This window comes from Nitrosomonas sp. Nm166, assembly GCF_900112825.1.
Lineage (GTDB): Bacteria > Pseudomonadota > Gammaproteobacteria > Burkholderiales > Nitrosomonadaceae > Nitrosomonas.
In genome coordinates, this window is the sequence record NZ_FONE01000007.1 from 1 (window position 1) to 57,671 (window position 57,671).

Below are 57,671 nucleotides of genomic sequence, written 5' to 3' on the forward strand. Positions count from 1 at the left end.
CGGCACTCGCGTTCGTGCGGACAAAGCTTACTGCAGCCAAAAGCATCATGATGCCTTGAAGTCACGCGGCATAAAAAACGGCATCCAGGATAAAGCGGTCAAGAACAAACCACTAACGCAACGACAATTACAACGCAATAGCCTGATTGCCAAAGTTCGCTACGTGGTAGAACGAACCTTCGGCAGCCAGACACGATGGTTCGGATCCAAGGTACTGCGTTATCGCGGTAACGCCAAAGCACATGCTTGGCATATTTTACAAGCCATAGCCTACAACCTGAAAAGATTGCCAAAATTGTATGTCGACAAGCAGATACAGGCACAATCATGGGAATAATCCGCCCATCTAATCCGATAATGATCGGTTTGAAGCGATTATCCCTGGAATTTTTGCGAAAAGCTTACAAAAAGTACTTCATTGCTCACAAAAAAATCTGAACTGAATACGCTTCAGGTAAAGTTATGTTTTTGCAAAGGTCTCAACTTATTCTAATGGCTTCCATTAGAAAATTCCTCTAATGGAAAATTTGGGGTTAATTCTTTTAATTAATAATGAGAATGAAAATCATTTGCAATAAAGCAGATTATCAAGTAATATATCAATCACAAGTTTCTCCCTGAAAAACTTGTGTCCTTTGCCCGGATTGCATTCTTCCTCTTTTTGCTTTCCGGGTGATTTTTGTAGCTCCTATTGTTTCTTTTTTCCTTTGACCCAGTGTGTCGGTATTCACTCAGACTCACTGGGTTTTTTTATTGTCAATCAAGGTTCGTTTTTCATTTCACCTTTAGCGCACTGGATTTTTATTAGTGATAACTTTATATCCGTGCACCTATGTCAGTTGCGCATAACACAAAAAGGAAATTTAAAAAAATGAGCGAAGACTTCAAATGGACAGATGATTCAGTATGTATTTCTAGAGTGAATGCTACTGCTGTGTATATCAATTCCATTAATAACATTGTTATTAGACAAGAAGGGATTATGGAAACGAGGATCAGGTAATTGTAATTCCTCCAGATCACGTACAGACATTAATCAATAAATTGCAGGAAGTTATGCAAGAACTAGCAGTGTCCTATGAAGAATAGGTAACAAAAATGCGCGAATACGGAATTGTCTCACCTTAATTTTGGGTAGGTGAAACCGGCAAGAAAATGAGAGGTGATACGGAAGCACAGAAGTGGTTTTTTGCGAATATCACGAGCCTTCCGAGACGGTTTTCGTTACTAAATGGCGATATACCAGATCGGCGAATCATTGAAACTTGGTGATAACCGTATTGCAGGTCTTAAAAAAGAGCTGCAAAAGATGCCATAAACAACTATGAAACATAGGCTTATATAAAATATAGCCAGCAATTTGCCTTGAAATGGAGGTGAAAAACACAAGCCCCTCGGAAGCCCCTTCGAAGCCAAGAACAGGAACAGGACTACGGTACTCCGCCAGCAAAAAAATCCGAAGAACCGATTACCCGAGAAACTTGGAACGCATACTGAGAAGCCAATTTCATTCGATACGGTGCTGAACCGGTTAGAGACGCAACGGTTACCGGGCAATTGCTGATGTGATTTTAAGGATTGACGACGGTCGCCCTGGCCCGGAAGAAGCTTGGCCATGATTTCGAAGGATGAATCCGGATCGGTTGTCTGGGCCGAGGAAATGGCCGAAGCATTTGGGGTTGCGTACAAGCTGATCGAGGCAGGGGACACGGTTCAGGCACGGATGGCATTTATCGAGGCATACAAGGATCGTTGCGCGAAATCACGTGATGCGGGTGCGCCGGTGCAGTGGTCGCCATCGCTTGGCCATGATCCTCATGGTCGTGAGCATGTGATCATGGAAGCGGTTGAAAAGGGCAGATTGACCGCAAAGCATGTGTCTGGGTTGCTCCCTATAGGGAAGGTTCGGCATCAAGTGAAAAACTGCTGCAGCTTTGCAATGCCGAGGCTGGATTGGCCAAGTTATCGCTTGTTATTCCAGAAAAAAACAACAAGCAAATTGCATAGTGGCATAGGCAGAACAGGAAGCTTCTCTATGTGTTTATCTTGGATTCTCTGTTCATTATTTGGCGGGTATGTGGTATCACTTTGCCATCATCGGCAAGGCGATGTAGTAGCGCTCGTAAATATTTGAGTCAGGATTGATGGAGTGAAAGAACAATACCGCGCACCGGCAGTTAAGGAAGTCGCTGACTTCATTGAGTCGTGTATTACCAGGGAATATAAATTTCGGTGCATTCAGAACTGGCGCGAAACATTCGGCGACTTACTTGCAGATCAAATCAGAATGAGCTGAGGGCAAGGAAAAGAGCAGATATGAAGTTTGATTAAAACTAAGAAAGAATTAAGGAAGGGAGGAAAAATTACTGGGGAATATTATTTCATTTATTAATAAGTTAATTAAAAAGGTATTGATATGACAAAACGCATTTTGATTATTTCATTAGTAATTTCTTTGTTGCTATTCGTGTTTTTTATAGTTACTGGCGATGGAGTAGTGCTGGCTCCTTTATTGTTGGGCCTTTTAGTTTCTTTTACCTGTGCAATGTTGCTGTTAACGGAAAAGTAAACTTAATAAAGTATCTGAGCAAATGATAATCTTCGCCCAAGACAGCAGCATTATTTTCCAATGTGATTATTGCAGCAGCATGGCGATTGTGGATGAAGCAAAGGATAGAAGGCAGTTTATGATCATTTTTAATCGTTTTAAGCGTGATCATGACTGGCGGTATGGAATGGCTTATCAGGATAAACAGAAATTGATTGAAACGCGGATGCAGGCTGAGGAAGTGATTGAGCAATGGAGGAAACGATGATAACGCGTCCAAAGATACCCAAATTCTCAACGCTGATTGTTTCCGAACGTCAGAAAGAAATTCTTGCGACCAAGATCATGAATTTGCCTGTTGATGAGGAAAATCCCATTCAAGTAGTGATAAGCGAACAGGTTAAGCAACGTGGTCTCGACCAGAATGCTTACTACTGGAAGCGAATGACTGAAATATCAGAGCAGGCTTTTAGCAACGGTCGGCAATACAACGCTGATATCTGGCACGAGTACTGCAAACGTCACATTATGCCCGATCAGGTCGAGACTAAAAACGGTGAGATGGTTAGTAAGTGGATCGAAATGCCGGATGGCACAACCGTGGTTATCTCAACAACTCAGCTGAGCAAAAAGCAATTTGCATCGTATACGGAAATGTGTGAAGCGTTCGGAGCGAGTTTGGGTGTCATATTTTCGGCTAATCCTGGATTTGAGGATAGATGAGCCGCATAATGCTATGAGCATGTTGCAGGTAAAGCTGATTTTTTGATGATTAGCTGCGGAGGTGTTGGGGAAATGAATGAAATCCAATTCGTAGTGCCTGGGCAACCTGTGGGAAAGGGCAGAGCAAAAGCAGCGCGCCGAGGAAAGTTCATAACCATGTATACTCATCGCACATGAAATTTCGGCACTCAGGCGCTACCAATGATTTGGGAATTATCAGTTAATAGTGTGCGTAATTCTGCCTTGTAATGATCCGATGTTGTGAAAAAAGCTTCGCAAGTGCTTTTGAAAAGTGAAAAAGTTTCATAGTAGCGACCATACAGAATTTTTTTCTTGAAAAACTTCCAATAACGTTCAATCAAGTTCAGATTGGGTGCGTATGGCGGCAAAAATACGAGTTTTATTTTTGAGTCGGTGAGATAGTCACTGATCAGTTGGGATCGATAATAACGTGCATTGTCACAAATAATGTAAATACATGCTGCTGGATGATGTGCCTCGATTTGCTGAAGCAGTTGGATAGTCGATGGTGCATTGATGGTGTCATCAGAGCGCACAATGGCTTGCAGACTAACCGTATTAATCGCGCCATTAATATTCAAGCGCTGCCGACCGGTATTACTCCGAATTTCATGATCCTGACCGCGTTTGATCCATCCGTAACCAGCTACCGGATTATGATGGGGATGAGTGGCATCCATGAAATAAATGGGGTCTTCAGGTGCTTTGCTTGCCTTGAGTGCTTCATGGCATTCCACAAAGGCGCGTTGTTTTTTGGCATCAGCCTTACCCGGCACCAGCTTTGGCTTTTTATAGACATAGCCCATTCGGCATAATAATTGGGTTATGCCGCTTTCGCTGCAGGAGACACCCCAGGCTTGTTCAACATAATGCGCGATTTCTTTGCCAGTCAAATACAGATTTTTATGTAAATGCTGATCCAATGCTTGCCTCTGTAGCTCATTCAGAAAAGACTCGCTACCGCCAACCTCAAACTTCTGTAGCGCAGACAAACCTCCCTTGCGATAACGCTTATAGTGATTACGCACGGTTTCCCGATCAAGCATGAGAGCTTCAGCCACTTGAGTAACCGACCAACCTTTTCCTAACAGGTAGACGGTTTTTAGCCGGTCAGCATAACGCTTGTCTAAAGTTTGACGGTGCGCCACTTCTAAATCGGCAATTTCTTGTGCAGTGAGCTGGTCATGGGATGACATATCAGAATTCTATTATATTCATAACCATGCCGCACTGACTTAAACCAGTTTTTGATTCACGAGAAGTATATAAATATCAGGAGATTTATGAATGGATGGGCTTATATTGAAAGTCATTACTTGGGCGGAAGACTCAAATATGCTGAGAGGATCAGATTTAAAAACTGAAGTTTTAAAGTTAACAGCAGAATACGGAGAGCTCATAAGCTGCTTAAATCAAAATGGAGACTGCCGCGATGGTATAGGCAAGTGCGTAATTCAAATGGTAATAATCTGCCGAATGCGAAATATTAATCTGAATGACTGTGTTATCAACGCTGAAGCGATAACTGATAAGCGAATAGTTAACCGTAGGTTCGTGATGATGACGGCAACTCAATACCTGGGAGGACTGAATAGAAATATATTAATGCGTGAAGATATTAAAGCCAACATGGGTTATTTGTTTATTTATTTGGCTGCCTTAGCCAGGGTTTTTAATTATTCCGTGCTTGATTGCCTTGAAGTAGCTTATAACAATTTATTAGAAAAGAAAGGGATCATGTTTGATGGTTCTTTTATTGAAGAAACAGATGAGAAATATCAAACTGCAGTGTCGATCCTGAAATCAAAGAAGACTGATGATTAGCAAGCTATTCAGAGCCGAAGGTATGCAAGAAAACCCAGGGGTAAGGCCTAGGCTATAGAAAGGCTATGTCACATTCAAATTCGAGCTACCATTCTCAGTTTCAATCCTCGCCCGGCAGTATGGCCGGGCGCTACGATTTAACAGATGCGGCATGGGTAAAAACTAATATGTTTCAATCCTCGCCCGGCAGTATGGCCGGGCGCTACTGTCGTTATTCCTTGTATTGCTGATTGTAGAGAGGTTTCAATCCTCGCCCGGCAGTATGGCCGGGCGCTACGAGATATCAAAGGATTTGCAGAAGTGACCAATAAGTTTCAATCCTCGCCCGGCAGTATGGCCGGGCGCTACTTGTGTCTGTTACCGGGTTTCCCAGATTACTGTTGTTTCAATCCTCGCCCGGCAGTATGGCCGGGCGCTACCGTTCAAAATTGATATCCTGCCATTTCATTGAACAGTTTCAATCCTCGCCCGGCAGTATGGCCGGGCGCTACGCGACAGGTTCTTCTAATCCGCAATGCGTGAATCTGTTTCAATCCTCGCCCGGCAGTATGGCCGGGCGCTACATTATTTTTATCAATTTTTAACCCCGCGAATTTGAGTTTCAATCCTCGCCCGGCAGTATGGCCGGGCGCTACTCTAGTCATTATCTGGCCTCCGCTTGGTATACAGGTTTCAATCCTCGCCCGGCAGTATGGCCGGGCGCTACTCTGCCATTGCCTTTGACTGTCGCGCTTATACAAGTTTCAATCCTCGCCCGGCAGTATGGCCGGGCGCTACACCAGCCTCGATACCATTACCAGCCTCGATACCATGTTTCAATCCTCGCCCGGCAGTATGGCCGGGCGCTACATTAATCTGAACGCTGATATATTGTTTGACATTAGTTTCAATCCTCGCCCGGCAGTATGGCCGGGCGCTACAAACTAAAAATGGACGTTCAATTCGTATATTACAGTTTCAATCCTCGCCCGGCAGTATGGCCGGGCGCTACCTAAAATAATTGCTTCAATTTCTAAATTTACTGTAGTTTCAATCCTCGCCCGGCAGTATGGCCGGGCGCTACTTGTAACAGAGCAAGCTAAATTCGTCTTCTTTGCTGTTTCAATCCTCGCCCGGCAGTATGGCCGGGCGCTACAAGTATGCCGATTTGAACCGTACTCAGGATAATCTGTTTCAATCCTCGCCCGGCAGTATGGCCGGGCGCTACATTTTAAAAATCTCCTATACACAAACAAACTCAAGTTTCAATCCTCGCCCGGCAGTATGGCCGGGCGCTACCTACCACATGCCCTTGCTCATCAAGCTTTAATTTCAGTTTCAATCCTCGCCCGGCAGTATGGCCGGGCGCTACTAACAGCAGGGTTAACTGGATTCGTGAGCACTGTAGTTTCAATCCTCGCCCGGCAGTATGGCCGGGCGCTACCTACCCCTAATTCACGAAAACTACGTGTAACTGGGTTTCAATCCTCGCCCGGCAGTATGGCCGGGCGCTACTTCCTGCTCATTCCACATTACCGTTGCATTGGAAAGTTTCAATCCTCGCCCGGCAGTATGGCCGGGCGCTACTCTTGATGGTTTTTGGCAACCACTGCAGATTGATGTTTCAATCCTCGCCCGGCAGTATGGCCGGGCGCTACTCGGAAGTGGTTCTCATTTTGCGCTCGCAGCAATGGTTTCAATCCTCGCCCGGCAGTATGGCCGGGCGCTACCCCAAAAGCGCTTTTTCCTGATAGCGTTTCCGGGGTTTCAATCCTCGCCCGGCAGTATGGCCGGGCGCTACATTACAGCCATTCTTTGATGGCCGCCCAACAAGTGTTTCAATCCTCGCCCGGCAGTATGGCCGGGCGCTACAAGCCGATGAAGTTTGGCAGCTAATGAAAAACGAGTTTCAATCCTCGCCCGGCAGTATGGCCGGGCGCTACCCTTGCTATGGCTGCTGCGCTCTTACCACTTCCGTGTTTCAATCCTCGCCCGGCAGTATGGCCGGGCGCTACACCTTATATGATATTTTTTTCTTATTTGAGTATTGTTTCAATCCTCGCCCGGCAGTATGGCCGGGCGCTACTTCGGCTGATGATTCTATGATGCTTACCGATCCCGTGTTTCAATCCTCGCCCGGCAGTATGGCCGGGCGCTACATAAAATAACTGATGAATACAATGCTCAATTATCGTTTCAATCCTCGCCCGGCAGTATGGCCGGGCGCTACACCAGCACAACATCTACTGTAAAGGCGATTGTTGAAGTTTCAATCCTCGCCCGGCAGTATGGCCGGGCGCTACGCCATTCGTCAACCTCAACAAAACAACGCTCACCGGTTTCAATCCTCGCCCGGCAGTATGGCCGGGCGCTACAGTACAGCTGCAACTTGATCATACAACAAAGAAATTTTTTGTAAATGCGCGGACTGATGATTATGGAGGCAACTTTGTGATGGGATTATGAACATGATCAATGAAATATTCTATATATTCAACTTGTTATAAACTCCGCGAACTGACCGGGATTTTGTGGTTGCTTGTGATTCGCGCATTTAAGCAATCAGTGATCCATCAAAATCGATGGCTTTGAATTTTCCGTACTCCTTGACGTGCAAATCGACTGGCTCCGTCAAACGATACAGCCGGAGATTGTCTTCTTTCTCGTCAATTTCTGCCAGCAATCTGCGCTCCAGTTCTTCGTATTGCATCAGACTGACTTTGCACTCAAACACCGACTTCTGAACGCGTTGCCCGATTCCTTCGCATATTTTGGCAATGCGCCGCAATCTTTTGCGGCCTTCCTTGGTTTCTGTTGAAACATCATACGTCACAATAATCAACATAATTATTTCACCAGAAAAGGGATGTATCCGTCCATATCCCCTCGGATAGCGCGCGCCATGAAACGCGCTTGGAGCTGTGGCAATAATCCGAACGGTACTTTAGCATTCAGTAAAGGATGCGTGATTTCTTCCTGTTTTCGCTCCTGATAGGCTGTCACGACGATTTTTCGCGCGTTATTCTCCAGATACACCGCGCCGCCTTCACGTATCTGCAAATTGCGCTCGGTGATTTGACCGCGATTGATCAGTGTTAATGCAAGGCGGTCTGCCAGCATGGAACGAAATTCCTCCATCAAATCAAGTGCCAGCGCTGCTCTGCCGGGCCGCACCGTATGCAGAAAGCCCAACTGTGGGTCCAGACCGACACTTTCAAGCGCTGAGCGACAATCGTTCATCACCATGGAATAAAGAAATGATAACAAAGCATTAAATCGATCACGCGGCGGTCTGCGCGTCCGTCCATCCATCGTGAAATGCTCGCGGATATTGCGCCGTACCAAACTCGGCAATGATGAAAAATAGACTTTGGCAGCATCGCCTTCAACGCCGCGTACCACATCCAGGTCGGCAGCTACCGCCAGATTCCGTATGGAATTGGCCAATGCTTCGGCAGCGATACCGAGCATTTTCTGATCTTGCTCGTCAGTCGCTTCGCGAGCCCCGCGCAGCAGAACCCGGCGGCTATTACGTAACTTTCCGGCAATCACCGCTTTGGCTATCGCTAATGCGAACGGCTCCTCTGCCGCTTTGCGGTGCTGCGCCTGGCGCAACAAAATATTCCCACTTACCGCGCCTTCCAATCGTGCTTTAAACCGTCCATTAGTATCCAGCAATACCAAACTGATGCTGTCATCGGCGCAACGATGCATCAACGCCGGGGAAATCATGATATTGCCAAAGCAAACCACCGTGCCTAGATGGTGCAACGGCACCTGAAGTTTTTTCTGGCGTTCCACGTCTATGCGCAAAGTGCCATTTTCCAAGTGCGCATAGGCATTGGGAGTCATAATGTAGAGTGTGTTAAGGATTTGATACATGACACTGCTAATCCACGTTAAATAATTCGGTCAATATTTCGTGTTGGTGAGTTTTATCCGCCAATGCTTCCGGCTGACAAATCTCTTTCATCGAACATTCCTTGCAGCGCGCATCATTGACTGGTGGCGGTAATTGATCACTGATCAGCAAAGCGCGCACAGCTTGCACGGTTTCCTCAACCTGCTGACGCAACGAATCGGTTATAGCAACTTCACGGCGGCGACGGGAAGTGTGATGATAAATCGCGCCATGCGTCACCGGTTTGCTGGTCATTTCTTCCAGACAGATTGCCTGTGCGGCAAGTTGCAGATCGTCATTCAGCCATTTCTTGCGGGCACCATGTTTGTACTCCACCGGATATACGCCACCATCTAGCCAGAACTCAACCACATCGCATTTACCCACCAATCCCAGCCGATCCGACCATATCGGCAAAGCATATTCTGCACGCGCACCTTCTTTGGTAATCACCCATCCCGATTGATCGGCGCGTTCATGCTCGGCTGTACCGCGTGCCGTATGGATATTGTCTGAAAACTCGCTTTCCAGATAAATCAGACCGCAGCGGCGCGGGCAATAAGCATATTGATTTAGAGCCGAAACATTGATTGGATCGTCGTTACTCAAGCACTTAGCCTTGCAAAATAGTTATTTGATCAAATATGCCATCTAAGGTTGGTTGTATAACACTTTTCCCTCACGTACCGCCCGGCCAATCACATGGTTCGAAGAATTTTTCCAACGCTCGAATTCATCCCGGCTGTAGAGCAGAATATCCTTGGATATATTCAATCTCTTTAATGCGATATACAAGCGCGCTGCCTCCTTCCTGCGGCTGCGTTGCAGCGAGAACGGCTTGGTTTCAACGATGAGCAAATCAACGTCGGAGTCAGGCCGTGAATCACCGCGCGCCCGCGAGCCGAAGAGGATAATTGTCTCCGGGGAAACTTCACGGACGATAGTTTCCACCATCTGGTGCAACAGGATTTCTTCGTTAGAGGTATCGCTTTGAGTCATTTTGTTCCTCTTGCTATTAGTCGTGCTTTTTATGCAATTTAACACCTTTCGGTAGGTTTTCATTCGTCCATTCGCAAGTCACCTGATAATCGGCAAATGATTCAGGGAAACCCTTGATTTTCGCTTCTTCCGTTAATTCTACCTTGATGCCTTCAAAAAGCTTATGTGCATGGGCACAGCCCAAGCGAGCTTCGCGTTTGTTTTGTTCCCCATTATTCTCATGTTGTGTGCCGATATGTTCAAAGTCAAAAAGACCGCGCACTACCATTTCACCACGTGCTGCTGAACGATCATGTTCGAACATCTGTAACAAAGCTTCGAATAGCACATCAAGATCTGTTTGCGTAAAACCAGTACGTTCAGCAAAAGCGGGAGAAACATAGCCTTTTGCGACATAAAGCGCATACGGAACAATATGCTTATTGCCCATTGTACGCTCCTTCGCTTTATCTTCTTCCTTGGTCACAGCGCAACGAGTAATGGTAATTTCGAGCGGAGTAATCGGATGAAAAGATTGGCCGAAGGTGAACTGGATCGGCCCGCGCACCTGCCCCCACGCTGAGCCTTTCATGATGTCGTTACCGGTAGAAAGCACCCCACCAAAAGTACGGACATCATAAAACTCCCGGCATAACCATCTCATCGCCGCCTCTGCCTGTTTGTCTTTATCCTTTTCCTTCGCCTTGGCCGCTTCGATTCCTTTCTTTTGCTCTGTCTCGATCACCGTACCTTGCTTGATGAGAATATTGAAACCGTTGGTCTTAGCATCGGCATCGCTTGCAGTACGCACGGGCGGAAATTGTTCAACAAAATTTCTAACTTTGCGCTTCAGGCATACGTCTGAGACAATTCCACGATTCGTGTTCGGGTCGAGCCGCGGCATATTACCTGCATCGGGATCGCCATTCGGGTTGCCGTTGGTCACTTCAAACAGCATCAAAAAATCGTGGCGGTTGGTCAAAGGGGTATCGCTCATGTTTGTCTCCTATGTTGGGTTGGTTGTTTGCACGTCATCGGCAAGTTCTAATTCAGCATCCATTTCTTCCGGTTTCAATTCACCCGAATTTTTCTTCCTTCGATACTCGTCAATGGCGGCTCTCCGTGCCGCCATTTGCTGGTAGAAACCGAGCGCGAAACGTCCTTGCTCTTGCAGGCTGAACGTGCGAGGAAACTGTGGCGGTAGGTTAGGTGCAGGCTGTGGAAAGAGCGCCGCAATATCGCCGATCCTTCGCTTGATCGCCTCTGCGGCCCGTTTGCCGGAATCGCCATTCCGAGAAATTTTTCTCAAGTGGTGCTGATGAAGCCGCCAGAGGATGCCGAATGCACTGTTCGGCGCAGAAGATGCCGAGCCGTAATAACGCTCGACCACACCCGCGCCTTCGAGCTTGTAGTCGTGCGCCTGCATCTGAAGGTCGTCGAAGATTGCCAGCAGCCGCCCACAGTTGTAGGCGGGGTCGGATGTTTCAAAAACTGTTGGTTCTATCATGGGTTCCTCTTCCTTTATGTTGCGATTCAAGATTATTCTGAGCAGCGCCATGCGCGATTGTCCGGGCGGCGGGATCGGCGTATTAGAATCAGAGATTGCCCGTATGGTTTTGCCGGAAATGGGCGTTTCCAAGATACCCACGCCAAACCGGCAAAGGTCGGCATCCAAACGATTCAGTATCGGCCTGAGCAGCATTTGTGAAGGTGCGATGCCTTCAAGCGAAGCGCGATAAAGCTGGCCGAGTGTTTCCGCCTGCAAGTCCTTGGCTTCGCGCACGGTGGTGCAGGCCAGACGATATAGCGCCAATGGCGGCATTCCAATGTCTGCTTCGCCATTATCGGTTTTGGTTTTTTGCTTTCGGTTTGCCTGAGGAGTGGCATTTCCATAAGTAACAATATCAAGATCATCGAACCAGCTCCGCAGGTGTTCGCGCGCCGCTTCGAGAGTAGTTTGCATCCAGTGGCGCACAACTATGCGGCCTGCATTGCCGGAAAGAGTAACGCTGTAAAACTGATCGTGCCTGGCTTGCTCTCGATCAATACCAGTCCAAGGTGATTTTAGGAATACGGATACACTGGCCGGATCAGGGCGATTAAGCATTTTCGCAAAGAAACTAGATGCCTCCTTAGCTTCTCGTGCCCAGAAACAGACGCTTGTTTGTCCTATTCGGAGGTTGTGATCGTTTTGAGTAAGCAAGAACTTGAGTGCATTGCAATATGCAGAAACCGCTTTCATAGAAACCGGTGCGTTATGGCTTTGATCGAAACCGTAGGAAGCAAAAGCTGATTTATCAAAAGAGACGATTGCAGCACCAAACGACTGGGTATTAGGGATGCCCTGGATTTTGGGCGTATGAGTAGCGGCAATGGGTGCATTGCCATTGCCCGTAATTAGACAGATTCCCGGTCTTGCTTTAGTTTTGGCAGTCTCAATCTCTTTTTGATAAACCCTGCGCCAGTAAGGTCGAAGTGTGGCCTCATCGTCGAGAAGTAGGTGGCCATTAACTTGAAACGTAAAGTTGTCGGGGCCGATTTTTGTTTCATTGCCTGAGGCCGTTGTCAGCCACCAGTTTGGTTTCTCACCTGGTTTAGGCTCTTGGCTGACACCCCAGCGCAAAAATGGAGGAATACCTTGTGTGCGCTTGCGGAATTGCAGCATGGCGCTTAATGCGGGGAGCTGAGTGTCATCGAATGCCTGCTGAATTTGGCGCCAAAAGTCCTCATATTTTGCCGCGTTGTTTGTATCGCGATCTTCGCGCTTTTTATCGTTGTTCTTATCCTTTTCTGGGTTAGTATCAAGACCAAAAATACCAATCAGGTTATCTGCCAGAAATTCTGCAATACCGCCCGCATTTTTTGACTGACTGGTTTGTGGCGCAGAATATTCCTTACCACGATTCTTATCACCAGTACTTTCTTGTAAGCCTGAACCAATCAGATTACCTTCGTTATCCAGTGGAATAATCCATCGCACCGCTTTCGGTGCGAAGGCTAAATCTCCCAATAGCTTACGGGAGTGCGCGAAATCGTAAAGTAGCTTTAATAGCATTGCTATGCTCCAGTGACATAATTACGAGTCATACGGATACGTTGCGGGTGACAATCCAGTTTGGCGTCCTTGATATTCGCCTGGAAGAAAACTGCTTCAGGTTTGACCAGCAAACCTTCCCACTTGGGAACGGATTTTTTCTTCTGTGGTTTTTTCTGCTCTTCTTCGTTTAACCAGCGGAAGCCTTGTGTGCGCTGCTCGTGGTCAAAAACATCGTACAACATTAGCCCCAATTCTTCTTCAGGCCAAGCACTTTTCAAATTCTTGCCCAGTTCCGCTGCGCGCTGTTCGATCGTATTTATGACATCACGCTCCCAATCAAAATCGGCGGAAAATTCGCGGATACCCAGATAGGGGCGATGGAAGCACTTGCCGCCTTTTGCCCGCCGTTCGATTTCATCCCGATAAACATTAAGTTTATGGCCCCTCCTTTTGCCGATTTCACTTAGATGTACTTCGGCGGTGATGAGATATTCGACATCGGCCAGCGCAAGCATATTGCGCTGGGTGCCATCCTCAGCGCCACCGCCTGCGCGTATCGGAGAAACCTTATCCGGCGATTTCATCCATGTTTTTACGTTATCCAAGCTGATAACGCTGATGACTTCATTGCGCCGAAAGGAAAACCAGCGACCTCGCTGGATGATATGTATCGAGTCAATCAGGTAATAGATTTCCGGTTCCCAGAAAATCGCTTCTAGTGCACCGCGCGCGGCGGAAGGTGTCATAACGGGATAGCTCACGCGCTCAACCTTCATTTCCGGTCGAGTAAAGCAAGCGTGATCACCCCAAACACGGATGTTGATAATGTTGTCGCTCATACAAAAAAATCCTCCGTCGGGCGTTTATCAATAACAATGCCAAGGTTGGGATGATACCAACCCTCGGCTAACACATAGATTTCAAGATTGGGTAGTAGCGGCGAGATTGCTTTGTAAATTCCAAGCTTCTGAAAATCGCGAGAATGCAGATTGACCATATAGCGTTGCAGCTTTCTCAAATCGTCACGACTGAAGCGCGGTTGGCCTTTGATAACCGGACGCATACGAATTTCTTCGATGATGTTGCACCCTTTGCCATATGGCACGATGACTGCCTGAGTATCGTTATCAATGACTTTTGCCAATTCCGCGACTTTGCGGAAATGCAGTTTTTCCCGCTCGCCCTGGATGCTGGTTTTTTGGTCGGTTGGGACAAGCTGATAAAGCTGATCGAAATATCGTCTAAACAGCGTGTGATCGGTTGCCAGTGTGTTGGCCTCAACTTGTGCAAGCAACGCAGCCGTGATGTCGGAGGCAGTTCGGTACACGCCTTGTGGCAATGTGTTATCTTCGGGCTGGAAAACAATAACCTTACCCAGTACCGGATTTCCTGCTTCATCTTGCAAGCGGCTCTCCCGGTTGCAACGACCAGCGGCTTGTACAATGGAATCAAGCGGGCCGAGCGAGCGCCAGACTATGGGGAAATCAACATCCACACCCGCCTCGATCAACTGTGTTGAAACAAGTCGGCAGGGCAGTTTGTGGCGCAGACGGTAACGAATGGTATCGGGCTCCGGTTCGCGATCATCTCCGAGTATGGCAAAGCGGTGTTCGGCGCACATAGCCGATGATAGATGAAACACCGCGTCTTTTTCTTCCTGTGGAACGGTGCGGCGCAGTTTCTCCCACAAATCGTAAGCGTGGCGGCGAATGTTGACGATGCACAAGGCTTGTTCAGGCTGCGCCATTTGTTCGGCTAACGCGTCCCATCCAGTGGTTTCATTAGGCTTCGGCGGCTGAATGAACACGCGCCGCAAGCTGTGAAAGTTTTCCTCGGTATTGCCCTCCGTTATTTCCTGAATCTCGCCTTTTTTGAAGCCTTCGGTGAGCGACGAGGGGTTATGCTGGAACGCGGGTTGGGTCGCCGTCGAGAATACGAAGCTGACGCCGTAGTTGTCGCGCAACTCCCGAAACACACTGAGCAAGGGATTGAGCAGGTGTGATGGCAAAGTTTGCACCTCGTCGAAAATTACCACCGAATGGGCGATGTTGTGGAGCTTGCGGCAGCGTGAGGTGCGGTTTGCAAACAGCGATTCGATGAACTGCACCGAGGTTGTGACGATGATAGGCGCATCCCAGTTTTCCGCCGCGTATTCGTTTGGGTGTTTCTCAAAGGGGGCGCGCGACCGCGATTCGCCGGTATCCTCCGGCACATTCACGGCGGAATGATGTTCAATGACGATGCCAAGGTTTTCCGGATCAAGGATGCGCCGGTATTGGGCTGCATTCTGTTCGATGATTGAAAGATAAGGGATGACAACGATAATCCGCCGAAGCTGATGCAGGGGTTGAGCGGCATGAGCCAAGGCGAAAGCCATTCCCGCCAGCGTTTTGCCCCCTCCAGTTGGCACGGTCAGCGAGAAGACACCTGGTGGTTCTTGCGCCTTGTCTAAGCATTGCTGGAATATGCGGTTGCGTATGGCATTGAGTTTGCCGTCGCTCGTCTTGCTTTCCTTCTCCGCAATCACCAGACGAAGCAATTCGATGGCTTGAAGCTTGTGGGTTATTCTCGGCACAGCCTTGTAGTGCGCCTCGGTATCAAGAAAGTCAGCATCAACCAGCATCGAGAACAGCATTCGAATATAGAACTCTGCGCTGTGTTCACTATGTACCTTGGCAACAAAAGACGGCTCTGTGATTTTTTGGGGAATTTCACCCAATTCCGCCTTAAATCTATCCACGAGTTGTGGAACTCGTTCCGTCGTTCGGTATGTCGCACCTTCTACCAGTGCTAGCAATTCATTATGGTCATGTAGTCCGGCATGATGACCAGCAACAGCAAATGCGGGGCCAAGCCATTCCTGCCGATAAGCCAACGCCGCGCCATATACCGCATGATGTGTTTCGGCGCTGCTATTCCGTTCGGCTCGCAAGTATTGCTGGAACTCATCGCGATACTTACCGAGATCATGCAGCAAACCAGTCCAGTAAGCTGCTTCACACAAGTCGGAATTGTTATTTTTCGCAAAATCGCAAGCTAACTCACCAACCGAAAGAAGATGCTCGCTAAGTATGTGGGGTTTACCCTCAGTATTTTCAGTATGTGCAAGATATTTCATATTGATAAACTCATTATTTGAAAATCTTATTCAATATCACCAACCGCAACAAACGCCAAAGCCGCCAACACATCTTCCTGTGAAATATGCGGATAGTTTTCGATAAACTCTGTTACGCTCCAGCTGGATGCAAGGCAATCCAGTACCAATTCTGCCGAAATACGCGCTCCGGCAATCACCGGCTTCCTCGTCAAAACTTCCGGATTCGTGACAATGCGGCCTTTCCAACAATGATTCATATCTTCCATCTCACTTCCACTTCTATCTGATCCCAAGAATTATTACTTTCTTTCAGCCCTACAATCAAAGCTGACATTTTTTCATCGGATCCATGGGTTATGAGTTGGCTCTTGTCTTCCGGGGAAATGTAGTCGAGTTTGGGCCTTGCCGATCAATCCGGACTGTGCGTTATCGTATGGCTCAGCGGATTCACGCATGACGTGAATCCGTTGAGCAGATTGACAGAGTGAGTTCAGAACTACGCGCCGTGACATAATGCTTCCTTGTAAAAATTGTACCTTTACATTATCTCGGCTCACAGGCTCAAAACCTGAGCCTGCCGATTTAATTTTGGAACTGCTTTCTGGAAGCTTTTGAATCGCTGTCATTTCGAGCGTAGTGAGAAATCTTATTGCCAGTTACCAAAGATTCCTCACTTTGTTCGGAATGACAAATGCAAGTTATTCAGAATGTCCCCGGATTAAATTTCTTACAGGCAGCATTTTTTGTATTTTTTGCCGCTGCCACAGGGGCATGGATCATTGCGGCCAATTTTGGGTTCAAGGCGGATATAGGTATCCGGGTGAAACGGTTCGTAGGCGGTATTTTTATCCAGACTTTGTTGACGCTGACTTGCTTTCGCTGCTTCTTCCTGCCAGCGCATCTGGCGCTCGATAATGGCGTCGGGTTCATAGAATGCCCATGGATTTTTTGTGTATTCATTGCCCTGCATCTTTTCTTCACCTGCATAAGCACGCCGCACATCATCCATGGAAAAATGTTTGATATAGTCATCTTGCCTGTTGGCTAGATCTTCCAATAAGGGAAGGTATTCTGCGCGCGGATGATCCAGTAAGTAATTACCTAATAGCAAACGAAAATCAAAATCTTCATTTTTATCCGAAGCCATACCGGCGAGCCAGGCCAGCCTTCGTTCAAGATCATCTCCGTCTTGTTCGCCGGCTAATTCCATAATCACATTAACTGCGCTGGCGCGAAGGTACCAACCCAGTTTCCTTTCTTCGCAAAGTTTGCATAATTCCCGCCGGATGCTGTCTGGCTTATTGCGATACAGGCCGGGCCAGTCGGGATCGAGCCAATCCTGCAAGTCACGATCTTCTTCCAGCGCCATGCGGCGCATCAGTTCAACGAGCAATAAACCGGCACGCTCACTCGGCATCATTCCCAATATCATCACAGTATGGAAGCGTTGCCAGAACTGGTCGACATCCATCTCATATTGCCACAGGGAATTATCCTGGTGCTGTTGAATGAACAAATCCAGCATGGGTTCGCCGCGCCGGGCACATTCCACAATCACATTCAGCGGAACCCGGTCTTCGTCTTTGATAAGAATGCCGGTTAGCTCCTGCAATGTTTTATTTGCAAGTTCTTCGGTTGTGTAGGCGGGCAGGGTGATCTGTTTGTTCATGTAAACTCCTTATCTATGTGATATCCGAGCTTACCGACTCTTTATCAGTTCCAATCGTTCATGTAATTCGGCGAATATTACAGGATCAACCGGCGGATTGGCATGTGGACTTCTCTTCATGGTAAATTGCGAGCATTTCATATTCTCTTCAGAGGTCGGGCAATTCAGATACGCCATTTTCCTGGGCATCATAGTGATAGCCGTTGCGTTCGCGGTCATAACCAGCGGTGCATTGAGATGCAAGCGCAGCGCATCAATGGTGCGCGTAACTGTGGCACGCGAGCATTCCAGTAATTCTTCAAGATTTCTATGCGATACTGGCAGGCGGCGGGTGCCAAGCTGCGGTGCAGCTTGCAGATTCGCTGGAGATTGTTCATTGATTTATTTGAATAATTTATCAGGTAATGCATTTAGAAAATTACAAAACCGTTGATACTCAATTTCCCTTTAGCGTACCATAAGGCTCTCAAAAACATCAGGTATCGATCGAGATCAAATCTCCAACAAATGCCAATTGCATTTTATCCGCTTGCGATTCAAAAATTATGGAAAAAACGCAGGTAATGCCATGGTTTCTGGTTATTGTATTGACCGTGCTATCGTTTCCTGTCTGCGGCCAGCAGCCCCGGAATTTTCCTCCCGATAGCAAGCTGGGTAACGTGACCGCCGTTTCCTTTCCATTATTCACCATCAATGATCAACAGATGCGAATGGGAGCGGGCGGGCAGATTCGGGGCGTTGATAATATGATTATTTTGCCGAGTATGGCAAACTATGTTGGCCTGGTTCGCTATCAATTAGATATCATGGGCAATTTGCATCGCATCTGGATTCTGACCCTAGACGAAGTTAAAGCGGCAGAAAAAGAGGGTCAGGAAATACCGAAAAAACGTTTTTTATTTTTTAAAAAAGCACTAGTCGATTTGTGAATAATAAGCTTTATATCAAAACCTTTGGTTGCCAGATGAACGAGTACGACTCGGAGAAAATGGCCGATGTCCTGCACGCCGCCTATGGCATGGAATCCACCGATGATCCGGCGCAGGCCGATATCATTTTGTTTAATACCTGCTCGGTGCGCGAGAAAGCGCAGGAAAAAGTATTTCATGATCTCGGCCGTGTCCGACACTTGAAAGAGCGCAATCCCAATTTATTGATTGGCGTTGGTGGCTGTGTGGCCAGTCAGGAAGGCAAAGCCATTGTCAGTCGTGCACCGTTTGTCGATGTGGTGTTTGGACCGCAGACATTGCACCGGCTACCGCAACTCATCGAGACCCGCCGGACCACCGGGCGCTCACAGGTTGACATTTCATTTCCTGAGATCGAGAAATTCGATCATCTTCCGCCCGCCCGCACTGAAGGCGCGACAGCCTTTGTTTCAATTATGGAAGGTTGCAGCAAATATTGCAGTTTTTGCGTGGTGCCGTATACGCGCGGTGAGGAAGTTTCGCGACCACTGGATGATGTGCTGACCGAAATTGCTATTCTGGCTGATCAGGGTGTCAAGGAAATCACGCTGCTGGGGCAGAATGTCAATGCTTACCTGGGTGTGATGGATGATGGCGGAATTGCCGATTTTGCCTTACTGCTTGAGTATCTTCACGAGATACCCGGTATTGAACGTATCCGCTATACCACTTCTCATCCCAAAGAATTCACTACGCGTTTGATTCAAGCCTACAGCCAGTTGCCCAAGCTGGTCAATCACCTGCATCTGCCGGTGCAGTCTGGTTCCGACAGAGTGCTGGCGGCGATGAAGCGCGGTTATAGCGTGCTCGAATACAAATCCATCATCCGCAGGCTGCGCGCAATACGTCCGGATATTTCATTGTCCTCGGATTTCATCATTGGCTTTCCGGGAGAAACCGAGGCTGATTTCGCCGCAACCATGAGATTGATCGAGGAAATGAACTTTGATGATTCCTACAGTTTCATCTACAGCCCGCGCCCCGGCACCCCGGCTGCTGATTTGCCTGATGACACACCGCAGGAAGTCAAACTGGAAAGATTGCAGCGATTGCAGGCACAGATTCATCAACAATCCCGTAAAATCGGCCAGCAGATGGTCGGCTCGATACAACGTGTGCTGCTGGAAGGGGTATCCAAGAAAAATACCGATGAATTTTTCGGTCGCACCGATAATAATCGTGTTGTCAATTTAGCGAGCAATCCCGACTTGATCGGTTGTTTTGTAGATGTGCGCATTACTGAAGCACGATCTCATACCTTGCGTGGTGAGGTACTATCTGAATAAAGTAAGGAATTTTTACTTGCAAAGTATCTCGGCCGCTGAGAGAATCTTATTTATCGTAACAATTCCTCCAAACATTGAAATCTAAACCTATCGAAATTTCTTTCAGTCCCGTCGATAATCAACGATTGGCCAACTTGTGCGGCACACTGGATGAAAACCTGAAACAGGTTGAAATAGCATTGGATGTAGCCATTTCACGTCGCGGCGAACATTTTAGCCTGGCAGGTAAATCTGATCAGACAAAATTGGCAGCGCAGGTGCTGCGCAATTTCTATGACCAGTCGCGGCATCATCTGAGTCTGGAACAGGTGCAACTCGGCTTGATTGAAGCGCTGAACCCACAGAACAGAACCGACTCAACCACTCATCGCGATGAGAAGATCACTGACATCAAACAACCCGCATCGCCCGAGCTGTTGACACGCCGCAGCAATTTATACGGTCGCACCCCGCGTCAAACACAATATCTGCAGCAAATTCAGGAGCATGATATAACGTTTGCGATCGGCCCAGCCGGTACGGGAAAAACCTATCTCGCGGTGGCAAGCGCAGTAGACGCGCTGGAACGTGATCTGGTATCACGCCTGATCCTGGTTCGTCCGGCGGTTGAAGCGGGTGAACGTCTGGGTTTTCTGCCAGGCGACCTGACCCAGAAAGTGGATCCTTATTTACGTCCACTGTATGACGCACTGTATGATTTGATGGGATTTGACAAAACGAGCAAGCAATTTGAACGTAATACGATTGAGATTGCTCCCTTGGCATTTATGCGTGGGCGCACGTTGAATCAGTCATTCATCATTCTGGATGAAGCGCAAAACACCACACCGGAGCAGATGAAAATGTTCTTGACGCGCATCGGCCTGGGCTCAAAAGCGGTGATTACCGGTGATGTGACGCAGATTGATTTGCCCAAGCAGCAGAAGAGCGGACTGATAGAAGCCCAGGAAGTGCTGAAAAATATCCGCGGTCTTGCGTTTACTCATTTTCAATCGGGAGATGTGGTAAGGCATCCTTTGGTGCAGCGGATTGTCAATGCTTATGAAAAACATGACAAACGTAGGCAGGAGTCCTGACAGCATCGCTGCATGGGAAAATCATTCAAACTAGCCGTGCAATATGCGACAAGCGGCACAGAAATTCCCACGCGGCCGCAGTTTCGCCGCTGGGTGAAAGCGGCGCTGCTGCAGAATGCTGAGATTGTGCTACGAATTGTGGATGAAGCTGAAGGACGCGAACTCAATCAGCAATTTCGCAATAAAGACTATGCGACGAACGTATTGACCTTTGTTTATGACGACATGCAACCGCTGACGGGCGACATTGTGTTATGTGCGCCGATTGTAAGCCAGGAAGCGCAGCAGCAGCATAAAAAATTGCTGGCGCATTATGCACATCTGACTGTTCATGGTGTTTTGCATTTGCAGGGATATGATCATATCGAAAATGCTGAAGCCGCGGTGATGGAGCAAATAGAAACCCAGATACTGGCCCGGCTTGGCTATGAGGATCCGTATACTGAACATGAAACATCTTCATCCTGATTATCTTGCTGATGACTTTTGATTGATTACCACAACCGGATTTTTAACTCTTTTTCTTTTAGACTATTGAACTATCTATATAAAATGGATGACCCATCACCTAAGAGCGGCTGGTTGGAGCGATTAAGCACCTTGCTGATCCCCAAACCGGAAGACCGCGACCAACTCATCACCCTGTTACACTCCGCTTTTAAGCGCAATTTACTCGATTCGGATGCGCTGAGCATGATCGAAGGCGTCATGCAAGTTTCTGAAATTCAGGCACGTGATATCATGGTGCCGCGTTCGCAAATGGACGTTGTCGACATCAGCCAAAAACCTGAAAAATTCATTCCTTTTGTCATTGAAGCTGCACATTCCCGCTTTCCGGTCATCGAAGGTAGCGAAGACGATATTATCGGTATTCTGCTGGCGAAAGACTTGTTGCGTTACTACGCCGATCCAGAAGAATTCAATATTCGCGACATGTTGCGACCCGCCGTATTCATCCCGGAATCCAAGCGCCTAAATGTGTTGCTGAAAGATTTCCGTAGCAATCGTAACCATATGGCTATTGTCGTCAATGAATATGGCGGTGTGGCAGGGCTGGTAACGATTGAAGATGTGCTGGAACAAATCGTCGGAGAGATCGAGGATGAGTACGATTTTGATGAAGAAGAAGACAATATTGTGATGGAATCTGACGGAAGCTACCGGGTCAAGGCAATTACCGAAATTGACAGCTTCAACGAAGTGCTCGGTGCAAACTTTAGCAGTGATGACTGTGACACGGTGGGCGGGCTGGTATTGAACAAATTTAATCGTCTACCGAGCCGTAGTGAATCAGTCGTCATCGATCACTTTAAATTTACCGTACAGCGCGCTGATAGTCGCCGCTTGCATATGCTCAAGGTTGAAAAAATTACGGTAGCGCCAGAAGCGGTTGCAGACTAAAATAGTCCGCTGCTACCCAGAATCAACCATCTATCATCCGGCACATGCCCAAAATTACCACTCGTCCGTATGATGCAGAGATTTTCCAAGCCCTTAGTGAGTGTGGGTTACCGCCGGTGCTCGCCCGTATTTATGCTGCGCGGGGTATAGAAAATACGAGTCAACTCGAAACAGAATTGGTGAACCTGATCCCGTTTGAGCGATTCAAAAATATCACCTTAATGGCCACCTTGCTGGCAGACGCCATCGCGGCAAGGAAACGTCTGCTGATTGTGGCGGATTATGATTCTGATGGCGCAACTGCGTGCGCTGTCGGCATCCGCATTTTGCGGAAATTAGGTGCCATGGTTGATTATCTGGTGCCTAATCGCTTTGAGTTCGGTTATGGATTGACGCCGGAAATTGTCCACTTAGCATTTGCCACCAAACAACCTGACATTCTGATTACCGTCGATAACGGCATTGCCAGCGTTGATGGCGTGGCTGAAGCCAATCGGTTGGGTATGCAGGTATTCATTACGGATCATCATTTGCCAGGTGATACCTTACCTTCGGCAGTCGCCATTATTAATCCCAATCAACCTGGTTGCCCTTTTCCCAGTAAAAGTATTGCAGGTGTGGGGGTTATTTTTTACCTGATGCTGGCACTACGCGCTGAATTACGTCAGCGCGGCGCCTTTACAGCCGTAGATCCGGAGCCCAATCTTGCCAATTTTCTTGATCTGGTGGCGCTGGGAACCGTCGCTGATGTGGTCAAACTCGATAGCAACAACCGCATTCTGGTGCAGCAAGGCTTGCAGCGCATCCGTAAAGCGCGCTGCTGTGCAGGCATTCACGCATTACTGCAAGTGGCGCGGCGCGATTATCAGCAAGTTTCCACATACGAATTAGGTTTTATCCTGGGGCCGCGACTGAATGCAGCCGGACGTCTGGACGATATGTCATTGGGGATTGAATGCCTGATTACCGACGATGAGGCGTATGCAGCAGAAATTGCCAGGCAATTGGACGAATTGAACCGGCAGCGCCGGGAAATCGAATCCACCATGCAGGAAAGCGCATTAATCAAGCTGGAAGATGCGCTGCAAAGCCAGCAACCGAGAATCCAGGCAACTTATAGCATCTGCCTGTTTGATCAGGATTGGCATCAAGGCGTCATTGGCATTCTTGCTTCGCGCATCAAGGATAAATATCATCGTCCGGTGATCATCTTTGCAGCCGGCAATACTGATGAATTAAAAGGCTCCGGTCGATCAATCCATGGCTTTCATCTGCGCGATGCGCTGGATCTGATTGCCAAACGTTATCCTGGATTAATACTTAAATTTGGCGGCCATTCCGCCGCCGCTGGGCTGACCATCCAAGCCTGTCATTTTGAGCAATTCTGCGAAGCTTTTGAGGAAGCGGCACAAACCCTGCTGACACCGGCTGATTTGACGCGCGTGATTGAAACCGATGGTGATCTGGATATTTCTGAAATGAATATCGCACTGGCGGAATGCCTCGACCGGCAGGTATGGGGACAAGGTTTTCCTCAACCTGCATTCACGGCGCGGTTTTATGTCGAAAGTCAGCGTATCGTGGGTGAGAAGCACTTAAAATTAAAATTAAGAAAACTGGATTTCAGTAATCAAGCTGAGATGCTGCCAATACCGCGAAAATCCGACGATTGTTACGAGGGTATGTTGTTTTTTCATAATGACCCGTTGCCCGACTGGATTGATGCGGTTTATCGGCTGCAGGCTAATGAATATAATGGTAAAACAACTTTGCAATTGTTGCTTGAGCATTGGTTTCAGGCTGATGATCAGGTAATTGACGATGCCTGGTGAATTCATGCTAAACGGAGAGTTGGCTGCTTTGCCCTATTTCTTGACCAGCCTTGCAATCGGCTTACTCATAGGGCTGGAACGCGAACGCAGTCCGGGTTCGAGGGCAGGGTTGAGAACATTTGCATTGGTTGCGCTATTTGGCACGCTGACCGCCATGCTAGCAGAAGAAACTACGCCTTGGCTGTTGCTAGGCGGTCTGTTCATAGTCGGCTTGATGATGATCGCTGCGTATGTCCGCGTCAAAACCGAGAGCGCGGAGCCGGGCACTACCACCATAGCGGCTATCCTTGTATGCTATGGTTTAGGTGCGGCGGTCTGGTATGGCAGTGATACACTGGCAATCATGCTGGCAATTATTACGACAGTATTGTTGTATTTCAAGGCAGAATTGCACGGCATCACTGAAAAGCTAAGCCGGCGGGACTTAATTTCCGTGCTGCAGTTTGCCGTGCTGACATTTATTGTTCTACCGATATTACCCGATAAGAATTTTGGACCTTATGAGGCGATCAATCCTTACCAGATCTGGTTAATGGTGGTATTGATCTCGGGTGTCAGTCTAGCGGGTTATGTGGCGTTACACCTCATCGGTCAGCAACACGGCGCAGTATTGGGTTTATTCGGCGGCCTGGTTTCTAGCACTGCCACAACACTGGTATACGCGCGCCGCAGCACTGAAAACCAGAGCTTTACGCAACTAGCGGTGGTAGTCATCCTGACTGCCAATCTGACCGTACTGATTCGCCTGGCCATTGTCAGTGCAGTGGTTTCCCCTTCCATATTGCCACAATTGTTGCCGGTTTTAGGCAGCGGCTTTGTGCTTGGGGCGGTGGTTACGGCTTATTGGTGGCATCAACTGAATCAGCAAAATGGATTAGCTGTGCCTGAGATTAAAAATCCAACTGAAATCGGTGCAGCCGCCGCTTTTGGCTTGATTTATGGCATTGTTTTGTTCTTTTCCGCGTGGCTATCTGATATCGCCGGAAATAAAGGATTATATGCCGTTGCGCTGCTATCAGGTCTGACCGATGTCGATGCCATTACGCTGTCGAGTCTGCGTTTATATGAGCTGGATAAATTACAAGCAACCGAAACAGTCATCGCGATTTCGCTTGGAATACTCTCCAATATGGGTTTCAAGTTCGGTCTTCTATACTTCATTGGTAGCACTTTGCTGGCCAAACAGTGCATTTCAGGTATGTTTGCAACCGCTGGCGGCATTGGTTTGGCGCTGCTGTTTTTTATCGGGTAATGAGGATCAAGATGACTTGCCGCTAATTCCTGAGGGTGAGGCGATTTTTCCTATTGCTCAGCTTGAAGCTGATGAAGGTTGATACCAGGTTGAAGCATTCAACGCTAGCGTTATCCGGAATAAAAAGATACAGGATGTTTAAGGTAAAACAAAACAGCAGGAAAATAATCGCAAGCTGGAATAATCAATTATCATCGCGGCCGAATAAACTTAAAGGCAGGTGAATTAAAAACTACAGCTTGCGAGCCTATCAAATAATAAAGAAAGAATTTTTTCGTTTGATCAATATTAATCAATTGCTTAATTGCTTAATCTCCTTAAAGACAAAATTCTTCCTTTTAGCTTAGAAGCGGGACTCGGCGGGGTGTCATCTTTGTTGAATTCTTCTGAGACTCCGCTAATTTGTTTACCACACGACTCCAAGCTGACTCGAAGGCATCCAGTAAAACCTCACCTACTAGGGTTCCCGATGAAACAAGATCCTCTACCGGTGTCAGGTGCGAGTGGAATTTACAGATACGCTCCAAAACTTCCTCATAAGCATGAGGTTGAAGATCATCGAGAGAGTAAATACAAAGATGCGAATATTCCTGTCTCTCAGCTAAATTTTTCCCCACCTCTACAAGCAGCTTAGCTGCATCGTATTGCCCTTGTTTCAGAAGGATATTCATCATTTCTCCAACGACGCGAACTTTGCCATATTTTAATTGCAGGCTATGAATAGGGTCTCCGATAACTTCCTGGAAAGCCTGTTCTTTAAGTTCTCCATCAATCACGAAGCTGAATAGCAGAAATTTAGCATCAAAAAATCTGAGCTGACCTCGGTTTTTTAAAGTTTGAGCATCTAAGCCCAGCATTTCCATGTTGGAAATGACATTTTTTCTTAGCGCCATGTCGGCGATAATTATAACTCCTTCACCATTCAATACACCTTCTTGAATGTAGCGTGCAATTGCTTCAGCCCGAAGCGTCTCACTCTGACAAATTTGAACAAAATGATTGCCAGCAGTGCTAACTAATTGCCATGTTCGATTTGCTTCCATACATCCTCCAAAATTGAAATTTGTTTACGAGATTGATTAGCGCTATAAACCAATACTCATAAGTAATTTAAAATTATATGAATGAATAAATAACTACTTTCTAAGTGAGCCAATTACATTTTTTCGAACCCGTTCTGTTTCAAGTTTCATAGCTTATAGTCAGCACCATAAAAATATGACTCATTCGACTCATTCATTCTATATAGAATCTTGGCTTAGATAAGTTTAACCACGACCTGGCAGATCTTCGGGTGACAAAGTGAAAGGAGTCAGTGAAGTGCGGATAAATATAAGTGGTTATACCTGAGCGAATATAGGTAAGCTCAAGTTAAAAGATGTTTTCATATCGCAGAGGAACACGTTGAACAGGTTAATCAATTAATGTAAAAAATATTTGTATAAAATAATCAGTGAATTATTACGTAAAATAACAGAAATAATAGATTAAAAATGTATAATCCAATTAAAAAATTTCGTAATAATATCATGAAATTTGAATGAGATCCACTAATTCCGATCCGGTCGCATAAATCCTTTTGAGAAAAACAGTATTGCTGAGTTTGGTATGAGTCTTTTATTTATTAAATAGACAGGAAGTATATGAAAGCGATGGATATTCCATTCGTGCATGTCTTTGCATACCCCTCCCGTATCAGAAACTTGCTGGCTCATTGCGTTCTATGCCGTTTAGCTCATGACGTACACGAGAAGATGTTTCGTAAACTGCTTTCCGCACGCGATTGATTCCTCCCAAGGGCTGATGATCAGGCGCCGCATGCCAAGGCGTGAAGGTAAGATCTTCGCAGAACTTCAGTTGCTCTGGCGTGTTGAATGCTTGGGATGGAATAATGATTTTTGCCACGGAAATAAAAGGCGAGTCTTTTTCGTTCCATTCAACAGTAGGGTCTTCGATAGGCATTTCTAACGAATGTTTACGCAGCTGAACCATGAAATTAAAGCATGCATCCTCATGATCAAGGTGTTTTTGCATATTTTCACGCAGGAAATTAGGAGATTGAGCGCCTCGAGACAAGGAATAAGTAATCTTATCGCAGGGGCGGGCGGAAAATTTTATGGCGGTATCACCGAAGCGATAAGGGGTCGCGCTCCAATATTGCGTATGTAATGGATTATTAATCTTTTTGTTCTGGATCATGGTGACGATTTTAAGCTCATGTAAACGGAAATTCCGTGGATCTAAATCCGGGAAAAAGAATTGAATGAGACTATCTTCAGCAAGAGCCTTCTGAAATTCAACATAGTCTGCTGCATTTCGCACGAAAAATACGGGATGATTGAACATGACGAAATCTTGTGTACCAGATGGACTATGTTCGATGTCCATGAGCTTAATGGCCATTCCACGGCCATCGCCTACCGAATCATCTTGTATTTTTTCGGATCCGTTAGAATAACGGATCCAGACAGGGTACTCGCGTGCTTGTGCGAAAATTCCAACGCGCATTTCGTCCGGCAGTGGGAGTACATGAAATTGTGCTTTCACGCAACCATGCGTCTTGGCATGAGCATTTCTGTGGGCAAAACCCTGTTTCGCATCAGAGCGAATGCTTTCTTCTACGAGCTGCGAGATTTGCTGAATTGCAAGCGCCTCATTCTCAAGTACCAGTTCGTCACTAAAGGCGCAAGTCGGGATGAGCGGTACTGGTACTAAAGCCAAGCTCAAAAGAAGTCCTTTTAACATTTCAATATACTTCCGGAATATTCATATAAGTATTTTTATGCTAAAAGGCCTTCCATGTTGCATCCTGTGCTATTTGATGAGCTGCAGGCTATTTTTAACCGATTTTACACCAGCAACACCGCGTGCTAATTCAGCCGCTCTGTCGATACTGGCGGTATCGCTTACGAAACCACTTAACTGAACTACGCCTTTGAAGGTCTCAACGTTGATTTCAGTCGATTTCAACGTTGGATCATTAAAAATGGCCGCTTTAACCTTGGTAGTAATCACAGCATCATCAAAATATTCTCCGGTTCCTTCTCGTTTTTCAGTTGATCCGCATCCCATAGCTGTCAATAATGCCAAGGTCAAGAAAGATGCAAAGAATAACTTAACAAAGTATTTCATGATTTAATCTCCTGTTAATTTCTTATTTCAATGCTCAATACCGATATCATAATATCGAAAAAACCTTGAATATTTCAGCGCAGCATGAACCATCAACAATCACCCTAATCGCTTATCTCTAAAATAGAAGTTAGTGCTGCATATTCACCATTTGGCGACACGTTTCAGCGCAATCTCTACATGCTTGAACACATTCATCCATATCTCCAATCCGCTCGCAATCGATTGCACATGCTTCACAGATCTCGGCGCAGATTCCACAAAGAGAAGAAGAATGGTGAGAACTACTGAGCATAAAGTTGGCTGAAGTCTGGCATATTTCGGCACAATTCATTAGCAGGCGAAAATGGGCTGCTTCAACATGTTTTCCGCCAGTTTCAAGACAATGGTTCATCCCGGTCTGCAAGCAGATCTGGTGACACCGAGTGCAGGCAGCTATGCAATTCTGCATATCTTGGCTCGCGTGCGAAGATGTGTGGTGCATGATATTCTCCTAAGGTAATGAATAATCGAATAAAGAAAGATAACTAATCCAATCCTTATTTCCAATCCTTATTTCATTCAGACTTAAAAAATGCTAACCACCTTATTATTGAAATCAAACACAGTCTGTTCGGTAACAAACATACAAGCAGAAAATTTAACGCTAGAAAGAAACGATTACACGAATAAAAACATTTTAGCTAGAGAAATCAATTAGAAAATTGCGTTCGATATCGAACAGACGATGAGCCATTCACTACCTAAGATTTACTAAGTTTTGTAGCGTTATCGATTACTTAAGATTAGTTACTTGAAGGAAGACACATGAAAACAATAAAGAAAATAAAGAACCCAGATAGTTCAGTAAAAGGAATTCTTTTGATGGCTGGCTTAGGCATTATTGTCGGCTTAATGGGTTGCCAGCAAGAAAGATCGGCTGAAAAAACAGAGCAAACTGAGGATCGCTCGGTTGAAAATGCTGGAAAGAAGATTGAGCAGTTAGCAGAACAAGCAGGCCAAAAAATTGACAAGGCAGGAGAGTCAATAAGTCAATATATTGATGACTCAGCCATTACGGCCAAAGTGAAGACGGCGATTATCGATGATCCCTTGCTCAAAGCGTCTGAAATTAAAGTCACGACGGAGAATGGCATAGTTCGGCTGAGCGGTGTACTGGATTCTCAGGAAAAGATCGATAGAGCGCTGGAAGTTGCACAGAATCAGGAAAATGTGAAATCTGTTCAAAACGATCTAACTTTGGATGTGCCTGTGCAGCCCGAATCAGAACAAGCAAGTCAAAAACTTGACAAGACAGGAGAGTCAATAGGTCAATACATTGATGATTCAGTCATTACAGCCAAAGTGAAGGCGGCGATTATTGATGACCCCTTGCTTAAAGTATTTGAAATTAAAGTCTCGACGGAGAATGGCATGGTTCGGCTGAGCGGTGTACTGGATTCTCAGGAAAAGATCGATAGAGCGTTAGAAGTTGCGAAGAATCAGGAAAATGTTAAATCTGTTCAAAACGATCTAACGTTGGATGTGCCTGTACAGCCCGAATCAGAACAAGCAAGTCAGAAACCTGATGAGGCGGGCGAATCTATCGGTCAATACATTGATGACTCAGTCATTACAGCCAACGTAAAAGCGGCGATTATTGATGACCCCTTGCTTAAAGCGTCTGAAATTAAAGTCACGACAGAGAATGGCATGGTTCGGCTGAGCGGTGTATTGGATTCTCAGGAAAAGATCAATAGGGCGCTAGAAGTTGCACAGAATCAAGAAAATGTCAAATCTGTTCAAAACGGTCTGGCTCTAGGTGTGCCTGGACAGTCTGCAGCAGATTTAGCAAGTCAAAAGCTTGATGAGGCAAAGGAATCGATGAGCGCTAAAATGGCAGATGCTGATCAGTACATTGACGACTCAGCCATTACCGCCAAAGTGAAGGCGGCGATTATCGATGACCCCTTGCTTAAAGCGTCTGAAATTAAAGTCACGACAGAGAATGGTATGGTTCGGCTGAGCGGTGTACTGGATTCTCAGGAAAAGATCAACAGAGCGTTAGAAGTTGCGAAGAATCAGGAAAATGTCAAATCTGTTCATAATGATCTGACCTTGGATGCGACTGAGCAGTCTCAGTCCGAATGAGGATCGTAAAATGCGGCGAATTTTCTCGGAATCTTACCCAGTGTTGTGGAACCATAAGCATGAGCGGCTGTGTTACGTTAAGAGAGGGGATATTTTATATTTTTTCTATAACCAGCTGCCGTTTCGGGTTGTACTTCAGAACGCACCGAGCAGAATAAAGTATCCCAACCACAGACTCAACTAAAACCCAACAAGAGGACAGCGATATTGCCGCTCAACCAGTTCACACGGAAACCGGAGAAGCTTCTTGGTATGGGCAGGATTCCCAGGTAAAAAAACGATCAGCAATAAAACAACTTATGATAAAACCGAGATGACAGCTGCTCATGCGAATTTACCCTTGGGAACTACAGCTGAGGTAATCAACCTGAGTAATGAGAAAAAAGTTGAGGTCAAGGTCAAGATTAACGATTTATGTTGAAGACCGCCGTGTCATTGATGTTTCTCATGCTGCCAGCTAAATAGCTGGATATGGTTGAGGAAGGTACTACTCCTGTTAAGATTGAAGCTGAGCCTGCTGAGAAGGAAAGCTCTACCGACATATCAATCAGTAAAGCAAGATAATAAGGAGTAAAAAGATAATAAGGAGTAAAAGAGAAAGAGATTATTTGTATAAAAGTTACTCCGATTATAGGATTTAACTCAAAATCCTATAATCGGCTTATTTTAATTCCTACATTCTTTTGCAGAAGTCATCGATTTGTTTATCAGCTTCGTCTTTGGTGATTCCATATCTTTCCTGGATTCTGCCAGCTAATTCCTCGCGTTTGCCTTCTATCATATCGAAATCATCATCGGTTAATTTAGCCCATTGCTGCTGTGCTTTACCTTTGAGCTGTGTCCAGTTACCTTTAATTTGATCCCAATTCATAATTAATTCTCCTTAATTAGTTTATTAATTAAGTGATAGTAATGTTCAACACAGTTTCACATCATCTTCACTTACCTGTAACCATAAAGGTGAAAACAAAGCTCAGTCTGTACGATAGCTAACCAAAACATCACACCAAATTTTTAACTGTCGTAAAGAAGATCTCTATGTTTATTTTGTTGGGATAGCGGTCAGCATGGCATCGGTGTGTGCAATCGGTCTGACTGTGATCAAGCTTTGCTGTGACGCTTCGCAGTATGTATGTGTGCTAGCGAACTGTTCTTTGCACGTTATCGATCTAAATTACGGATGAAATTTATTCAATTGAATGGCTTAAATTTCGCTAGCTCACAGAAGATACTTCAACCCTTGCAGCAATTTCGAGGTTTAATTCAATGGATACAAAAATAATGAAGAATGCTTACTCTATAAAAAAACCGCATCAACTGATGCGTATCATTGGTGTACTCATGATTTGCCCTTTGCTTTTGGCTGCCTGCAAAAGCATTCCGGCGCCAAATGATCAGATAGCTGCTTCCAAAACGGCGGTAAATGATGCCCTCAGTGCTGGCGGGAATGAATTTGCACCGCTACCGCTTAAGTCAGCGATAGAAAAAATGGAAGCTGCCGAGCGCGCGATGGGAAAAGAGGATTATGAACTTGCCAAGCGACTTGCCGAGCAGGCCCAGATTGATGCGCAATTAGCTGGAGCCATGGCACGGTCAGCTAAAGCGCAGAAAGCAGCAGAGGCATTGCAGGAATCCAGCCGCGTGCTGCGCCAAGAAATAGATCGTCAAGCCCCATAAATCTTTACTGGAGTCTACCATGCAAAAATGGCATTTTTCTAGAATTCTGATTGCTGCTGCTCTTATTTCGGGTTGTGCAACACCGCAACATCCATCGCTTACAGAAGCGCATAGAAATTACAACAATGCGCTCATGAACCCACAAGTAACCGAAATGGCAGCACTTGAATTAGAAGAAGCAAATAAATTTCTGAATAGAGCGGATCTTGCCTTAAAGAAAGGAAAGGATGCCAAGGTGGATCACTTGGCTTATATGGCAAACCAGCAAGTTGCTATCGCCCAGGAAACTGCCAAGGCAAAAGTAGCGGAATCAAAAGTAGCGAATGCAAATGCAGAGCGTGATCGGGTGTTGCTGGAAGCCAGAACGGCTGAGGCTGATGAAGCCAGAAGACAATTAGAGGAGCTGAAGGCCAAGAAAACGGAACGCGGTTTAGTGATTACGCTGAGCGATATATTGTTCCGTACCAATATGGCTCAACTCGAGACCGGTGGGATGCGTACTGTGCAAAAGCTGGCTGATTTTCTCAAACAATATCCTCAACGTACCGTACTGATTGAAGGCCACACGGATAGTACCGGCAGTCACAATTACAACCAGGAGCTCTCTGACCGACGTGCCTATGCCGTGCAAAGGGCGCTTATCAATAATGGAGTCAGCAGTGACCGTATTACTTCGCGAGGCTATGGTGAAACTTTTCCAGTCGCTAGCAATGATACTTTCGAAGGACGTCAACTGAATCGGCGTGTAGAAGTCATTTTGTCTGAGGATGGCGGCAGCGTTATCCCGCGTTAAGAAGCAATCCTTAAGGAAGAAAGACGGCGGCGCGGAACAAGAATTAGAATTGGATATATAGTTGCCCATCCGCATCTAATTTTACCTTCAACAGTTGGGGTTTTCTCATTAACGAGAGAGGTAAGCTGTTTTTAAGGATGTCAGCGTGTTGCTGAGCTCGGCACACAGCCGATATGAGCGTCATAAGGAAAATCTGCCGAAGGAAATTAGCTGCTGGAAGAATGTACTTTTGTAGTTTGGGGTGTGCAAAAGAAGACAAGCTTATTTATTCAACCTCTAACTAACTACCTGCCTCATGTATTTTCTTATGGATTGGGTGAATTTAATTCAATGGCCTGCAATGATTGCCTCTATAGCGGCGGCATGGTATGTCGCAGCAGAAAGAAAAGATAATCGTAATTGGGGTTTCTGGTTATTTTTGCTCAGCAATCTGTTATGGCTTATCTGGTCCATTCCCCATTCTGCTTGGGCACTTGCAGCATTGCAACTCATTTTAGCTGGAATGAATATTCGAGGTGTCCTAAAGAGTGCAACGTAACATAGATAAATTGCTTATTAATTGCGGTACTGCGATGAGAAAAATGCTTATTACAAGAAATCTTATTATTCAATGAATTAAATATTCATTCGAATCTGGATTGTTTGCCATATATTTTAGGCCTAACTTTATAAAACAGAGGGTTCAGCATTTTTGCTGAGCCCTTCTTTGTGTATGAAGGTTAGGATCATTGGACTACAGAGCATGTGCCAAGAAAAATTCTATACATTTTATTGAATCCAGCATTTTGTTATATAAATTTCCGCATTTACAGTGAGTTAAACGCATGAGAAGCTGGTTATTCTTCTCTTGCAATTCTGCTGCGTGGGGAACTGATCGCGCTGCAATTAAACCCATCTTTCCGTAACTCATGCTTCAAATTTTAAGGATATAATCTTCATGGCTTAACTCGATTCATAGCTTAAACACGACCGATCAACTGTAGAATTTTTCACCCGATGAGGACGATATGAACTCAGTTTTACAGATTTCGCCAGATGAAAGCAGCATAGATATTGAAGCTTTGCCGGTCACGCGCACCGAAGTTGAGCAAGGAGCACTTTCCGATGAGAATATTCAACTGGGTGCTCTCTTATTAAACTGTAGAGGCTACGTCATTCTCCGGCAGATACTTTCTCCAAGCTTAAACGCCGCCCTGCATGACTCAATGGATGAACTGGTCAAAGACTGCATAGAAACCTGGGGTGACCAAACTCCCCAGCTGGGTCAAGGTCAGAAAATTCTGAAATCCCATCAATTTGGAGTCTTGTTCTGGGAGCGTGGCTCGCGTTTGAAAATGTTTCCGAGGCTGGTGGGACCTTTTGCCGATCCCGCTATCCTCGCGAATTCACTTGTCCTTCCGATTTTGCGGGCAGCGTTCGGCTCTTCTTTTTATTGCAAATCAGTCGCAAGTGATGTTTGCATGAAAGGGGCAATGCTTCAGGCCCCTCATCGTGATTTGGTCCATTATTCAAGTGGACCGTCAGGTTATATTGTAAATATCGCTACGGTTCACTCCCACCGGGATAACGGTCCTTTAGAAATCTGGCCGGGCGGGAGCCAATTCTGGCACAAGGGCATTTTTCTAAACATGGGACTGAATGTACGCGTGCAGGACGCAAGAAACCCACCTGTCGACAAGCTGGCCAGCTTCATCGACTCTAAGTACGTCGAGCTCTGGCCAGGCGATGTGCTGATAAGAGACCCTGGCATGTGGCACCGGGGCACGCCAAATAACTCCGGTGTGCCGAGGCCGATGCTCACCATTGGTTATTATAAGAGAGGGTTCAGTTGCCACTATGGAGATCCAGGCTATAACGCCAGCCCAAAAGAGATGCGCAAGCTGGCTCCTTCGATTCAATCGCTTTTCCGCTATAGTTATGACTGGAGGGATCCGCTTTTTTGGAAATTACAGATCGAGCGGATGCAGAAGCGTCGCAAAGGAACTGTATGACCAAAGCGCGATGCCCGAGCCTGGCAATGCAGAAAAAGATTGATCTATAAGCTAACTTCTTTATTTCTTACACACTCAACTATATTAACAACCCGTGAAGTTACTGCACCGTAAGAATTTCATGGGTCTTTTGACGTTTTAGAGCGAATCAGCTATTTTGCATCATTTTTGTCACCCGGCGCATAACGCAAAGTAGCTAAGTAATGGTTGAGAACCAGAATCCCGAACAAAGAGCGCGCGATCATATCGATGCACTACTCAAGGAGGCAGGTTGGGTGGTTCAGTCGGGTAGAAAAATCGATCTTAATGATGGTATCGGTCAGGCAGTGCGCGAATATCAAACCGATCTCGGCCCAGCCGACTATGTCCTGTTCGTGAATAAAAAAGCGGTGGGCGTGATCGAGGCCAAGCGTGAGGAAGAAGGACAACGATTGACCTCCCATGAAGCGCAAACCGAAGGCTATGCTTCGGCGCGGTTGAAATGGATCAACCATACGATGCGATTGCCATTTTTGTATGAGAGCACCGGCATCGTTACGCGCTTTACCGATAGCCGCGATCCCAAGCCACGTTCGCGTGAAGTGTTCAACTTTCATCGCCCGGAAACGCTCAAGGATTGGATAACGCAAGATGCCAGCTTGCGCCAGCGCCTGCAACAAATACCACCGCTTAATCCCGATCAATTGCCAGCCAGTGCATTATGCTTGCGCGATTGCCAGGAAGCCGCCATTGCCAGGCTGGAAGATTCATTCCGGGCAGGCCGTCCGCGCGCGTTGATTCAGATGGCGACTGGCGCAGGCAAGACTTACACCGCCATCACCGCCATGTACCGGCTGCTCAAATATGCAGATGCCCAGCGTATTTTGTTTCTGGTCGATACCCGCAATCTTGGCGAGCAAGCCGAACAGGAAATGATGTCGTATTTGCCGCTCGACGATAATCGCAAATTTACCGAGATTTACGCCACGCAACGCTTGAAGTCTTCGTATATTCCAGGTAACAGCGTGGTTTGCATCAGCACCATCCAGCGGCTGTATTCCATCCTCAAAGGCGTCGATCTGGATGAAGCCGTGGAAGCGATCAATCCGGCGGAACTGGCACAACCCAAAGCGCCACTTCCAGTGGTTTACAATGACAAGGTGCCGCCGGAATTTTTCGATTTCATTTTTATCGATGAATGCCACCGCTCGATTTACAACCTGTGGCAGCAAGTGTTGGATTATTTCGATGCCAGCCTGATCGGCCTCACCGCAACACCGGACAACCGCACCTACGGTTTTTTCAACAAAAATGTCGTCAGCGAGTACAGCCATGAAAAAGCCGTGGCGGATGGCGTCAACGTCGGCAACGAAATCTATGTGATCGACACGCAGATCACTCAGCAAGGTGCGCAAATCAGCTCGCAACAATCAGTGGAAAAACGCGAAAAGCTGACGCGCAAGAAACGCTGGGAAATGCAGGACGAAGACGAAACCTATTCCGCCAGCCAGCTGGATCGCAGCGTTGTCAATCCGGACCAGATCCGCACCGTGATTCGTGCATTTTGTGACAAATGGCCGGAAATATTCCCCAGCCGCCGCGAAGTACCGAAAACGCTGATTTTCGCCAAGACCGACAGCCATGCCGACGACATCATCCAGACCGTGCGCGAGGAATTTGCCGAAGGCAACGCCTTTTGCAAGAAACTGACCTATAAGATCGACGAAGACCCCAAGTCGGTACTGGCGCAGTTTCGCAACGATTACTATCCACGCATCGCTGTCACGGTAGACATGATCGCCACTGGCACCGACGTGAAGCCGCTGGAATGCCTGCTGTTCATGCGCGACGTGAAAAGCCGCAATTACTTCGAGCAAATGAAAGGCCGCGGCACGCGCACGCTGGATCTGGACGATTTGAAAAAAGTCACGCCTTCCGCGGTCAGCGCCAAAACGCACTATGTCATTGTCGATGCCATCGGCGTCACCCGGTCGCTAAAAACCGCCAGTCAACCGTTGATCACCAAACCTAGCGTACCGCTGAAAGATCTGGCGATGCGCGTAATGATGGGTGCTGCCGATGAAGATACCGTCAGTTCGCTCGCTGGACGTCTGGCGCGGCTCAATAAACAACTCGACTCCGACGATCAACGCCGCATTCGCACAGCCGCAGGCATCGAACTCACGCAACTGGTAGGCCGTCTGTTTGCCGCCATCGACGCCGACAACATCGAAGTCCGAGCGCTGCAACTCGCCAAACAGCCCACCGGCACCGATCCCGGCAATGCCAAGCGCGAACAGGCGCAGCAGCAGCTGATCGGTGAAGCTGCCCGCGTCTTGAACGGCGAACTGATCGAATTGATCGACAGCATCCGTCGCGACAAGGAACAAATCATCGATCACGACAACCTCGATATGCTGATCCGCGCCGAATGGGACAAAGACGCCGCCAGCAATGCGCAAGCGTTGACCGATGAATTCGCCGACTACCTGCGAGCGCATCAGGACCAGATCACCGCCCTGACGATTTTCTTTAGCCAGCCGTACCGCAGGCGCGAACTGAGCTTTGAGCTGATCCGTCAAGTGCTGGACAAACTGAAAGCTGACCAACCGAAACTGGCCCCATTGCGCGTCTGGCAAGCCTACCGGCAACTCGACGATTACCAAGGCGCACAACCCATCAACGAACTCACCGCACTGGTCGCGCTGATCCGCCGCGTGTGCGGCTTGGATATCCGGTTATCCACCTTCGACGATACTGTGCGGCGCAACTTCCAGAGCTGGATCATGCAACACCACGCCGGCAGCGGCGAAAAATTCAACGAAGAACAAATGCGCTGGCTGCACATGATCCGCGACCATGTCGCCAACTCGTTCCATATCGAACGCGACGACCTGGAAATGGCGCCGTTTGATGCGCAAGGTGGATTGGGGAGAATGTATCAATTGTTTGGTGCAAGGATGGATGGGTTATTGGACGAATTGAATGAAGCTTTGGTCAGGTAATGGAACCCTATTACAAAACGCTTAAACAGCCATCGCGCCTGCTCAGGAGCAACATGACCGACGCCGAAAATGCGCTGTGGAACCGCCTCCGCCGGAAGCAAATACAAGGCGTGCAATTCTACCGCCAAAAACCGCTGCTCGCATTCATTGTGGATTTTTATTGCCCCGTTGCAAAACTGGTGATCGAACTCGATGGCAGCCAGCATTTTGAGGCCAAACATCGAGCCAGGGATCAAGCGCGCGCTGAAGCCCTGGCGAATCTCGGCCTGAAAATATTGCGGTTCGACAACCGACAAGTGCTGCTGGAGATCGAGGCCGTGCTGGGAGTGATTGATGAAATGGTGAGGGAAAGAAAATGATAATCCCCCTGCCCCCTTTTTCTAAGGGGGATGGATGCGGTGCTGGTTAGCTTCCCCCTTTGTAAAAGGGGGATTGAGGGGGATTTGCCGTGACAATGCGCTGCACAATTTGGATGAAGTGAGTATGACGTGATGGATGAAATGAATTTACCTCAAGGCTGGGTCTGTTTGACTTTAGAAGATGTGGCTGATATTTATGATAATTTGCGTGAGCCAGTAAATTCAACAGAACGTGCTAAACGACGCGGCCCATATCCATACTATGGGGCTACGGGGCAAGTTGGGTGGATTAACGACTATCGTCAGGAAGGTGAATTTGTACTTCTTGGTGAAGATGGTGCACCATTCTTTGATTGGGTAAAAGATAAAGCCTATTTAGTATCAGGGAAGTGCTGGGTCAATAATCATGCCCACGTGCTGAAAGGAAAAGAAGGCGTTTGCTCAAATCGTTACCTGCTTTACGCACTTAATCAAACTGATTATCGTGGTTATGCCAATGGTACAACGCGGCTAAAACTTACTCAGTCTGCGATGCGTCGGATACCCATTAATCTGGCCCCTACGAAGGAACAACACCGCATCGTCACAAAAATCGAAGAACTGTTTTCCGAGCTGGATAAGGGCATCGAAAGCCTGAAAACCGCCCAGGCGCAGCTCAAAGTGTATCGCCAGGTGCTGTTGAAGCATGCTTTCGAAGGCAAGCTCACTGTGCAGTGGCGCAAAGAAAATAAAGATAAGCTCGAACCTACGGAAACTCTGCTCAAGCGCATCGAACAAGAGCGCGAACAGCGCTACCACCAACAACTGACCGAGTGGAACAAATCCCCCTCAATCCCCCTTTTACAAAGGGGGAAGCTAACCAGCACCGCATCCATCCCCCCCTTAGAAAAAGGGGAGCGAGGGGGGATTCCAAAACCCAAGCTCCCAAAAACCCTGCCGCCGCTCACCGCCGAAGAACTGGCGGAATTGCCTGAATTGCCAGAGGGATGGGCTTATTTAAGGGTAGGAACGTTAATTGAAGAACCAGTCTATGGAACCGCAAAGAAATGCGATTACGAACCTAACGGTTTGGGGGTTCTGAGAATTCCAAACATTGTATTGGGAAAAATTGATGCAACTGATTTAAAGTACGCTAAGTTCGATGATGAGGAAATTTCTGCATACAAGCTTAAAGCGGGCGATATTCTCACCATTCGTTCTAATGGTAGCGTTTCTTTAGTAGGGCGATGTGCTCTTATTTACAGTAAAGATACCGATTATCTATATGCTGGCTATTTGATAAGACTTCGACCTTTGCATCATATTGTTAATTCTGTTTATTTACTTAACATTTTTTCATCTCACTTGGTTAGGAAACAAATTGAGCAGAAAGCAAAGTCGACTAGTGGTGTGAATAACATCAATTCAGGTGAGCTTCAGTCTTTAATAGTATCCATTTGCAACATAAACGAGCAGAATCAAATTTTAAAAGTATCCATTTGCAACATAAACGAGCAGAATCAAATTCGAGCAGAAATTGAATTATACCTATCCGAAACCGATCAACTCGACCAAACCATCACTACCGCCTTGCAACAAGCCGAAACCCTACGCCAAGCGATCCTGAAAAAAGCCTTTTCCGGCCAATTGGTGCCGCAAGACCCGAACGACGAGCCTGCTTCCGAATTGCTGGCGCGCATCGCCGCAGAAAAAGCCATTCGCGACAACAAACCAAAAACCACAAGGACGCGAACATGAATACTATTCGTCTTTTCGCCTCACAAAATATTTTGATTTCTGCCAGCACCTCCTGGTATCTGGCCGACCTTGGTGAGTTTCGCGGCCAGCAGTTACTTTATACGCAGCAGTCTCCGCAACGGTTGAAAACGTTACGCGAACATGCGCTGATCGAAAGCGCGGTGTCTTCCAACCGTATCGAGGGTGTATCGGTTGATCCGGCGCGGGTGCGCGAGGTGCTGGTTGCACCGAAACCGTTGTTTCGCGATCGCGACGAAGAAGAGGTGCGAGGGTATCGCGATGCCCTGAAGCTCATTCACGAAGGCGCTGTCCGCATCCCCGTGAGCGAGGCGACCATCCGCCGTTTGCATCAGTTAGCGCGCGGCCAGATCTGGGATGCTGGGCAATACAAGGAGAAAGACGGCGACATCATTGAGCGCTATGCCGATGGGCGTAAACGAGTGCGGTTTCGCCCGGTTTCTGCGGTAGGTACGCCTACTGCGATGGCAGAGTTGACTGCCGACTGGCAGCGTTGTATGGATGAGCGCTGGATTCACCCACTGATTGCGCTGGCGGCGTTCAATCTGGATTTTCTGTGTATTCATCCTTTCCGCGATGGCAATGGGCGTGTGTCGCGGCTGGTTCTTTTGCTTCAGTGCTACCAATCGGGTTATGAGGTGGGTCGCTACATCAGCCTGGAGCGATTGATCGAAGAAAACAATGAACGCTATTACGAGACGCTGGAGCAAAGCTCACAGGGATGGCATGAAGGTAAACACGATCCTTGGCCTTTCATCAATTATGTGCTGTCTATCCTCAAGATGGCTTATCGCGAATTTGCCGAGAGAGTCGGTGAAATCAAAGCACCGCGCGGGTCAAAGACCGATCTGGTGTTGGCAGCTATTAATCGCTTTGAAGGAGAATTTACGGTTGCTCAGGTGGAACAGGCTTGTCCCGGTGTAAGTAGGGACATGGTGCGCCGTGTTTTGCGCGAGCTGCGAAATGCAAACGGCATCGAATGCCATGGCCGAGGGCCTGCGGCAAGGTGGAAAAAGAAAGGGTAATTACCCTTTAGTAAGGGTAATAAAGAGGGTAATAAAGATGAACACAACCATATCCATTGTTTCCAAAGTCTGGAGTTTCTGCACCACGCTGCGCGATGACGGCGTGGGTTATGGCGATTACCTGGAGCAGTTGACGTATTTGATTTTTCTCAAAATGGCGGATGAATACAGCCAGCCGCCATACAACCGCAAGGTGGGCATTCCGGCGGAATATAATGGCAAAGCCTCAGAACTAAGCGCGGCGCGGAATTGGAAGTGCATTACGTGACGCTGTTGATGGAGCTGGGCAAGCTGCCGGGTATGCTGGGGCAGATTTTCACCAAGGCGCAGAACAAGATTCAAGATCCGGCCAAGCTGTACCGGCTGATCGACATGGTGAACGAAACGCAGTGGGTGACCATGGGTGCGGATGTCAAGGGCGATATTTACGAGGGGCTGCTGGAGCGCAATGCGGAAGATACCAAGTCCGGCGCGGGACAATACTTTACACCGCGCGCCTTGATCAAGGCGATGGTGGCGTGCATCCGGCCGGAGCCTAGCAAGACCATTGCCGATCCAGCGTGCGGTACCGGCGGCTTCTTTTTGGGAGCGTACGATTTTCTGGTAGCCGAGCATGCGATGGATAAGATGCAAAAAGCGTTTCTCAAGCGCAATACATTTTATGGTAACGAGATTGTCGCCAATACGCGCCGTCTCGCATTGATGAATATGTTTTTGCACAATATCGGCGAAATTGATGGCGACAGTATGATTTCCTCCACTGATTCGTTGGTGGCCGATTCCGGTAGGCGATTTGATTATGTACTGGCGAATCCGCCATTTGGCAAGAAAAGCACGATGAGCTTCACGAACGAGGAAGGCGGGCAGGAAAAAGACGAGCTAACCTACAACCGCCAGGATTTCTGGGCGACCACATCGAACAAGCAGCTCAATTTCGTGCAGCATATCCGCACCATGCTGAAAACCACCGGCAAAGCCGCCGTGGTGGTGCCGGATAATGTACTGTTCGAAGGTGGCGCGGGTGAAACCGTACGAAAGAAACTGCTTGAAACCACCAATCTGCATACGATTTTGCGACTGCCTACCGGTATTTTTTATGCTCACGGCGTGAAAGCGAATGTGCTGTTTTTCGATAACCGAGAAGCTAATAAAGAGCCGTGGACTAAAGAAGTATGGTATTACGATTACCGCACCAACATCCACCATACGCTCAAAAAGAAACCGTTGCGCTTTGACGATTTGCAGGGTTTTATTACCTGCTACAATCCGCAGAACCGCCATCAGCGCCAGGAAACCTGGAACGAACAAAACCCGGAAGGCCGCTGGCGTAAATACAACTTTGATCAAATCATGGCGCGTGATAAAACCAGCCTGGATATTTTCTGGATCAAGGATAAAAGCTTGTCCGATCTGGACAGCTTGCCGGAACCGGATGAGCTAGTGAGTGAAATTATCGAGAATTTGGAAGCTGGATTGAATAGTTTCAGAGATATTGCTATGAAGTTGGAATAATAGACTGGATAGCCCAATTTTATGAATACACCCATCAATCAACCCATACACAAGCCTAATATTCTATTTCGCGGATTTGCGATTGCTTATGCACTATTTGCTTATGGCGTAGGTTCTGCAGCACTGTTCTGGCTCTTCCTTGCGTCCATTGGTATGGCGCCTTATTCATTATCTGACGTTAAAACCGATAATCTGCTTGCTGCCCTATTTATCAATTCCTTTCTGGTATTTTTGTTTGGCTTACAACACACGATGATGGCCAGAAAGAGTTTCAAACAAAAATGGATCCGGATTATCCCCGCTCATCTGGAACGATCAACATTCGTTTTAGCTGCAGGAATAGTGATGGGGTTAATGCTTTGGTATTGGCAAACGCTCCCCGGTATTGTATGGTCAATTGAACATCAATACGTAAGGCTTGTGGTATTCAGTCTGGCTTTCTTTGGCATGGCCTATGTATTGTTCGCAACGCTCGTTGCCAATTACTTCGAACTTCTGGGCTTACGCCAAGCGTGGTTATATGCAACAGGCAGACCCTACACACCGGTGGATTTTAAGAGACGGTGGGTTTATAGATATAGCCGCCATCCCATGATGTTAGGGTTATTGATCATCTTCTGGTCAACTCCTGATATGTCGATTACTCGATTTGTATTAGCCGTACTTCTAACTATTTATTTGCTTGTTGGAATTCGGTTTGAAGAACATAGCTTGATTCAGGAATTTGGAGAAAAATATCAAGACTTCAAGAGTGAAGTCGGCATATTTTTCACCTTTCGTTAAAAAGATAGCTCTGCGGGAAATAGCTAAGTTCGGTTGAGAACTTTCGGTATCGCTTCGTCCAGGCGCTTGCATGCCTACAAGAACTGCTATAACCGCCAGTCGATAACCACTTTTATCTCGTCGGCTGAATGATAGTGCAAAGCCGCGTCAAAATCCGTATAGGGGAATTTGTATGTAATGATTTTTTCTATCGTATTCGGCCACAGCTTAAGGCTCTTCTCGAGATAATGAACTGCCTGATCATAATGATCGACACTGGCATTGACACTTCCCAACACTATCTGGTTTTTTAATACAAGCTGCTGCATCAGCGTGCCACCATCAAAAGCTGGAGTGTGTTTATCTGAGGGGATGCCAGTAGCCATATATATGGCATTAATGCCTAAAGTATCAATAAGCTGGAACTGGAGTTTGGCTATGCCAGCAGCTTCAAAAACAAAATCTATCTGCCCTATCTGTTCATCTATATCGGTAACCTTTACCTGCCTGCCGTCAATATAAGTGCCGCCGATCTCTTTCAGTATGCGTGGGCGATAGCTGTCTTCATCCACTATATCCAGCCCTATCACTTCAGCTCCTTTTATCTTCAAAGCAAACGCAGCCATAAGCCCGATAGGTCCCATTCCTGCCACTAAAGCCTTTTTACCTTTCAACCAGTTAACTGGATCGTCAAAATCTTTAAGCCGCGCAGCCTGCACCCGTATCGCTTCGTCTATTGCCTTGGCCGCTACCGACATAGGTTCTGTAAGCACGCCAATATCTTTAAGTGGCTCAGGCACTTTTACTATATATTGTTCTTTGTCAACGATATATTCTGCCTGATAACCATCCGCACCTTTTATTCCTCTTTCGGTATAGTTACCGGTATAGCACATATCGCTCCTGTTGTTCAGACAGGCTGTGCATTGCCCACATCCGCGACGAACGGCAAATACGGCAAAATCACCAAGCTTTACTTTTGTTACCGAGCTGCCCATTTCTACTATCTGTCCGAACATTTCATGCCCAATGATCAGTTCGTTTCTTTCACGTGGTGCGTCTGCCCTGCCACCTGATACGATTTCCCTGTCCGTTCCGCAAATGCCCACGTACCATGTTTTTATTTTTATCTCATCATCAGCTTGAATTTGTGGTTCCGGCCGATCGATAAGAGAAAGGTTGGTAGTGCCTGGTATAATGGCAATGGCTTTCATGTCAATGGTTTATGCTTTTGTTTCTGCTGTCATTTAATTGCTGATCAAGATTGCAGGCCGCGCTTATCAAAGCTAAGTGTGTGAATGCCTGAGGAAAATTACCCAAATGCTCACCTTCAAACCCCAACTGTTCTGAGTACAAGCCTAAATGATTGGCATAACCCAGCATCTTCTCAAAATAGAACCTTGCCTTTTCTAATTGACCTGAGCGAGAAAGACATTCCACATACCAGAAAGTACACATCGAAAAAGTTCCTTCATGACTTACAAATCCGTCAGGCGCTGCAAGTTCTGGTCTATAACGGTATACCAGTGAGTCTGATACCAGCTCATTTTCTATTCTTTTCAGTGTAGAAAGCCACCTGGGATCTTGAGGGCTGATAAAGCGCAGCAGTGGCATTAGCAGTGCAGAAGCATCTACAGTAGATGAGCCAGCATATTGCATGAAGGCCTCTGTTTCTTTGTTCCAGAACTCGCTATAAATGCTTTTGAAAATGGCATCCCTTTCTTTTTTCCATTTGCCATTGATGGGAAATGACCGTTGTTCTGCGATCTTTAAAGCTCTGTCAAAAGCGACCCAAATTTGCAGTCTTGAATATAAGAATTCTCTTTTTCCCCCTCTTACTTCCCAAATACTTTCATCCGGCTGTTTCCAATTTTCGCACAGCCAATTCACATGTCTTTCCAGGTTTTTCCAAAAGTCGTATGAAATCGGCTCTCCGTGCCTGTTATAAATGTATACCGCATTCATCAACTCCCCGTAAATGTCAAGCTGAAGCTGGCCATAAGCATCATTCCCAATCCTTACAGGTAAGGACTGGCGGTATCCTTCGAGGTGCTCCAAGAAATGCTCTTGTAATTGCCGCCTGCCATCTATCGAATACATGATGCCCAGCCTGCTTTGTCCTTTCACGTCGTGACAAAGCTTTTCCACCCATTGCAGGAAGGCTCCTGCTTCTTTTGTATATCCTAAGCGCATCAGAGCATATACTGTAAAAGACGCATCCCTGATCCAGGTATATCGGTAATCCCAGTTGCGTTTCCCGCCTATGTTTTCCGGCAGGCCGAAGGTAGGTGCGGCAATAATGGAGCCATATCTATAGGAGGTTAGCAATTTCAACACCAATGCAGAGCGGTTCACCACTTCCATCCACCTGCCTTTATATACGGAATGTGATACCCAGTCTTTCCAGTAGTTTACGGTGCTGAAAAGGCTGCTGGTAATAAAGGATTTGAAATCCTGCTTTCCTTTATGCTCCTTTTCAATATGCTCCAGCAAAAAATCCGCTGTTGTACCTGCACTCAAAGAAAATTCAGCTACTGCATCCCCTTCGATTAACGCTAAAGGAATAGAACTCTTCAGTCTTAAAATCGTTTTATCTTCGCCTTTGCTCGTAAAAATTATTTCATTATCATTGACTAGCTCAGCAGTATGATGGTTTCTACCATAATTGAACCGCGGACAGCATCTCATTTTGTACCGCACATTTCCTCTTATAGTCGTTACTCTGCGTATTAACTCCTTACCATCATACAGCTCTTCAACAGGCATAAAGTCTGTTATCTCGCCAACACCCTCTGACGAAAGAAAACGCGTGAGCAGAACATTGGTGTCAGGCAGATAGAGCTGTTTATTTTTCATCTTGGCAAACTGAGGTACGATCTCAAATTTGCCACCATTATGCTCATCCAATAAAGCAGCAAAAACAGAAGGAGAATCGAAATCTGGAAAACACATGAAGTCGATAGAGCCATTAAGCCCTACCAAAGCAATCGTGTTCAGGTCGCCTATAATGCCGTAGTCTTCAATGGGCTGATAACTCATTTGTTCGACTATGCCTTTAACATATCAAATAAGGTAATTATTTTTTGATATGATTTATTGTACAGAAATAAGTACTTACTTCTATAAATAATAACTTTATGGGGTGCCAGATTAATATCTGACATTCTGATAAGACAAAGTAAATAAGAGATTAATTCAAGCTAGCCGAAGTTATTTCCATCATACTATCTGATGGATATGTATTTGACAGCTTCTTTTATGTTGTATCAATGCATGAAAACTAATCAAAATTCACCTATAAGGTGCCACTGGTGTGGCACCAGAACGGCTATTATGAAAAATAAACTCAACTGACTTCATTAAAGCACTTATTGATGCTTTACCAGCACCAGCATCAGGTATGCGCGATATTTACCACGATTCAAAAACACCTGGCTTGTAACTGCGTATAACTAGTGTGAAGACTTTCTTGGTCAGTAAGCGTATTAAAAAGGCGGCGATCCAGACCGAACTATTTAACAATCTATACCCGCTCCGGTGGGTTTTTTTATTGCCCTTCAATGTAATAAAACGCACCGAACATATAACGAATTAATTTAATAATTATAATTTTTTAAGGAGTATTAATATGTACAACAGCAAAGTTACAATTACGGATAAAATCTCTAATAATGTAGTTATGGAATATATTATTGATTTACATAGTAACGACGTCTCGGTAGCAGATTATTTTGACGAAGCATGGGAATGTGCTGTGGATGAATCACTCGTGAATCCTCTGCGCAGATCCGATTATGAGTTCATCCTGGTTGAAGAGACTATTCATTAATACATGGATACCTCCCACGGTGTTACTTTATTGTGTTAATTCTGATTAAGTTGGGAAACACACCGAGCTTCTGCTTAATTTAAAGGAAGATGCGTTTTCTACTAACGAACCGGAGTTAATATCATGACAATTATGTCACCTGATCCAAAGGATAATATTCCTGGACAAAATCCAATGCCTGATGTTGAAAAAGGATTGGTCGAAGAGGATGAAGAAATAGCTGAGGATGAAGAAATAGTTGACGATGAAGATGATCAAGACAAAAAGGAAAAAGCGTAAGTCCTTTAAAATAAATTGTTATCTTCTTGAGCTTGTACAGAAACAGAACCGCCTTTGTGGCAGTTTTTATTGCACACAAACGCCTTACCTCAATCAGTAGCATAGTTCCTACCCAACTTGATAAACCTTCAGCCCGCCCCGGCGGGTTTTTTGTTTTAGGTATCCATTGAATGCTGTTATGTGCAATACGTACAGACTGTCACTAAACATATCAAGCATCTCAAATTCCTTATAAGAAGGGATTATTATCAGGATGAAAATATTATTCACAACCGTTATTAACGGATTTCTATTTGTTAGCGCATCTGCATTTGCTGCGGATTATTCTCAATCGCAAAATAAAGTTGATGACAAGATGAATTCACCTAAGCCTGTACAAGCTAATTAGCCGATAAAATGATACTGCCCAAAACCAACAGGATTACGTTAAGAAGGATATTGATATGAAGAATAGAAAAGACATGGGCGAGCAATGCCAGAAATCCTGCTCAATCGAAATAACACTATCATACTCATACAATGCCCAGTTTTGCTTAATTCTGGGCATTGAATTAATCAGATTAACTTCAAGAAGAAGCAAAATAATTTTCCTTTAAGAATTTTATTTATTCTTGTGGCTCTGACTTCCAGCCTTAGCATGCTGTTCAGAAGTCCCTCCACGAGTACTGCTACCAGAACCGCTGTGTCCGCCTTTGCTTCCAGCTTCCCGAGCATTATTCTCATGAGCTGCTTTACCACCTTTACGGCCAGCTTCACGGGCTTCTTCGGAGTCAAACTCATGCGCAGTTCCCTTCTCATGAGCTGCTTTACCAGCTTCCCGGGCCTCATCGGAATCAAATTCGTGTGCAGTTCCCTTCTCATGAGCTGCCTTGCCACCTTTACTCGCAATTTCTCTCTGCTTATCCTCATCCATAGAGGCAAACCCCCTGCCCGAACTGCTATGTTGTTGGTTATCATCCTTGTCTTTATTTGTCGTCATTTTTATTCTCCTAATTAAAAAATTTATCCTTACAAAAACTAAAGATTAAGACAGACTAAGCTTATCGTGATCCACGGTATGTACGATAACCAACTTAAAATGATAACTAAATAAATTATTTATTGAATTTATTTTTCAAAGCAAAGCCCGCTTCGGCGAGTTTATTTAAGAATGCAAGTAATTGATTTCTTCTGTGTAAGAGCGCACTGAACTAATTTTCATCTAGGAAGAGTATGTTTTATTTATTTAAGCCGGAGATCATGGTCATGTTTTTTTTAAAATTACTAATTGTAGCTTTATTAGTTGGGGTTATTTTTTTTGGTTCATCCGCTTTCTCCCAGTCAACACCACCATTAGATAAGCCTATTGAAAGGACTCCAGCAGATCAACTCTCAGAATCTGGACGTGTTCAACAAATGATTGATGAGAAAAGAGATAAAACTAATTCTCCTGATAGTGATAATAATTACCATAACATACAACAACAAAAAAATGGGGCTGATGAACAAAACCAATTTGAAAAAGATACAGGTATAAGCGACAAAAATATTCCAGGCCGGGAAAAGTGATTTAATGTTACTTTTAAGTAGAAAGTCAGATAAATCGCTACCTGATGGGTATTAATTCATTTCGAATCAGTCCTCCAACCGGAGGTGTAAATTTGGCTTTTGTTCTCATATTGCATCGACCAGCTTGGGACTGGCTGCTTCCTTCACAGCTAATTAGAAATTAACATAACCCGCGCTCCGGCTAGTTTTTTATCATTGTTATAGGGCGCACCGATTAATTATTGAGCAGACTGAGAAAATATCTTCTTTTCACAAATCGCTCAATATGATCAAAAAGGTTAAGATTGCTGAAAGAGGGTTCGAAGAAAGATTTACTGAGTACCTAATTGTTTTAGAAGAAGATGCCACTGAGGAGGATTATTACGATCTAGCTTGGGAATATGCAATTGATGATTCCGCGGTGAATCCAGACAACAGATCAAATTACAAATTTTCAATATCTGACTATATTTCAAAGTAACTCATATTCATATCTGAGCTTGCTGCCGCAGGTTTTTGTTGTGCAGTTCCGAACAGATCAAACGAAAAAAATTCCACAGAATTTAAGTTGGCTTTAATTTGGAGAAAAAGATGTTTGCAAAAAGAATTTAAATTTTTCTTTATGCAGAGATATTTCATAATAAAGATTTTGAAGCAAAAAAATCGTATTACCAAAAATTTAATCATAGCAAGCTTAAGTAATTGCTGCACTTTTACTAAATCGCTCCGAATCTTTACCGCTTTCCTTTCACTTTTTTAAAGTACCGACTCGAATAGGTCTGAAATCTATAATTATTTAAAAAAATAGGATCATGAATATGAACTTCTCTACTGCGGAGCCCCTAACTAGCCCTCCAACCCCAACACCACCAGAAACTATACCACCTCAAGAGCAACCTCCTGAGATAATTCCACCAGAACAAGCCCCGGAACCAGAAATTCCGCCACAACCGATTCCTCCTGATAGGATTCCTCCAGAGAAAGATCCAACACATCCCTTCCCACAGAAATAACAGCTTAGTTCATGATTATGAAGACCGTCCAAGTGGCGGTTCTTTGGTGCTTATTAGCGAATTTCATCTGAGCGAAAAATAAAGAAACAAAATAAACTCACTAATAAGTAAATATTGACACTGCTAGCCATTCAGGCTTACTCTCTTTTAAAGTAAAAAAGATTAAGGAGAATCAAATGAGTACTGAGTACAAAGGTTATAACTTTATTGTTAATTCAGAGCAGGATGAGGTCACTAAGCAATGGAATGGAAGATATAGAATCCTTGATCAAGATGGTATTGTTGTTTATGAGAGCTTTGTTGACCCTGTGGATAATGAAGACAAAGCTTCATCATTGGCTGATAAAGCAGCTCGAGTTTGGATTGATAAACAGTAATAAACAAATTTTTTCTGCTAAGGCTTTGTTTATGATGAGGATAAGTATGGCGAAAGAAGGAGTATAGGCCTCAAATCGCCGCCCAATTCTCCTACTGCTACTGGCGCAGAAAAGCAAAACAATCCTGCTGTGAATCCGATTAATCCAAGTGATCCTGCTGATGTAGGCTCGAACACTTCGAGTTCTCCTGGAATTCCCCAATTAGAAAAGCGCCGTCAATGAATTCAGGAAATCCTTCTAGCGCAGGCCCAACTAGCAGTCAATAATGTTCCTTGTCTTAAGTGGCCTATAAGCCGCTCCGGCGGGTTTTTCCGCTCTTGTTAAGGAGCGTACCGATAATAACGCACTATGAGGATAATTTTGGCCGAGACGGTCAATCATTCTGTGCCAATCGAGATAACTCCGAAGATAGCGTGTAGCTACTCCATGAAACTTCTTCATCCATTGTTTGAGCCAGCTGTCATAAGAATTAACATTCTGAATATGATAGATGTTGTTTATAACGCGCTGACCTGCAGCAATATTAACTGGGCGGTGAACAATGTTTGCTTGCCGGGCAATCTGCTTATAAGTGGGCAACCCATCAGTGCATAGGATTACATCTTTACTTAGCAGGGGGATGAGTACTAAGTACTGGTTCGATTTGTCGAGTACTTGTGCCACGTAATATACAGTCGGCAGTTTCACCATAACGGTCGCGCACCACCAATACAGGCACCTGTTCTTTTGATGTTCCTTTCTTGATGGCTTTACCGCCACGCTTTCGTGCAGACCTGGGCAAACGACGCTGTCCTTTAAAAGATTCCAGGAAATAGGTCTCATCTGCTTCAACAATGCCGCTCATTTTTGCCGGGTTGATCGGTTGCAGGTATTTGTAAAAAACGATGCCGTGGAATGAATTTCCTGATTCGGACTGAACATTCCCAATATATTCATCACCCGATTGCTCATGCCTGCATATAGCGTGTAATTCGATGAGTACGCAATGATTCCCTGCTTCTTTGCCAGATCCTTCACCTCAAACCACGGCTGCCCCATCTTAACGCCCAGCGCCTTCACTTCATTATTACGCGCAACTACACAGCCGTCATTGTTTGAAAGCACCACAACCGGCTTGTCTTCCAGCTTGGGATTGAATACCCGCTCGCAGCTGACATAAAAGTTATTGACATCGATGAGGGCATGTTACGCGTTGCTTATTTAAAACGGCGAAATGATCCAATGATTACACCGAAAACCTCAAACTGCATGCCATCCTTTATTTCAATCGGAGAATATGTCCCCGTTGAATTTGCCGGCAATAGCCTTGTTGTGCCATCCGGATCCAGGTCCAGAATTTTGATAGTGAACTCTCGGTCAACGACTGCCAGCACAATATCACCAATGGTTGGTTCCCTAGATCTATCGACCACAACCTTATCGCCTGGCAATAAGCCTACATCGATCATCGATTGGCCTGTGATGGTAACAAAAAATGTTGAGGAGGCATGGTCGATCAAAAATTCGCTTATATTAAGTCGCCTTTCTACATAATCATCCGCAGGACTTGGAAAACCTGCAGCTACTTTAGTAGAGAAGAGAGGTAGTTCGACCGGATTTTCACTTACTTCTGGAGTATAGATATCCTCTACATTGGATATATGCTTGGCCGATATCTTACGTTGATGCGCAGAGAGAAATTCTTTTATTGTTGAGACTTGGCTCTGTGGTATGCGTATTGAAACTGTTGATTCACCAAAGCGACCCTGACCTGGAGGCCTGCCTGCATTTTCCCGTTTTCCACCACGATTTGACATTTGATCACTCCTTATTTGAATTATGCTCACTATTCAAACACGGCTAAAGGCTTCATGTCAATCTTATTACTGTAGAGTTTTTAATCTCAAAAAAATCCGCCATACTATCAGCAAAGATAAACAACACTTGCGATCAGGGTGTTCTCGCACAGACTGTTAGCCGCTTTTTATAAATTATGGTAATCCTGTTAATAAACTAAGAGTTTTTCATTTAAATATTGCAAAGTCAGCAGCATAGCGAAGCAATGGCTCCTAAATCGCATAGCCAACCCTAGACTTTATTTTATTAAGCCTTTTATCTTTGGAGAATTAAATGAATAATGTAGAAATTGCAACCTTACTAAATGGACTTGTCGAGATTTCGCGCGATGGTGCAGAGGGTTTTAAAGCGTGCGCAGACAATGCGAGTGACCAAGATTTGAAAATGTACTTCCAGGATCGTGCGCAAAGTTGTGAAGAAGCCATTAACACTTTAAGTGTCGAGGTAATATATTATGGCGGTAATCCAGATACGAGTGGCACTACTACAGGGACTTTGCATCGTACTTGGATTAACATTAAGACGGCGCTTACCAAAAAAGATAATCTCGCGGTGCTGGAAGAGTGCGAAATGGGTGAGGCTGCAGCTGTTATGGCCTACGAAAATGCGCTGAGGCAAGAAATACCTGACAATCTCCGTGCGCTTCTAGAGCGATTATACGAGGGAGTAAAAAGAAATCATGAGCGTGTGCGGCAACTGAGAGACGAAGCCAGGAATAATCCCAATCTTGCTTGAGCCTGGTTTCGATTCTTTATTAATTATTTTTTCCAAACATAACCTTCATAAGTAAATCGAAATGTAATCATTGATACTTTTATTAAGGGGAATGTGTATTTAAGTACGCACCAGATAAGATACAGGTTATCAAATCACGGATCCTTTTAATGAAAGACCCAAGTGGGTCATTCTAGTCCCGATGAGTATTTGAATTTCTGTACTATCAGCTGATGAGAAAAACGGTTTTTTTGACCAAAACGCCCATGATAAAAAAACAGCTCTAAGTAGACCGGAGAGAATATCTACAACTTTCACTTTACATCCATAAAAAAGTTTTTAGAGCCAACGAACTTAACAGAATCAGCCACAAGCGATTATTTTTTAATAGCCCAAGGTGTCTCTTTATCCCTAGGTTTTTTATTTTCTTTCGTTAAGTATGGTAGCGCACCGATGATAATTCAAAGTAAGCGGATTATTATTTTGTGTTAAAAATTTTACAGGAGGAATAAATGCTTACCTTAATGCTTATTTTTTCCTTGATTATTATTTTCTTAACCATATTTAATTCTGATAGTCACGAGCAAATCCCCAAAAAGATTGAAGTGCAAAAGCGAAAAACTGATGTCCTGCCAAAGAAAGATTAATTCTTAATTCGAGTTTTTAACAATTTATACCCGCCCTCGGCGGGTTCTTTGTTGGTTATCAATGTGGGAAAACGCACCGACTAAATAAAAAAGAGAACTAAAATATAAAATTATTTCAGGAGGAAATTGTGAGTAAATACTTACTATTATTTATTTATACCTTATCGTTTCTTTTGTTATTAAGTGCACCCTTAGTGCAATCTGCTTCATCTGATGAAGAAAAGTATGATGAAAGAAGGGATATAGGACAAGCATCTCAGCAATATTCTGCCCCAACCAATAGCGATAAAAAAGCAAATCCAAACCCTTCTGAGCTAAAGAAAAAAAGTTCTTCTACTACAAAATCTACCAGCCACAATGAAGGAAGCACTGGGAGCCCATCAGATGAGAGTCAGGATACTCCTATTGGAGGGACAGGAAATCGTAAGTAAAGATTAGCTGTAATACTTTTCTGATCTAGAGCCCGCTCTGGAAAATATAAGATAGATCCTAACCCGTCCAAGTGGCGGGTTTTTTATTAACTGTTGTGTTTTTTACAGCGTGGCACTGATAAATAGAGAGGATTAGTTGTATTTGCTAACTTATTGATTTACTGGTGGCGAATCAGGGATTTGAACCCCGGACCAACGGATTATGATTCCGCTGCTCTAACCACTGAGCTAATTCGCCATGTGAAGTGAAACTGCAAGAGGCAGCATTTTGCCTCTAAGGGTATAGCTTGTCAAGATCAAAGATCTGACTTGACAAGGGTTTATGCATGTTTTCATAGGACTGGATAGTGTACGTTGATACCTTAACGCAAATCTTAAAAATCATCAATCCTAATATCAGGCGATCAATAAAACCTCCGATTCATCAGAAGTTGTATTACCTGTCTGCTACCTAGCAGTTGTATAATCAATCGCATGAAATTCGATATGATAGTGATCGGCGGCGGACTCGTGGGCGCAAGCCTTGTGGCAGCGCTGAGGGACAGTGGCTTGAAAATAGCGCTGATAGAGCCGCATGAATCCATGCCATTGCCACAGGATATAAGCTGGGATAGCCGGGTGTATGCAATTAGCCCTGGCAGCGCTTCTTTCTTGCAGAGTTTAGGTGTCTGGCAGCGATTAGAAGCAGAGCGTGTAGCACCGGTCTATGAGATGGCGGTGTTTGGCGATGATAATAGCGCGCATATCAACTTTAGCGCGTATGAAATTGGTGTGTCGGAATTGGCCTTTATCGCTGAAAATCGTCAATTGCAGACAGCTGTCTGGGAAGTGCTTAAGTCACTGAGTACAAATATACATATATTTTGCCCGGCAAAATGTACTTCTATTGTCTGGCAGGAATCCTCTGTCGAAGTGCAGTTGGAGGATGGCAGTCAGCTTGAAACCTCGCTGGTGGTGGGTGCGGATGGCGTAAATTCCTGGGTGCGTAAACAAGCTGAAATCGAAGTATCATGTCATGCATATCATCAGATTGGGGTGGTGGCAAATTTTAGTTCGGAACTATCGCATCGCCATATTGCCTATCAATGGTTCAGGCGAGACGGTGTACTAGCGTTGCTGCCGCTACCCGATAAGCGGGTATCCATGGTTTGGTCTGCGAGTGAGGAACAGGCAGACCTGCTGTGTAATTTGACTGCGGAAGAACTTTGCCAACGGGTAGCGGAAGCCTCTTCTTATACCTTGGGTGCATTGCAATTGATTACGCCGCCAGTAGGTTTTCCGTTGAATTTTGTGCATGTAGATAAATTGGTCAAGCCGCGCTTGGTATTGATTGGTGATGCTGCACACGGCATTCACCCACTGGCGGGCCAAGGCGTTAATCTGGGATTGCGCGATGCGCGTGAGCTCGCGGCAGTTCTCAATGCGCGCGGTATGCAGACAGACTGCGGCAATTTTATGTTGTTGCGGCGTTATGAGCGAGCACGCAAGGAAGATATTCTGACATTGGAATTGGTAACAGATGGCTTGCAGAAATTGTTCAATAATTCAAATCCGACCTTGGCACGTTTACGAAATCTGGGGCTTGAAATAACCAATCGCTTGCCCCTGATTAAAAACCGATTGATGCAACACGCTTTGAATTAAATTTTATTTTTTTAACAGGAGTTATCATGGCTATACGCTGGAAGCTTTGCATTTCAATCTTGGTGTTGAGTTTTTTTTCTACAGCAATCTGGGCTGATGAAGAGGCTGTAAAGAAGGCCGTACAGCCACATTTTGAAGGTCATGAGATTGATAGCTTGAAGAAAACGCCTTATCTGGGATTGTACGAAGTAGTGGTGGGTGATGAGTTGTTTTATACCGATGATAAAGCGAATTATTTTTTCTTTGGCCATGTGATCGATACCAAGACTCGTACCAGCATGACGAATGAGCGGATACAGGAAATCAAGGCGGCGCGTCGTGTCCCATTGAATTCCCTGCCTTTACAATCTGCTATCAAGATTGTGAAGGGCGATGGCAAGCGCCAGGTGGCCATTTTTACCGATCCGAATTGCCCTTATTGCAAGCAACTGGAAAAGGAACTGGTAAATATTACCGATGTCACGATCTATACTTTGCTTTACCCGGTGCTCAATGGATCCATGGAGCTATCCAAAAAAATCTGGTGTTCAGATAACCCAATCAAAGCCTGGGATGATTTTATGCTGAGAGGTATCGCCCCCGCAGGTAAAGATTGTGAAGCGCCGTTGCAGGTTTTACTGAAGTCAGGTCGTGAGAACAAAGTGTCAGGTACACCCACCTTGATTTTTGCTGATGGTTCAGTAGTCGGGGGCATGATTCCTGCTGAAGTTATTGAAGAAAAGCTCAATAGCGCGGCTGATACGAGCGAAAAGGAAAAAACCAAGAAGTAAAACTCAGGATGTGCCATTCAGAAAAGCCTGCTGAATAATTCAGCAGGCTTTTTTATTGCTGTGTCCATAGGCATTGTAACAGTCACGTGGACGTGTAAATTTTCTTTGTAATTTATAGAATTACAAAAATCTACACTATTGTCAGGAAAATCCTTCTGGCGTAGTATTAATAACATTGGTTCATGAAATAACGTGATAACTATTTCTGGTATTTCCTTTCAAGCAGGTTTATTGATCAATTCTTTTGTAGGAGTTTTCGATCATGGCTACATCAATAATTAACTTATCAAGCCTCGATGGCAGCAATGGATTTCGTCTGGATGGAGCGGAGGAGGGTGACAGTGCGGGCTCGTCGGTTAGCAGCGTAGGGGATGTCAATGGCGATGGTTTTGATGATGTAATTGTCAGAGGGAGTAGTCGTCACCCGGATGGCGGAGGATTCACCGGTTTCAGCTACGTGGTGTTTGGGCGCGCTTCCGGTTTTAGCGCCGCGATGAATCTATCCAGCATAGATGGCAGCAACGGTTTCCGCGTGGATGGAATAACAACCTATGACAGATCGAATGTTTCCATTAACAACGCAGGCGACATCAATGGCGATGGTGTGGAGGACATGCTAATTCGTGTTTTGGGTTTTGATCTACTGGGTGATAGGACTGTCTTCAATTACGTGGTGTTTGGCAAGACTTCCGGTTCTGCCGCTACACTGGATTTGTCCGGCCTTGATGGCAGCGATGGTTTTCGTGTGCAGGGCGAGCCTGGCTCGTACGATTCGATCGATAATGCTGAAGATATCAACGGCGACGGGTTTGCCGATGTGATTGTGAGTTCTCGGACGGCTGATCCCAATGGTGGTTATTCTCTTTCCAGTTATGTCGTGTTTGGACGC

55 protein-coding genes, 1 tRNA gene, 2 pseudogenes and 1 CRISPR repeat array (1 of these 59 running past the window's edge) are annotated in these 57,671 nt (G+C 45.7%); of the genes and pseudogenes, 36 read left to right on the plus strand and 22 right to left on the minus strand.

What is annotated here, in order from left to right:
- The 4 genes from BM021_RS03270 to BM021_RS03285 all read left to right on the plus strand — a co-directional run.
- Window positions 1–337: transposase (locus BM021_RS03270; RefSeq protein WP_143074283.1), on the plus strand; the 337-nt coding region annotated here is incomplete at its 5' end.
- A 1,278-nt stretch (window positions 338–1,615) separates the two neighbouring features.
- Window positions 1,616–2,134, plus strand: coding sequence for a hypothetical protein (locus BM021_RS03275; RefSeq protein ID WP_090718851.1), 519 nt, complete (start codon window positions 1,616–1,618; stop codon window positions 2,132–2,134).
- A 514-nt stretch (window positions 2,135–2,648) separates the two neighbouring features.
- Window positions 2,649–2,816: a hypothetical protein gene (locus BM021_RS03280; RefSeq protein WP_177186284.1), complete on the plus strand. Its 168-nt coding sequence runs from the start codon at window positions 2,649–2,651 to the stop codon at window positions 2,814–2,816.
- Window positions 2,813–3,271, plus strand: a complete 459-nt coding sequence (locus tag BM021_RS03285) for a recombination protein NinB (protein ID WP_177186285.1) — start codon at window positions 2,813–2,815, stop codon at window positions 3,269–3,271. Before BM021_RS03280 ends, BM021_RS03285 begins: the two co-directional genes overlap by 4 nt.
- 188 nt (window positions 3,272–3,459) lie before the next feature.
- Here BM021_RS03285 and BM021_RS03290 read toward each other — a convergent pair whose 3' ends face one another.
- Complete coding sequence (locus BM021_RS03290; protein WP_090718857.1) at window positions 3,460–4,488, minus strand: IS630 family transposase; 1,029 nt, start codon at window positions 4,486–4,488, stop codon at window positions 3,460–3,462.
- Window positions 4,489–4,579: 91 nt separating this feature from the next.
- Between BM021_RS03290 and BM021_RS03295 the strand changes: the two genes are divergently transcribed.
- The gene (locus BM021_RS03295) at window positions 4,580–5,116 is read left to right on the plus strand and encodes a nucleoside triphosphate pyrophosphohydrolase family protein (protein WP_090718859.1); all 537 of its coding nucleotides are present in this window, start codon (window positions 4,580–4,582) and stop codon (window positions 5,114–5,116) included.
- A gap of 97 nt (window positions 5,117–5,213) precedes the next feature.
- Window positions 5,214–7,470: direct repeats of the CRISPR family, unit length 37 nt; unit sequence GTTTCAATCCTCGCCCGGCAGTATGGCCGGGCGCTAC.
- A 179-nt stretch (window positions 7,471–7,649) separates the two neighbouring features.
- Here BM021_RS03295 and cas2 read toward each other — a convergent pair.
- The 10 genes from cas2 to BM021_RS16460 form a co-directional block, all read right to left on the minus strand.
- Window positions 7,650–7,940, minus strand: coding sequence for a CRISPR-associated endonuclease Cas2 (gene cas2, locus BM021_RS03300; protein WP_090718861.1), 291 nt, complete (start codon window positions 7,938–7,940; stop codon window positions 7,650–7,652).
- Window positions 7,941–7,942: 2 nt separating this feature from the next.
- Window positions 7,943–8,977, minus strand: a complete 1,035-nt coding sequence (gene cas1c / locus BM021_RS03305; RefSeq protein ID WP_090718863.1) for a type I-C CRISPR-associated endonuclease Cas1c — start codon at window positions 8,975–8,977, stop codon at window positions 7,943–7,945.
- 7 nt (window positions 8,978–8,984) lie between these two features.
- Window positions 8,985–9,605 carry a CRISPR-associated protein Cas4 gene (cas4, locus tag BM021_RS03310; RefSeq protein WP_090718865.1) on the minus strand — a complete coding sequence of 207 codons (621 nt, stop codon included), beginning with the start codon at window positions 9,603–9,605 and terminating at the stop codon, window positions 8,985–8,987.
- A gap of 42 nt (window positions 9,606–9,647) precedes the next feature.
- Window positions 9,648–9,995, minus strand: a complete 348-nt coding sequence (locus BM021_RS03315) for a nucleotidyltransferase domain-containing protein (RefSeq protein WP_090718867.1) — start codon at window positions 9,993–9,995, stop codon at window positions 9,648–9,650.
- A 16-nt stretch (window positions 9,996–10,011) separates the two neighbouring features.
- Window positions 10,012–10,971, minus strand: coding sequence for a type I-C CRISPR-associated protein Cas7/Csd2 (cas7c, locus tag BM021_RS03320; RefSeq protein WP_090718869.1), 960 nt, complete (start codon window positions 10,969–10,971; stop codon window positions 10,012–10,014).
- Between the two features lie 9 nt (window positions 10,972–10,980).
- On the minus strand, window positions 10,981–13,029 hold the full coding sequence (gene cas8c, locus BM021_RS03325) for a type I-C CRISPR-associated protein Cas8c/Csd1 (RefSeq protein ID WP_090718871.1): 2,049 nt from the start codon (window positions 13,027–13,029) through the stop codon (window positions 10,981–10,983).
- 2 nt (window positions 13,030–13,031) lie between these two features.
- Window positions 13,032–13,850, minus strand: a complete 819-nt coding sequence (gene cas5c, locus BM021_RS03330) for a type I-C CRISPR-associated protein Cas5c (RefSeq protein WP_090718873.1) — start codon at window positions 13,848–13,850, stop codon at window positions 13,032–13,034.
- Window positions 13,847–16,129: a CRISPR-associated helicase/endonuclease Cas3 gene (locus tag BM021_RS03335; protein WP_090718875.1), complete on the minus strand. Its 2,283-nt coding sequence runs from the start codon at window positions 16,127–16,129 to the stop codon at window positions 13,847–13,849. Before BM021_RS03335 ends, cas5c begins: the two co-directional genes overlap by 4 nt.
- A gap of 26 nt (window positions 16,130–16,155) precedes the next feature.
- Window positions 16,156–16,368: a DUF433 domain-containing protein gene (locus BM021_RS03340; RefSeq protein ID WP_090718998.1), complete on the minus strand. Its 213-nt coding sequence runs from the start codon at window positions 16,366–16,368 to the stop codon at window positions 16,156–16,158.
- A 470-nt stretch (window positions 16,369–16,838) separates the two neighbouring features.
- A complete protein-coding gene (locus tag BM021_RS16460; RefSeq protein ID WP_305728874.1) occupies window positions 16,839–17,780 on the minus strand; it encodes a YecA family protein in 942 nt (313 codons plus the stop codon).
- Window positions 17,781–17,882: 102 nt separating this feature from the next.
- Between BM021_RS16460 and BM021_RS15135 the strand changes: the two genes are divergently transcribed.
- The 8 genes from BM021_RS15135 to BM021_RS03385 all read left to right on the plus strand — a co-directional run bounded on the left by BM021_RS15135 (window position 17,883) and on the right by BM021_RS03385 (window position 25,595).
- The gene (locus BM021_RS15135) at window positions 17,883–18,074 is read left to right on the plus strand and encodes a hypothetical protein (RefSeq protein WP_143074284.1); all 192 of its coding nucleotides are present in this window, start codon (window positions 17,883–17,885) and stop codon (window positions 18,072–18,074) included.
- 251 nt (window positions 18,075–18,325) lie between these two features.
- Window positions 18,326–18,709: a hypothetical protein gene (locus BM021_RS03355; protein ID WP_090718879.1), complete on the plus strand. Its 384-nt coding sequence runs from the start codon at window positions 18,326–18,328 to the stop codon at window positions 18,707–18,709.
- On the plus strand, window positions 18,706–20,034 hold the full coding sequence (gene miaB / locus BM021_RS03360; RefSeq protein ID WP_090718881.1) for a tRNA (N6-isopentenyl adenosine(37)-C2)-methylthiotransferase MiaB: 1,329 nt from the start codon (window positions 18,706–18,708) through the stop codon (window positions 20,032–20,034). The genes BM021_RS03355 and miaB overlap by 4 nt, the downstream gene beginning before the upstream one ends.
- 74 nt (window positions 20,035–20,108) lie before the next feature.
- On the plus strand, window positions 20,109–21,110 hold the full coding sequence (locus tag BM021_RS03365; RefSeq protein ID WP_090718883.1) for a PhoH family protein: 1,002 nt from the start codon (window positions 20,109–20,111) through the stop codon (window positions 21,108–21,110).
- 12 nt (window positions 21,111–21,122) lie between these two features.
- Window positions 21,123–21,578 (plus strand): rRNA maturation RNase YbeY, encoded by a 456-nt coding sequence (ybeY, locus tag BM021_RS03370; RefSeq protein ID WP_090718885.1) that lies wholly within the window; start codon window positions 21,123–21,125, stop codon window positions 21,576–21,578.
- An 84-nt stretch (window positions 21,579–21,662) separates the two neighbouring features.
- A complete protein-coding gene (locus BM021_RS03375; RefSeq protein WP_090718887.1) occupies window positions 21,663–22,511 on the plus strand; it encodes an HlyC/CorC family transporter in 849 nt (282 codons plus the stop codon).
- Between the two features lie 44 nt (window positions 22,512–22,555).
- Window positions 22,556–24,343, plus strand: a complete 1,788-nt coding sequence (gene recJ, locus BM021_RS03380) for a single-stranded-DNA-specific exonuclease RecJ (protein WP_090718889.1) — start codon at window positions 22,556–22,558, stop codon at window positions 24,341–24,343.
- A complete protein-coding gene (locus tag BM021_RS03385) occupies window positions 24,333–25,595 on the plus strand; it encodes an MgtC/SapB family protein (protein WP_090718891.1) in 1,263 nt (420 codons plus the stop codon). Before recJ ends, BM021_RS03385 begins: the two co-directional genes overlap by 11 nt.
- Window positions 25,596–25,933: 338 nt before the next feature.
- Here the strand turns inward: BM021_RS03385 and BM021_RS03390 are convergent, their stop codons facing one another.
- From BM021_RS03390 to BM021_RS03400, 3 genes are all read right to left on the minus strand, one after another.
- Window positions 25,934–26,638 carry an MEDS domain-containing protein gene (locus tag BM021_RS03390; protein WP_090718893.1) on the minus strand — a complete coding sequence of 235 codons (705 nt, stop codon included), beginning with the start codon at window positions 26,636–26,638 and terminating at the stop codon, window positions 25,934–25,936.
- 652 nt (window positions 26,639–27,290) lie between these two features.
- The gene (locus BM021_RS03395; protein ID WP_090718895.1) at window positions 27,291–28,340 is read right to left on the minus strand and encodes a catalase family protein; all 1,050 of its coding nucleotides are present in this window, start codon (window positions 28,338–28,340) and stop codon (window positions 27,291–27,293) included.
- 69 nt (window positions 28,341–28,409) lie between these two features.
- A complete protein-coding gene (locus BM021_RS03400) occupies window positions 28,410–28,727 on the minus strand; it encodes a BON domain-containing protein (protein ID WP_090718897.1) in 318 nt (105 codons plus the stop codon).
- 346 nt (window positions 28,728–29,073) lie between these two features.
- Here BM021_RS03400 and BM021_RS15415 point away from each other — a divergent pair, with 346 nt between their 5' ends.
- The 3 genes from BM021_RS15415 (at window position 29,074) to BM021_RS15420 (ending at window position 31,278) form a co-directional block, all read left to right on the plus strand.
- On the plus strand, window positions 29,074–29,229 hold the full coding sequence (locus tag BM021_RS15415) for a hypothetical protein (RefSeq protein WP_177186286.1): 156 nt from the start codon (window positions 29,074–29,076) through the stop codon (window positions 29,227–29,229).
- Window positions 29,230–29,534: 305 nt separating this feature from the next.
- Window positions 29,535–30,857 carry a BON domain-containing protein gene (locus BM021_RS15955; RefSeq protein WP_256207749.1) on the plus strand — a complete coding sequence of 441 codons (1,323 nt, stop codon included), beginning with the start codon at window positions 29,535–29,537 and terminating at the stop codon, window positions 30,855–30,857.
- 247 nt (window positions 30,858–31,104) lie between these two features.
- Window positions 31,105–31,278, plus strand: coding sequence for a septal ring lytic transglycosylase RlpA family protein (locus BM021_RS15420; protein WP_177186287.1), 174 nt, complete (start codon window positions 31,105–31,107; stop codon window positions 31,276–31,278).
- 252 nt (window positions 31,279–31,530) lie between these two features.
- On the opposite strand, the gene BM021_RS03420 is transcribed toward BM021_RS15420, so the two are convergent.
- Window positions 31,531–31,728 carry a CsbD family protein gene (locus tag BM021_RS03420; RefSeq protein WP_090718901.1) on the minus strand — a complete coding sequence of 66 codons (198 nt, stop codon included), beginning with the start codon at window positions 31,726–31,728 and terminating at the stop codon, window positions 31,531–31,533.
- Between the two features lie 395 nt (window positions 31,729–32,123).
- Between BM021_RS03420 and BM021_RS03425 the strand changes: the two genes are divergently transcribed.
- The 11 genes from BM021_RS03425 (at window position 32,124) to BM021_RS03475 (ending at window position 43,736) form a co-directional block, all read left to right on the plus strand.
- Complete coding sequence (locus BM021_RS03425) at window positions 32,124–32,534, plus strand: DUF4398 domain-containing protein (RefSeq protein ID WP_090718903.1); 411 nt, start codon at window positions 32,124–32,126, stop codon at window positions 32,532–32,534.
- Between the two features lie 19 nt (window positions 32,535–32,553).
- Entirely contained in the window at window positions 32,554–33,327 is a 774-nt protein-coding gene (locus tag BM021_RS03430; RefSeq protein ID WP_090718905.1) for an OmpA family protein, read from the plus strand.
- Between the two features lie 307 nt (window positions 33,328–33,634).
- Complete coding sequence (locus BM021_RS03440; protein ID WP_090718909.1) at window positions 33,635–33,865, plus strand: hypothetical protein; 231 nt, start codon at window positions 33,635–33,637, stop codon at window positions 33,863–33,865.
- 469 nt (window positions 33,866–34,334) lie between these two features.
- A complete protein-coding gene (locus tag BM021_RS03445) occupies window positions 34,335–35,318 on the plus strand; it encodes a phytanoyl-CoA dioxygenase family protein (protein ID WP_090718911.1) in 984 nt (327 codons plus the stop codon).
- A gap of 203 nt (window positions 35,319–35,521) precedes the next feature.
- Window positions 35,522–38,302: a type I restriction endonuclease subunit R gene (locus BM021_RS03450; protein WP_090718913.1), complete on the plus strand. Its 2,781-nt coding sequence runs from the start codon at window positions 35,522–35,524 to the stop codon at window positions 38,300–38,302.
- Entirely contained in the window at window positions 38,302–38,661 is a 360-nt protein-coding gene (locus BM021_RS03455) for an endonuclease domain-containing protein (protein ID WP_090718915.1), read from the plus strand. Before BM021_RS03450 ends, BM021_RS03455 begins: the two co-directional genes overlap by 1 nt.
- Window positions 38,662–38,793: 132 nt before the next feature.
- Window positions 38,794–40,398, plus strand: a complete 1,605-nt coding sequence (locus BM021_RS03460) for a restriction endonuclease subunit S (RefSeq protein ID WP_143074285.1) — start codon at window positions 38,794–38,796, stop codon at window positions 40,396–40,398.
- Window positions 40,399–40,520: 122 nt separating this feature from the next.
- Complete coding sequence (locus BM021_RS03465; RefSeq protein ID WP_218147804.1) at window positions 40,521–41,441, plus strand: Fic family protein; 921 nt, start codon at window positions 40,521–40,523, stop codon at window positions 41,439–41,441.
- 37 nt (window positions 41,442–41,478) lie between these two features.
- Window positions 41,479–41,709, plus strand: coding sequence for a type I restriction-modification system subunit M N-terminal domain-containing protein (locus BM021_RS15960; protein ID WP_256207750.1), 231 nt, complete (start codon window positions 41,479–41,481; stop codon window positions 41,707–41,709).
- Window positions 41,706–42,953, plus strand: a complete 1,248-nt coding sequence (locus BM021_RS03470) for an HsdM family class I SAM-dependent methyltransferase (protein WP_256207751.1) — start codon at window positions 41,706–41,708, stop codon at window positions 42,951–42,953. Before BM021_RS15960 ends, BM021_RS03470 begins: the two co-directional genes overlap by 4 nt.
- 21 nt (window positions 42,954–42,974) lie before the next feature.
- The gene (locus BM021_RS03475; RefSeq protein WP_090718919.1) at window positions 42,975–43,736 is read left to right on the plus strand and encodes a methyltransferase family protein; all 762 of its coding nucleotides are present in this window, start codon (window positions 42,975–42,977) and stop codon (window positions 43,734–43,736) included.
- Window positions 43,737–43,822: 86 nt separating this feature from the next.
- Here the strand turns inward: BM021_RS03475 and BM021_RS03480 are convergent, their stop codons facing one another.
- Both BM021_RS03480 and BM021_RS03485 read right to left on the minus strand, forming a co-directional pair.
- Entirely contained in the window at window positions 43,823–44,929 is a 1,107-nt protein-coding gene (locus BM021_RS03480) for a glucose 1-dehydrogenase (protein ID WP_090718921.1), read from the minus strand.
- A 1-nt stretch (window position 44,930) separates the two neighbouring features.
- A complete protein-coding gene (locus BM021_RS03485; protein ID WP_090718923.1) occupies window positions 44,931–46,754 on the minus strand; it encodes a glycoside hydrolase family 15 protein in 1,824 nt (607 codons plus the stop codon).
- 589 nt (window positions 46,755–47,343) lie between these two features.
- On the opposite strand from BM021_RS03485, the gene BM021_RS03490 reads away from it, so the two are divergent.
- Both BM021_RS03490 and BM021_RS15425 read left to right on the plus strand, forming a co-directional pair.
- Complete coding sequence (locus tag BM021_RS03490; RefSeq protein ID WP_090718925.1) at window positions 47,344–47,544, plus strand: hypothetical protein; 201 nt, start codon at window positions 47,344–47,346, stop codon at window positions 47,542–47,544.
- Between the two features lie 123 nt (window positions 47,545–47,667).
- Window positions 47,668–47,823 (plus strand): hypothetical protein, encoded by a 156-nt coding sequence (locus tag BM021_RS15425; protein WP_177186288.1) that lies wholly within the window; start codon window positions 47,668–47,670, stop codon window positions 47,821–47,823.
- A 601-nt stretch (window positions 47,824–48,424) separates the two neighbouring features.
- Here the strand turns inward: BM021_RS15425 and BM021_RS03495 are convergent.
- Window positions 48,425–48,802: a KGG domain-containing protein gene (locus tag BM021_RS03495; RefSeq protein ID WP_090718927.1), complete on the minus strand. Its 378-nt coding sequence runs from the start codon at window positions 48,800–48,802 to the stop codon at window positions 48,425–48,427.
- A 233-nt stretch (window positions 48,803–49,035) separates the two neighbouring features.
- Here BM021_RS03495 and BM021_RS03500 point away from each other — a divergent pair, with 233 nt between their 5' ends.
- A complete protein-coding gene (locus tag BM021_RS03500) occupies window positions 49,036–49,371 on the plus strand; it encodes a hypothetical protein (protein WP_090718930.1) in 336 nt (111 codons plus the stop codon).
- Window positions 49,372–50,539: 1,168 nt separating this feature from the next.
- The gene (locus tag BM021_RS03515) at window positions 50,540–50,740 is read left to right on the plus strand and encodes a hypothetical protein (RefSeq protein WP_090718937.1); all 201 of its coding nucleotides are present in this window, start codon (window positions 50,540–50,542) and stop codon (window positions 50,738–50,740) included.
- 357 nt (window positions 50,741–51,097) lie between these two features.
- Here BM021_RS03515 and BM021_RS15140 read toward each other — a convergent pair.
- The 3 genes and pseudogenes from BM021_RS15140 to BM021_RS03535 form a co-directional block, all read right to left on the minus strand.
- A pseudogene (locus BM021_RS15140) lies at window positions 51,098–51,630 on the minus strand (IS1595 family transposase); the annotation flags it as partial.
- Window positions 51,617–51,916 (minus strand): annotated as a pseudogene (locus BM021_RS03530) (DNA polymerase V subunit UmuC); the annotation flags it as partial. The pseudogenes BM021_RS15140 and BM021_RS03530, both read right to left, overlap by 14 nt.
- Before the next feature lie 20 nt (window positions 51,917–51,936).
- Window positions 51,937–52,536: a LexA family protein gene (locus BM021_RS03535; RefSeq protein ID WP_090718943.1), complete on the minus strand. Its 600-nt coding sequence runs from the start codon at window positions 52,534–52,536 to the stop codon at window positions 51,937–51,939.
- A 313-nt stretch (window positions 52,537–52,849) separates the two neighbouring features.
- Here BM021_RS03535 and BM021_RS03540 point away from each other — a divergent pair, with 313 nt between their 5' ends.
- On the plus strand, window positions 52,850–53,311 hold the full coding sequence (locus BM021_RS03540; RefSeq protein WP_090718945.1) for a ferritin-like domain-containing protein: 462 nt from the start codon (window positions 52,850–52,852) through the stop codon (window positions 53,309–53,311).
- A 754-nt stretch (window positions 53,312–54,065) separates the two neighbouring features.
- Window positions 54,066–54,368, plus strand: coding sequence for a hypothetical protein (locus BM021_RS03545; RefSeq protein WP_090718947.1), 303 nt, complete (start codon window positions 54,066–54,068; stop codon window positions 54,366–54,368).
- A gap of 162 nt (window positions 54,369–54,530) precedes the next feature.
- Here BM021_RS03545 and BM021_RS03550 read toward each other — a convergent pair.
- A tRNA-Met gene (locus BM021_RS03550) sits at window positions 54,531–54,606 on the minus strand.
- Between the two features lie 236 nt (window positions 54,607–54,842).
- Here BM021_RS03550 and BM021_RS03555 point away from each other — a divergent pair.
- The 3 genes from BM021_RS03555 to BM021_RS03565 all read left to right on the plus strand — a co-directional run.
- A complete protein-coding gene (locus BM021_RS03555) occupies window positions 54,843–56,012 on the plus strand; it encodes a UbiH/UbiF family hydroxylase (protein ID WP_090718949.1) in 1,170 nt (389 codons plus the stop codon).
- A gap of 26 nt (window positions 56,013–56,038) precedes the next feature.
- Complete coding sequence (locus tag BM021_RS03560) at window positions 56,039–56,782, plus strand: DsbC family protein (protein ID WP_090718951.1); 744 nt, start codon at window positions 56,039–56,041, stop codon at window positions 56,780–56,782.
- A gap of 262 nt (window positions 56,783–57,044) precedes the next feature.
- Window positions 57,045–57,671: the start of a beta strand repeat-containing protein gene (locus BM021_RS03565; protein WP_090718953.1), read on the plus strand. 3,555 nt of this gene lie beyond the right edge of the window; only the first 627 of its 4,182 coding nucleotides appear in the window; its start codon is at window positions 57,045–57,047; its stop codon lies beyond the right edge, outside the window.

Excerpts from the sequence above, each read along its gene's own strand:
- BM021_RS03280 (WP_177186284.1), top strand. The coding sequence starts at position 2,649 with ATGGCGATTGTGGATGAAGCAAAGGATAGAAGGCAGTTTATGATCATT.
- BM021_RS03480 (WP_090718921.1), bottom strand. The coding sequence starts at position 44,929 with ATGAAAGCCATTGCCATTATACCAGGCACTACCAACCTTTCTCTTATC.
- recJ (WP_090718889.1), top strand. The coding sequence starts at position 22,556 with ATGCCCAAAATTACCACTCGTCCGTATGATGCAGAGATTTTCCAAGCC.
- cas1c (WP_090718863.1), bottom strand. The coding sequence starts at position 8,977 with ATGTATCAAATCCTTAACACACTCTACATTATGACTCCCAATGCCTAT.
- BM021_RS03355 (WP_090718879.1), top strand. The coding sequence starts at position 18,326 with ATGGAAAAAACGCAGGTAATGCCATGGTTTCTGGTTATTGTATTGACC.
- BM021_RS03445 (WP_090718911.1), top strand. The coding sequence starts at position 34,335 with ATGAACTCAGTTTTACAGATTTCGCCAGATGAAAGCAGCATAGATATT.
- BM021_RS03440 (WP_090718909.1), top strand. The coding sequence starts at position 33,635 with ATGGATTGGGTGAATTTAATTCAATGGCCTGCAATGATTGCCTCTATA.
- BM021_RS15960 (WP_256207750.1), top strand. The coding sequence starts at position 41,479 with ATGAACACAACCATATCCATTGTTTCCAAAGTCTGGAGTTTCTGCACC.
- cas7c (WP_090718869.1), bottom strand. The coding sequence starts at position 10,971 with ATGAGCGATACCCCTTTGACCAACCGCCACGATTTTTTGATGCTGTTT.
- BM021_RS15955 (WP_256207749.1), top strand. The coding sequence starts at position 29,535 with ATGAAAACAATAAAGAAAATAAAGAACCCAGATAGTTCAGTAAAAGGA.
- BM021_RS03335 (WP_090718875.1), bottom strand. The coding sequence starts at position 16,129 with ATGAAATATCTTGCACATACTGAAAATACTGAGGGTAAACCCCACATA.
- BM021_RS03455 (WP_090718915.1), top strand. The coding sequence starts at position 38,302 with ATGGAACCCTATTACAAAACGCTTAAACAGCCATCGCGCCTGCTCAGG.
- BM021_RS03315 (WP_090718867.1), bottom strand. The coding sequence starts at position 9,995 with ATGACTCAAAGCGATACCTCTAACGAAGAAATCCTGTTGCACCAGATG.
- BM021_RS03390 (WP_090718893.1), bottom strand. The coding sequence starts at position 26,638 with ATGGAAGCAAATCGAACATGGCAATTAGTTAGCACTGCTGGCAATCAT.
- BM021_RS03460 (WP_143074285.1), top strand. The coding sequence starts at position 38,794 with ATGGATGAAATGAATTTACCTCAAGGCTGGGTCTGTTTGACTTTAGAA.
- BM021_RS03340 (WP_090718998.1), bottom strand. The coding sequence starts at position 16,368 with ATGAATCATTGTTGGAAAGGCCGCATTGTCACGAATCCGGAAGTTTTG.
- BM021_RS03490 (WP_090718925.1), top strand. The coding sequence starts at position 47,344 with ATGTACAACAGCAAAGTTACAATTACGGATAAAATCTCTAATAATGTA.
- cas2 (WP_090718861.1), bottom strand. The coding sequence starts at position 7,940 with ATGTTGATTATTGTGACGTATGATGTTTCAACAGAAACCAAGGAAGGC.
- BM021_RS03430 (WP_090718905.1), top strand. The coding sequence starts at position 32,554 with ATGCAAAAATGGCATTTTTCTAGAATTCTGATTGCTGCTGCTCTTATT.
- BM021_RS03560 (WP_090718951.1), top strand. The coding sequence starts at position 56,039 with ATGGCTATACGCTGGAAGCTTTGCATTTCAATCTTGGTGTTGAGTTTT.
- BM021_RS03555 (WP_090718949.1), top strand. The coding sequence starts at position 54,843 with ATGAAATTCGATATGATAGTGATCGGCGGCGGACTCGTGGGCGCAAGC.
- ybeY (WP_090718885.1), top strand. The coding sequence starts at position 21,123 with ATGGGAAAATCATTCAAACTAGCCGTGCAATATGCGACAAGCGGCACA.
- BM021_RS03425 (WP_090718903.1), top strand. The coding sequence starts at position 32,124 with ATGGATACAAAAATAATGAAGAATGCTTACTCTATAAAAAAACCGCAT.
- BM021_RS03395 (WP_090718895.1), bottom strand. The coding sequence starts at position 28,340 with ATGTTAAAAGGACTTCTTTTGAGCTTGGCTTTAGTACCAGTACCGCTC.
- BM021_RS03540 (WP_090718945.1), top strand. The coding sequence starts at position 52,850 with ATGAATAATGTAGAAATTGCAACCTTACTAAATGGACTTGTCGAGATT.
- BM021_RS03535 (WP_090718943.1), bottom strand. The coding sequence starts at position 52,536 with ATGTCAAATCGTGGTGGAAAACGGGAAAATGCAGGCAGGCCTCCAGGT.
- BM021_RS15135 (WP_143074284.1), top strand. The coding sequence starts at position 17,883 with ATGTGGACTTCTCTTCATGGTAAATTGCGAGCATTTCATATTCTCTTC.
- BM021_RS03420 (WP_090718901.1), bottom strand. The coding sequence starts at position 31,728 with ATGAATTGGGATCAAATTAAAGGTAACTGGACACAGCTCAAAGGTAAA.
- BM021_RS03275 (WP_090718851.1), top strand. The coding sequence starts at position 1,616 with ATGATTTCGAAGGATGAATCCGGATCGGTTGTCTGGGCCGAGGAAATG.
- BM021_RS03295 (WP_090718859.1), top strand. The coding sequence starts at position 4,580 with ATGGATGGGCTTATATTGAAAGTCATTACTTGGGCGGAAGACTCAAAT.
- BM021_RS03290 (WP_090718857.1), bottom strand. The coding sequence starts at position 4,488 with ATGTCATCCCATGACCAGCTCACTGCACAAGAAATTGCCGATTTAGAA.
- BM021_RS03495 (WP_090718927.1), bottom strand. The coding sequence starts at position 48,802 with ATGACGACAAATAAAGACAAGGATGATAACCAACAACATAGCAGTTCG.
- BM021_RS03485 (WP_090718923.1), bottom strand. The coding sequence starts at position 46,754 with ATGAGTTATCAGCCCATTGAAGACTACGGCATTATAGGCGACCTGAAC.
- BM021_RS03515 (WP_090718937.1), top strand. The coding sequence starts at position 50,540 with ATGAGTACTGAGTACAAAGGTTATAACTTTATTGTTAATTCAGAGCAG.
- BM021_RS03285 (WP_177186285.1), top strand. The coding sequence starts at position 2,813 with ATGATAACGCGTCCAAAGATACCCAAATTCTCAACGCTGATTGTTTCC.
- BM021_RS15425 (WP_177186288.1), top strand. The coding sequence starts at position 47,668 with ATGACAATTATGTCACCTGATCCAAAGGATAATATTCCTGGACAAAAT.
- BM021_RS16460 (WP_305728874.1), bottom strand. The coding sequence starts at position 17,780 with ATGAACAAACAGATCACCCTGCCCGCCTACACAACCGAAGAACTTGCA.
- BM021_RS03500 (WP_090718930.1), top strand. The coding sequence starts at position 49,036 with ATGTTTTATTTATTTAAGCCGGAGATCATGGTCATGTTTTTTTTAAAA.
- BM021_RS03385 (WP_090718891.1), top strand. The coding sequence starts at position 24,333 with ATGCCTGGTGAATTCATGCTAAACGGAGAGTTGGCTGCTTTGCCCTAT.
- cas8c (WP_090718871.1), bottom strand. The coding sequence starts at position 13,029 with ATGCTATTAAAGCTACTTTACGATTTCGCGCACTCCCGTAAGCTATTG.
- cas5c (WP_090718873.1), bottom strand. The coding sequence starts at position 13,850 with ATGAGCGACAACATTATCAACATCCGTGTTTGGGGTGATCACGCTTGC.
- BM021_RS03450 (WP_090718913.1), top strand. The coding sequence starts at position 35,522 with ATGGTTGAGAACCAGAATCCCGAACAAAGAGCGCGCGATCATATCGAT.
- BM021_RS03375 (WP_090718887.1), top strand. The coding sequence starts at position 21,663 with ATGGATGACCCATCACCTAAGAGCGGCTGGTTGGAGCGATTAAGCACC.
- BM021_RS03475 (WP_090718919.1), top strand. The coding sequence starts at position 42,975 with ATGAATACACCCATCAATCAACCCATACACAAGCCTAATATTCTATTT.
- BM021_RS15415 (WP_177186286.1), top strand. The coding sequence starts at position 29,074 with ATGGGCTGCTTCAACATGTTTTCCGCCAGTTTCAAGACAATGGTTCAT.
- BM021_RS03400 (WP_090718897.1), bottom strand. The coding sequence starts at position 28,727 with ATGAAATACTTTGTTAAGTTATTCTTTGCATCTTTCTTGACCTTGGCA.